Here is a 57,671-nt window from a genome sequence, read left to right as displayed (position 1 = left end):
TTATACAATGTTAGCGCACGTTGTTATGTTTTTCTCACAAGAGTATTTAAATATGCTTTTTAAGGAACAAAGAAAAGTCCGAAGCAACAGTTGCGTATTGTTTGGCAAGAGTCAGAATTTTTTAAACGCAAGAGTTAAGTCATTTGCGCGTAAACTTTGCGTATTATTTTGTCAGAAGTCGGTTTAATTTTTTATTTAATTTTAGTTTTCGAGAGTAAAATTAGACTTAGGTAACAGTTGCGTTTTGATTTGTCAAAAATCAATTGAGTAAGTTTTAGGAATTATTTTTAAAATACTTTGAGAAGGTTTATTATTTTTTGAGCTGAGTGAGCAATGTGCGCTAACGTTTATGTATAAGAATAGTTGCGGGTTTGTATGCGAAGATTTTCCGAAGGAAAATCAGACGTTACAAACACGCAACGACCTTTGATTAAGCACTAAACCGCAATTATTTTTATACGGTGTTGCCATTTCGTTGTTTTTCAGAGTTCAAATTATCCGATTAAACTCCGTTTTCCACTTTTCAGCGATTGAGTAAATTCATTCAGCGTTTTATTCCGCAATATTTTCAATTCCGAAACTAGCTAAATTCTACTCAAAATTCATTCAGCGTTTGAGTGATTATACAGAGTCTTTTATTCAGCCGTTTGCTTTTTATTCCTGAAAATTTTAAAAATTAATGAAGCATTAATAATAAATGCAGGAATTATAAAAACATCTTTAACTGTGTTTATTCCCAGAACGTCATATTGTAAAAATATCATCGAAAGGAAAATAATAATTGTCGAAATTATTAATCCAGTTTTTATGTAATTCATATTCAATTTGTTTTAGTTAGATTTTCGTAAAGTTATTCAATTCAGTTTTTTATTCAACGTTTTATTTGTCAAAAATTAGCTTTTTCTAAATTCAGCTTTCCCTTTTCGAGTGCGTTACGCAATGAATGGCAACGTTGATGTATAAGGAAAGTTGGGTGTTTGTGTGCGAGGATTTTCCGAAGGAAAATCAGATGCAAGCAAACGAGCAACTAACTTTGGTTGAGCTAAAACTAGCAATTTTTTTTATACGGTGTTGTGCGTTCGTTATTTTAATCTTGTCAAATTTCCATCGTCAAATCCAGTTGTAATATATTCTGATTTGCTCAAAAAGCAATTTTTATAATCTTCCGTTTTCATAAAGTCTTTAATAAGTTTGATTGAGAAGTCCAAAACAAATTCCCATTCCGCATTATTTAAGTCAGCGTGGTATAAGTCAAAATATTTGTCTTTTGGTTCATATTGAACATCACAAGCCCAATCTTCATCTTCCGTGTCATATTTTTCAGAACCAATTAAATAAATCATATATGATTCGCTCGATTCGAAAAGTCCAAAGTTAAAAGCAATTATTTTGTCGGTTGGTAAATTTGTCGATTCAATTTTATTTATCCATTTTGAAAAGCGTTCAGGAATTGGTGAATCATCTCTTTTTTCAACTTTATGATTCTCCTTAATTGCTTCTTTTTTTGGTTCCAAATATTGTTTGAAGTAGTTTTTTCATAATGACGCACAACGTTTATGTATAAGAATAGTTGCGGGTTTGTATGCGAGGATTTTCCGAAGGAAAATCAGACGTTACAAACACGCAACGACTTTTGATTAAGCACTAGCAATTATTTTTATACGGTGTTGTGCATAGTATTTATTCTACGCAAATAACTCCTTCTTGTGAAATTTTTTGTCCTTCATTCGTTGTCATTGTTGCATCGTAAAATAAACATTTTCCTTCAATTTTAATTTTAGAAACAACAATTCCGTTATTTTCGTTTACCCATTTAGTCATTTCGTCCATTTCTCCTTTGGAAGAGTCGTAAGTTAATCGATAAGTACAATCATCAATCCATTCAAGAATTTCATAAGTTGGGTTTCCGTTTCCGATTCCGTTTTTCCATTCGGTTTGAGAGTTTTTTTCTCGGATAACAACATAACGATTAACATTTAGGTCTCTTTCGGCTGTCATTTCACTTATACTGTCATTTGAAGTAATTTTATATTTTTTCATTTCATCACTCGTTGGAATGTAGAAAGTTCCGATTTTAAAATCCGAACAAGTCAATTCTTGCGCATTGATTTTAAGTCCGATTAGAAGAAATATTGTGATTAAGATTATAGTTTTTTTCATTCAGCGATCTGTTTGTCGATATTATGCACAACGTTGATGTATAAGGATAGTTGCGGGTTTGTATGCGAGGATTTTCCGAAGGAAAATCAGATGCAGGCAAACGCGCAATTGCCTTTGTTTTGGCACTAAACCGCAATTATTTTTATACGGTGTTGTGGTGTCGTTTTTATTTTTCATTCCAATTTTTTATTTCAGTTTGATATTTTTCTCTGTCGGTATCGTGGATTCCGAAAATTGAAATTCCGCTGTCAAATATTTTAACTTCAAAATCACGTTTTGTTGAATATCGGTCATCCAAGTCATTTGACAAATAGATAAATCCTAAAAATAAAACTGAATATCCAATCCAAAATATTTTCGAAATACGTTTCGGAATATTGATGTTCCAAATTCGGTTTAGAATTAATGTTATAATTAACCAAAACGCAAAATAAGTGAACAAATTAACTATCATTTCGGTCAGAAAATATTGGGTTGATAAAGAAGTATGAAATCCGTCACATTTATAAATCAGAGGAAATCCATATAAAAACTCATCTGTTCCGTCAATTACAATTCCGTACGACCATTTTGTTATAATTCCGAATGAAATTAAAGTCAAAGGTATGGTCAATTGAAATATTAATTTTTTCATTTATTCAATTCAGAAGTTTGAGTGGTAAATGCACCACAACGTGATTGTGTATGGTTAGTTGCGTGATTTAAGGAACTAAGTTAACAAATAAATCACAGATAGAATATTCCGCAGGAATGTTCGTAAGTAGGCTTAAAATAAGCCATTAATTATACACGGCTTAAGTTAGCATTTTAATAAAAACACTAAATTAAGGCCTAAAAATAAGAAAGCACAAAAGAGAGGAGTAAGGTTAATATACACGCAGAAGCTTTAGACTTCGTCAACATTGAAAATCCCCTCTCTTTTCTACACAGATTTCGTACAGTTCTATGAGGCTTTTAGACCTCGATTTTAAGTCGTTGAAACTCGCGTAGATCGTCCTTTCAAAAAAACATTTTCTTATGAATAAAGATATTAAATATTTTGGAATAGACATTAGTCATTTGGTGTTCGATGTCACGGACTCTGATGGTAATTACTATCAGTTTAAAAACAATGAACTTGGCTTTAAAAAGTTCACGAAACTTTTAAATAATAAGAGTCATTGCGTTATGGAAGCCACAGGCTATTATCATTATCAGTTAGCGTATCATTTGCTAGAATCTGGTATCAAAGTATCGGTTGAAAATCCATTGTCAGTAAAACGCTTTATACAGATGGGACTATCAAAAGTTAAGACAGATAAGAGCGATTCAAAACTTATTTGTGCTTACTCAGAGCAAGTAGAATTAAAGCTATGGAAAGGAAATTCTAAGGAAGAAATAGAATGTCTTCAAATCGTTAGAACCCTTTCTGTATATACAAAACAAAGCACTATGCTAAAAAACAAACTACATGGAGAAGCGGTTTTGGGAAATCCAAGTAAGCTTGTTGTAACGTCTTTAAAACGTAGTTTAAGACAACTAACAAAAGAGATGAAAACTTTGGAGGATAAGCTGTTAATATTAGTAAAACAATCACATCAAGATTTATTTACCCGTTTAAAAACCATTCCAGGTATAGGACCAAAAACAGCCATTATGTTAGTGGTATTAACAGGTGGATTTGATCGTTTTACGAGCGCAAGTGAACTTTGTAGTTACGCTGGCCTTACACCTATGATCCGGCAAAGTGGAAGTAGTGTAAAAGGGAGGCCACGAATAAGTAAAATGGGGAATCAAAAGCTTCGGAATTTATTATTTATGTGCAGTTTTAATGCGTGTAAATACAACAAAGCTTGCCGCGATCTTTATGAGCGAATCGTAGCGAAAGGAAAGAGCAAAAAATTAGCATTAATTGCCGTGTGTAATAAGCTACTAAAACAGGCTTTTGCACTAGCTAAATCAGGATTAATATATGATGGAAACTATAAAAGTACTTTAGTGAAAAATTAATACATTTTTACTTGTTTTTTACCACAGTACTTTGTTAGCAGCCGGCTTTTAAATTCCATAGAGTTCAATTAAGCAACTCTATCATTGATTGTAGCGTATAATGCCGTTTTTGGTGTCCAACTACGTTCAGATTGGTTTTTTTGCGTTCAGATCAGCCGTAAGATTTTTAAAATTAAATTAGAGTAGAGTGAGTTGATGGTTTACTCAATGGATCTCGTAAATTCTAGTTTTAATGGTTTCTATAATCCAGCGTTATTTTTCCGTAATTCTTATCAGTTCTGCTTATTCATCTGAGTAATTAATCCAACGTTTTGGTTCCGTTTTACTTGTCAATTTAACTTATCCATCTGAGTAGTTGATCCAGCGTTGCTATTCTGTAATACTTATCTAGTCAGATTATTCAATTAAGAATTTTATCGACTCGAAAAATAAAGAACTCTTGGATTAAGAAAGCTGTTAGCAAAAAGTGACTGCTTGCTGCTAACGTTAAATATATGGCAAGTGGGGCAGAAAGTAAAAAATAACTTTCGGTTAAGCCACAAGCCAAATCTTTTTATTTTGTTTTAATTTTTCTCATTTAATACCAAATCAAAAGATTTGGTGACTTTGCAAATAGACCATAACCTTTGGATTAAGCACTAATCGCCCTATTTGCTATATATAGTGTTGTAGTGCGTTTTTACTTTTCACCCAACCAAACTTGTCCGACTTCAAAAGAGTAACATTTCGTTCCATCTTTCATTGTTTTCTCACTATGTTTTTTCTTTAATCTATTATTAAACCACTTCTTATCCTCAAGATATTCCTTTTCAGTTTCGTAGTCCTCAATTTTGCCTAAATCACTACTGTACATAAATTCTTGGTCAAGCCGGTTTTCCCAAGTATAATTTTCAATCCGCTTTCTCATAATCGAAGTAAAGTCAGCCTTAATTTTTTTTGGGTTTGCAGAAACTTTAAAAGTGTTTTTATAAAAATCAATTGAGTTTCCGATAGCACACACAACCTGCGATTTCGAAATCCTCGGTTCAAAAAGCCATATTTTCAGATAGTAAGGTTCATTCAGCTCATCAAGTTGGTTTTTCCAGCTTTCATAAATATCAAAAAGTCCGTTTAAAATTCTTTTTTTTGTCTCTGTTTTGGGTTCAGGAATTTGGCTATTCGTTAATGATATTCCGCTAAAAGGGTGAATCCAAATTTTCGCATAGTCTCTTTCGTTTTGTTTTAGGTTCTCTAAATCAAGTTTCAGATTGGCATTTTTCCATTTCTCAATGTCATTCCATATCCGTTTATGTCCTCTGATTTTTTTCGTATTCATTAGTTTTTCTCAAATGCACTACAACGTTGATGTATATGGTTTGTTGCGTTGATTAAGCAACTAATTTAATAAACAAATACTTGCCAGAGAAAATTCCGGAGGAATTTTCCAAGTAATCGAGAACCACAGCAATAAATTATATACTGTGTTGTGCGTAGGCTTTTTTTATTCCGAAATATCCAAATGTGGCATTGACGGAAGTTTGTATTTTCTTTTACTCAATTCGTTAATAACTTCTTCTTTAGAAAGTCCCCATTTGTCCGAAATATAATGGAAATGAGCTTTTCCGTTTTTATATGCTTTTTCTTTTCCTTTTAAACTTTTGTAATTCGTAAAAAAACAATGCCAGTTTTTATCATCTCCAATAAATTTTGCAATCATTACAACTCTATGTTCAATTGCCTGTTTTAGTTGTCCATCAGATAGTTCTGTTTCTCGACTTGTTACAATCGTACCATCTTCTTTCAAATGTGTGAAATCAGTCAATTCAGTTGGGTCAATTCCTTTCTGCGTATGATTGAAAATATATTGACTAAATTTTAATCCAAATTCTTTATATGCGTGCATTATTAATGCAAACAATTCATAGGTAGAAATCTTTTGCTCTTTCAATAATTTTTGTTGTTCAGCTTTTTTGCTCGTTTTTAAAAGGCTTAGGTAATTTGAACTGATTTTAGTTTTTGATTTTTCGGCATAGAATTCTTCCCAGTCAGATATTGAACGTTTTTTAAATAGCTTGTCAAGTTCAGTTTTGCTTAATTCCAAATTTCTCTTTGCAAACTCTTTCTTTAAATCAGGTGAAATTGCCCAATACATTGCAATTTGCTTTTGAATATATGCGTCTCTGTAGAATTCAATCGGATTTATGTTTTCAGCGTTTCCCATTTCGAAAATCACATATTTTCCGTTTTCTACAGTTGGGTCTTTATATTCAAAAATTTTCATTGGTGTTCGTCTGTTTAGCTTACGCACAACGTTGATGTGTATGGTTAGTTGCGTGGTTGAGCAACTAAGTTAACAAAAACCCACGAACCTGAGAATATTCCGAAGGAATTTCCCAAGTGAGCTAAAACTAGCAATTAATTATACACGTCTTAAGTTAGCATTTTAATAAAAACACTAAATTAAGGCCTAAAAATAAGAAAGCACAAAAGAGAGGAGTAAGGTTAATATACACGCAGAAGCTTTAGACTTCGTCAACATTGAAAATCCCCTCTCTTTTCTACACAGATTTCGTACAGTTCTATGAGGCTTTTAGACCTCGATTTTAAGTCGTTGAAACTCGCGTAGATCGTCCTTTCAAAAAAACATTTTCTTATGAATAAAGATATTAAATATTTTGGAATAGACATTAGTCATTTGGTGTTCGATGTCACGGACTCTGATGGTAATTACTATCAGTTTAAAAACAATGAACTTGGCTTTAAAAAGTTCACGAAACTTTTAAATAATAAGAGTCATTGCGTTATGGAAGCCACAGGCTATTATCATTATCAGTTAGCGTATCATTTGCTAGAATCTGGTATCAAAGTATCGGTTGAAAATCCATTGTCAGTAAAACGCTTTATACAGATGGGACTATCAAAAGTTAAGACAGATAAGAGCGATTCAAAACTTATTTGTGCTTACTCAGAGCAAGTAGAATTAAAGCTATGGAAAGGAAATTCTAAGGAAGAAATAGAATGTCTTCAAATCGTTAGAACCCTTTCTGTATATACAAAACAAAGCACTATGCTAAAAAACAAACTACATGGAGAAGCGGTTTTGGGAAATCCAAGTAAGCTTGTTGTAACGTCTTTAAAACGTAGTTTAAGACAACTAACAAAAGAGATGAAAACTTTGGAGGATAAGCTGTTAATATTAGTAAAACAATCACATCAAGATTTATTTACCCGTTTAAAAACCATTCCAGGTATAGGACCAAAAACAGCCATTATGTTAGTGGTATTAACAGGTGGATTTGATCGTTTTACGAGCGCAAGTGAACTTTGTAGTTACGCTGGCCTTACACCTATGATCCGGCAAAGTGGAAGTAGTGTAAAAGGGAGGCCACGAATAAGTAAAATGGGGAATCAAAAGCTTCGGAATTTATTATTTATGTGCAGTTTTAATGCGTGTAAATACAACAAAGCTTGCCGCGATCTTTATGAGCGAATCGTAGCGAAAGGAAAGAGCAAAAAATTAGCATTAATTGCCGTGTGTAATAAGCTACTAAAACAGGCTTTTGCACTAGCTAAATCAGGATTAATATATGATGGAAACTATAAAAGTACTTTAGTGAAAAATTAATACATTTTTACTTGTTTTTTACCACAGTACTTTGTTGTAATGCGTTTTTTTATTCCTTATTTTTCTTCAATTCAAGTTTTTCAATTGGCGTTTCTTTTTTCCAAGTAATATTGTAATTCCTGTCCGTTTCATAATTCGCCCAGTTTTTAATTCCGTCTTTCTCAAAATATAGACGAGTGTGTAATTCATAACTTTTAGCACTTAAAAAAGTCAAACCTTTTTCTTCGCAATACTTTTTTCCAGCTTGTCTATTCTTATGTTTAATTAAATAGTCCCAAGAACGAAAGAAAATAAATCCGCCAACAAGTATGGTCAGAATGATTATTGATAAAATTTTCATTCCGCTAATCTTATTTGAAATTCAGAGATTTTTCCGCTATTAATTTCTTCTATTTCTTTTAACGATTTTTGAAACCAATATTGCGCTTTATTTATGTCATAAAAACTAAAACAAAATTCATCTTCTGTTGCATCAAATCCGCCACAATAATTTGCGGTTTGAAACTCATCATCGCTTTCAATTTCTCTCCATTCAGTTAGTGTCAAATTTCGTTTTGAAATACTTTTAAAAATCGCTAATAATTCTTCGCTAACTACTAATTTCATTTCAAATTTCGGTTTTTCTCAAATGCATTACAACGTTGATGTGTATGGTTAGTTGCGTGGTTAAGCAACTAATTTAGCAAATAAGTCACAGATAGAATATTCCGAAGGAATGTTCGTAAGTCGGCAGTGACCTAGCAATTAATTATACACGGTGTTAGCAGTTCGGTTTTTTTATCCGATTTCAAATATGTCATTTATTATTCGATTGACTACATTTTTGGTTCTCGGTACGCCGTCTTTTTTTAAATAGTCTTTTAGTCCGTTTGCTATTTTGTCCAGTTTAGGATTGTCAGTCAATTTTGGATTCAATTCTCTCATCCAAAGCGATTGATTTAGTCTTTCTCCTCTTGTAGTACAAAACATTGTTGCATCAAGTGCTATTAAGCTTAAAGGTCGTCCCATTTCAAGCCATTTCTCTGCTCTTTGCCAAGTGAAATTCGAACTTGCAGATAAATGTCCCCAATCCTGCGTTATATTTTTTGTCCTATTTGCATTTTGTTCGACCCAGTCTAATACAGGCTCATATTCCAGAAAATTCAGAGGTGCCATAAATTCAGTCAGATATTTGTCCTCACACTCATTAAGTTCAGAAGTGATTAATTCAAAAGCCTCTTTTTTGTCGAGTTTTTCAATTATTTCCTCCATTCGAATTTGAAAGTTTTCTATTTTCTCTCTGTCGTACATTTAGAGTGGGTTTAACTGACTGCTAACGTTGTTGTATAAGCTTTGTTGCGTTGTTTAAGCAATGAATTTACTAAATAAATCACGAACGGCGAAATTCCGAAGGAATTTCCCAAGTGAGCTAAAACCAGCAATAAAGTTTATACGGTGTTATATGTAGTTTTATTTAAATGTATTTGTTAATTCAGAATCAATTATATTGAACTTTATATTGAATTGTTGGATTATTTTTTCAATATTTTTTTTATGCCATTTTTGACATTCAGGATGAAAAATAATTTCAAAAGGTAATTCTTTAAAGTTATTTAATTTTAAGTATTTTACTTTTATTTCATTAGAATTATTTAATTCAAGTACATCTTCGTCCAATAATATGCCTCGGCTTTCTAAATGTTTTTTTTCAGAATCTTTATTTTCAACCATTATTCGAAACTCTCGTTCATGGTCAAAACTTGAATCTTTAATAAATCCTTGAGTATCAGTTTTAATTTTTGTTTGCTCAACGTTTTCAATATTTTTAAATCTATGATAAGAAATTGCTCCAAATTTTAATTTATCATATTTACTATTGATTTCAAAGTTTCCATTCAATAATTCTTTATTTAGAACTTCATAAGGGATTTTTATAGCAACACTATCAGATTTTGAATATAATTGCCACATTGCAACTGATTCATAATTATTAATATACCAACAACTTGCATAGTTTGTGTCTTGAAAAATTTCTCTTTCACGACTTTGTTTATTCCTTTCTGTTGGGTTAACTGTTAGAGAAACAATTCCAAAAGTTCCTCCTTGACTTTGCATATCTTTTTTAGCGAGTTCACTAAAATGATTTAAAAATAAATGCTTTAATGAACTACCTTCTAGTTTATCATTAAATAAATTAAGTCTAACAAGTGAAATCCTTTCACTTAATAGTAAGTCTAATAGTTTGTCAATTGTTAAATATCTGTATAAAAAGGAATTCTCATTAGGTTGATTGTAATATGGTTCAATTTTCAATTCGTTCATTTTATGAGATTTGCAGAAATTACATATAACGTTAATGTATAAGAATAGTTGCGGTTTTGTGTGCGAGGATTTTCCGAAGGAAAATCAGACGTAACAAACATGCAACGACCTTTGATTAAGCACTAAACCGCAATTATTTTTATACGGTGTTGTGCATAGTCTTTTATCTCTCTCTAAACATATCTTCATCTGGAAAATCAATGTGATTATCCCAAAAGATACTTGCAAAATCAAGACTTTTTATAATTTTTGCATTTTCAATATTTATCTCTTCGTGATTTAATGTGTACTGTGGATATTCCCATATTTCAAATGTAAGATTAGTTGAAGTACGGCAATTAATACATTTTAAATCCTCTTCCATTCTGTAATGATTTTCAGTTCCCATTTGTCTTTCAGAACTTTCTACACACTCAAATTCATAGTTTAGGTTTTCTTCAGGAATTATTGTCCTACTACCACAAAGATTGCATTCATAAATAAGTTCGTCTCTATTTCTATTGCTTATAACATTTGAGATTTCTTTAATTTTCTCATCTGCAAAATCAATTTTCAAAATCTTTTTTGCAGTATAAATAAATTGTGATTGACTGTACATCCAAAACTCTTTTTTATTATTGTCTCGAAATTCCTTTATTAATTCCATTCTTGGACTTTGAATTCTGTTTCTGGTTTTTTTATCTTTAAAACACCAATCAATCTTTAAATCGTTACAAATGAAAATAACACTTTTATTTTGTTGTTTTGAGTATTCTAATATCTGTTTCCACACTATTAAATCTCCGAATATTTGAGTTCCAATTTTCTCTTTTTTATCTTCATAACCAGGTGGAATTTCAAATTCATACCTTAACTTTCCTTCTTTTACGATTTCCATAATTTCAGAATGAGTAGTTTCATTTCCGACTTTGAGATTGTTTTCAAACGCTTTTAGAATAGTATCATTTTTATTTAGAGACTTAATTTCAGTTTCTTGTTTTGTTATTTCGACTTTAATATCTTTCTCAAATTTTGTAATTTTTTCGTCTATTTTTTTTGTAAAAAGGATAAATTCATCAATACTTTCTTGGGGTAGAAATGGGTGTTTTTCTGGTTTTAAAGTTTCTTCTTTAATTCCTTTAGAAATCTTTAGAATTTGAGTTTTAGCTAAATTCAAATCCCTTAATTTTTCTTCCTTGATTGGATTGTAATTCTCCGTTATTGGTTTTTCAATTATTCCTTTTCTGTTTTTAAGATATTCAAATTCAACGTGTGATGGTATCCATAATCTATCTTTAAGCTTTGGAAAAATTTCATCAAATATATCTTGTCTTGTTTCTTTCGGATATGAATAGAAATCAATAAGCGCTGAAGTATCAAAAACGATTAATGAATCTTTCCAAAGTTCTTTTTCTTTTTCAGGACTCAATTCAAATTTTTCGAAACTTTTTCTATTCATAGGATTGTTTTTTAGATTATGCACAACGGTCTTGTATATGGCTCGTAGCGTGCAAATTAGCTGTTTCCTTCCGGTTGAGCACAAGCCAGATTTTTAAATTTTACTATTTATCTTTTTTTATTGGAAATCGTCAAATTTAAAAATTTGGCGACTTTCCAAATATACCTTAACTTCGTTTAAGCAACTAATTAGCTATGAGCTATATACGTTGTTGCCAGTAGTGTTTACCTCACAGTTTGTCCGTTAGAAATTCCGTTATTTTGTCATTTCGTTTTTGGATTAATTCTCTTGTCCAAATTAGATTTTCCTTTGTCATTTCAGCGATTTCTCTTTGCTGATTAGACTTTGTGTAACTATCTCTTTTGTCCGAAAAAGGTTTGTTACCAACTGAACAATTATGTGATTTCGATAGCAAAAGGTAATTTCCTAAACAATCGATAAATTGTGTTCTAAATTCTTCATCGTAAACGTCATATCCATTTTTAGGATTTTCAGTTTGCGGTGCAATGTGTTCCAATTCAGGACTTTCAACTGCATCAAATCTTGTTTGAGCATATCCATTTTTTCCATCTGATTCAAGATGGTTTTCGTATTTCCACAATAGAAATTTAGCTGTTGAATGATTTACAGCACCTTGTATTGATTTTTCAAAAGCATTATCATTCCAATAAGACCACCACCAATTTTCGGAAGGAACTGTCTTTATAAAATCAACCCTTTCAATAATCGGTTCTATGCTTTTAGTTTCTTTGGTAAATGTTTTATAAACTCCGTCAAGTCTTGATGTAATATCTGCTCTTGTACCAATCAATCTTTGTCTTATAACTAAAGACTCCAAACTTGCACATAATTTCTCAATATTTTCTTTACCAACATTGAATGAATAGGCTTTAATTATAAACGGAATTGCAATTCCAAAACCTCCAAGCGTAATTAAAGAATGTATATGTAAACTTTCTTTTTCGTCTTTGCCAAAGAAGTTAGTTAAGTGTTCAAAACTGTTTGAAAGTGAATATGAAAATTGTTTAATAAAAGAGATTGAGCCTTTTTCGTCAAGTAGTTTATTAATTTTCTCAAGAGCGTTATTTTCCCAAAGTGAATTGAAATAAACACGCATTGTGTAAACTAAAACATCATCTTCGTTGATATTATATTCAATCGATGAAATTGATTTATATATTTTCTCAAATCTATTTTTTATTTCTTCAATCAGTTCTTCCTTTTCTTCATCTCCGTAAAGATGAATGTAAAACATAAATTGAGCTTTAATAATTTCCAAATTTGAAGGCTTTTTACCTCTATTATTTTGGAAGATAAACATTTGGATTGCTTCGGATTCATCTTTTACAGGATGAGTTGTACAAGATGAAGATTGCAATGTTTCCAACATTTTCGTTAAATAACTTTCGTCTTTTTCAGAAAGTGCTTTTTGGAAAAAATCAAAAGCGTTTACAATTCTTTTTGCAGAAGTAGTTTCAAGTCCGTTTTTATCGGTCTTTGTTTGGTCAATAACATAATCTCTAAAAAGTTGGTTGTCATATCCAACTGTAGAAAATCTATAAGTTAAATTACGTTTTAAAATATCTTCCTTTGTTTCTTTCTCTGAAATACTTAAAGGTCTAATTTCTTCAAGTCTTGAAAATAAAGCAGACAGAAAAATTGTTATAGTTGTCAGTCTTTGTTGTCCATCTATTACTCCAAATTTACTATCACTTTTTTGCTCAAAAAGAAAGTGACCAAAGTAGTATTTTGAATTTGTTTGACTTTTATTATAATCTTCTAAATCTGATAAAAAAACATTGACTTGTTTTGGCGGTTTTGATTTATCAAATTCAGTTTCCCAAGAATAGGCTCTTTGATAAGTTGGAACGAAAATTTTATTTCCTGCTAATACTTTTTTGATTGTTGATGATGCTTCCATTAATTTATCTTGCTGAACGAGTGTTTATTTTTTTTCCTGATTTGTCGTAAGTGTCTAACCAACTACTTCTTTTAACTACAAAAGTGTTTCCAGAAATTGAAACAAAATCTCCAATGTTGCTTGATAGTGTTTTATATTTTTTTCCATTTTCATCGTAAAGGTCAAACCAAGAACCTCGATTTGCTACAAAAAAATCTGAACTAAAACCTTCGATAGTTCCTATGTTTGAAGATAGTGTTTTCCCTTTTTTTCCACGCTCGTCATAAATGTCGTACCACGAACCTCTGTTGTCAATATTTGAAATTGCCATATTTTTTATTTTTTACCTACTCTAAATCGGTTTTCGGTTTTTCCCGCTGTTTGTAAAATTACTGTACTTGTTCGCCAAAATATGTCGTTCAATTCGAAGACGGATGTTTTTTCAACATTACTGGCAACGTGATTGTGTATGGTTAGTTGCGTGGTTAAGCAACTAAGTTAGTAAACTTTTACGAACCCGTGAATATTCCGCAGGAATATTCGCAAGTAGGGAATAACCTAGCAATTAATTATACACGGTGTTAGCGGTTCGTGTTTTTCATTTCCAATGTTTTTCTTATTTCACTTGTTAAAAAATATTGTTCCGGTGAATTGTCTTGAGAAGGCAAACAAATTATCTCCTTTTTTAATAATCCCTTAAAATCCTTTTCAAGATTATTTTTGTCTAAATACTTGTTATATTTTTTCGGTTGTCCTTGAGCAAATCCATGTAACCTCCATAAATCAAATCCATCGTGTCTTTGTTCAGGAACATAAGCAAAATCGAAATCAACTTTTTTATTTCTGAAATGTAGAGCAAGTCCGCAACCATGAAATGCATAAAATTCAATTCCTAAATCTTTTAATTTTCCAGTTTGTTCATATAAACCACTATGCCAACCTTTCAACAAATCTGAAACACCATATTTGGTTTTTATAATTTGAACTCCTTTATTAACTGTGCTTGTAAAATCTTTTATTAATTCTAAAATATTCCCACTCTCAAATTCATTAATCAATTCTGTGGTTAAAGAGAAAATGTTATTTCCAATTTCTTCTCCTGCTATTTTTGTCAAATCGTACCATTCGGAATCTTTTTGAAATGAGTTATAAATGTCATTCAATTCTTCAAAGTCATTGTTTTTTAGATTTGTTATGGATAATCTTATTTCATCTTTAAACTCTTTAGGTGAATGATAATGATGCAAATATTCTCCAGAAAAATTTCCCGCAATTATTTCCGCTTTTTCCAGCAGATAAATCAAACGTTCTATTTTTAAGTTTTTATTCATTTTCCTGTTTAATTTCGAGTCAGTTTTTGCATGACCGCTAACGTTTATGTATAAGAATAGTTGCGGGTTTGTATGCGAGGATTTTCCGAAGGAAAATCAGACGTTACAAACACGCAACGATCTTTGATTAAGCACTAAACCGCAATTATTTTTATACGGTGTTGTAAAACGTTTTTTTATTTAGTTGTATAATTTCTATAAATTCGTCTGGTGTAACATTTAATTCCGAAATATCAATTTTTTGTATTCCAGATGAGATTGTTCCGATAATTATTTTTTTCTCCATTGAATTGTCTCCTTTTCCTCTTATTATTCCATAATCCAATATATTATTCCAAAACACGGTTTTTTCTTTTTGATGAATGCCGTTTTCATCAATAGTTATTACTGTTTTATATTTATGATAATATGCTTTGTAGAAGAAGTAAATCGATAAAACAAGCATTATTAAAACTCCAATTATATTGGCTGAATTTAAATCCCAACTAAAGTTGTTTTTATAATTTCCATAAATCAATATCAAAATGATAATTCCTAACATAATTAGAATCTGTTTATCATAATTTTTGTCTTTTTTAAACTCTAAACCGTGCGTTTTTTCTTTTGACAAAAACTTTCTATTTTGGCTCTTTTCTGGCTTTTCAAATTCTCTTTCACTAAAAAAACTTTCAAATTTTGTTGTAGCATAATTGTCCTTTATTTCTGCTTCAAAATGCTTTTTTAGTTTTTTTAGCTCAAGTCTATCAGCTTGAAAATTAGTACAGTCTTTTTCAAAATCCGCAATTTTTTCAGTCAGATTACAAATCAAACCTTCTTTTAATGAGGACTTTCTGTTTTTACAGATTTTACAAAAAGACAAATGATATTCTCTATTCACGAGGTTTTTTTAAATGTTTTACAACGTTTACGTATAAGAATAGTGCGTAGTTTGTGTGCGAGGATTTTCCGAAGGAAAATCAGATGCATGCAAACACGCATTTAGTCTTGATTAGGTACTAAATTACGCATTATTTTTATACAATGTTAGCGCACGTTGTTATGTTTTTCTCACAAGAGTATTTAAATATGATTTTTAAGGAACAAAGAAAAGTCCGAAGCAACAGTTGCGTATTGTTTCGCAAGAGTCAGAATTTTTTAAACACAAGAGTTAAGTCAGTTGCGCGTAAACTTTACGTATTGCTTTGTCAGAAGTCGGTTTAATTTTTTATTTAATTTTAGTTTGCGAGAGTAAAATCAGGCTTAGGTAACAGTTGCGTTTTGATTTGTCAAAAATCAATTGAGTAAGTTTTAGGAATTGTTTTTAAAATACGTTGAGAAGGTTTATTATTTTTTTTGAGCTGAGTGAGCAATGTGCGCTAACGTATATGTATAAGAATAGTTGCGGGTTTGTATGCGAGGAATTTCCGAAGGAAAATCAGATGCAGGCAAACACGCAACGACCTTTGATTAAGCACTAAACCGCAATTATTTTTATACGGTGTTGGCACCAGTTATTTATTCCAATTAGCATTTAAATTTGGATTCATTTCTTTTAATCTGTTTACCAAATCATTTGCGTTTTCAAATTTCGTTTTCCAATTTTCATTCAGTTTACTTTTCGGATATCCTTTTCCAGATTTCAGGTCATATATTGCATAAATTTCGCTTTCTTTTCCCCAAGTCAGATACAGAATACTGTCATAAGATTTAGCTTTAAAATCATTCAAATCCGTAATGTGGTCTTCAGTTCCAATTAAATGATGTTTTTCTAAAATCAGATTTTCATCAGAGTCCAATATTTCATAATATAATGGTGTCACAAAGTCAAATTCGTCTTTTTGATAGATATTCATAAAAGTGTCTTCTATTCCGCTTACTTTTATCTGTCCGATTTTGCGTTCTTGAAAACAGGACGTAAACAGAATTAAAGTCAGAAGTAGGAATAATTTCGATTTCATTTTTCTAATTGGTGCCAACGTTTATGTATATGGAAAGTTGCGTGTTTGTGTGCGAGGATTTTCCGAAGGAAAATCAGAAGCTAGCAAGCAAAGCAACTCACATTGGTTAAGCTAAAAGTAGCAATTTTTTATATACTGTGTTGTACATTGGGCTTTTTCCTAACAAATATTAAAATCAGTCCAACGATGATAAAAGGAATACTTAAAATTTGTCCCATATTGATTATCATTCCGTTTTCAAAACCGACTTGATTTTCTTTAAAAAATTCAATTATAAATCTAGCTAAAAATACCAAAACTAAAAGCAAGCCGAAAATCAGTCCGTTAGATTTTTCTTTTGCCATTTTCTTATAAGTAAACATTAAAATCGCGAATATTAAAAGATATGCAAATGCTTCATATAGTTGAGTAGGATGTCTTGGTATTAAATCATCTCTTTGAAAAATAACTCCCCAATTTCCATTTGTTGGTTTTCCGTAAATTTCAGAGTTCATAAAATTCCCTAATCTAATGAAAACTGCTACTATTGGTGTAGCAATTGCAATTTTGTCTAAAACCCATAAATAGTTTGTTTTATACTTTTTGCAGTAAATTCCGATTGCGATTAAAGTTCCAATTCCTCCTCCGTGACTAGCTAATCCTTGAAATCCGATAAATTGATAAGAATCTCCAATTTTTTTAATTGGTAATAAAATTTCGAGAGGATTTTGAAAGTAATAAGAAGGCTCATAAAATAAACAATGTCCGAGTCTAGCACCTAAAACTATTCCAACAACAACGTAAATAAATAACTTTTCTAAATTTTCAATTGGAATATTTTCTTTAGCGTAAATACGTTTTTCAACATAATGTGCTAAAAGAATTCCTGTTACAAAAAACAAACCATAATATTTTAAAGGAAAAGTTTCGGTTATCCAATAAATTGTAGGGTCAAGATTCCAGTTTATAATTCTATCGTTCATTATTTATCGTGAGTTTTTTTAGCCTTGTGTACAACGTTTATGTATAAGAATAGTTGCGGGTTTGTATGCGAGGATTTTCCGAAGGAAAATCAGACGTTACAAACACGCAACGACCTTTGGTTAAGCACTAAACCGCAATTATTTTTATACGGTGTTGCCAGTAGTTTTTATACATTCAGGCTTTTATTCCGTTATTTTTATTTCAGAGTTTAATTTTATTAAGTCCGAAATCAGTTCGTCATTATTTTCAGGCGCAATATAAATTTCATCATACTTATTGAACTTTATAATAAGTCCATTTCTCGCCAATGCTGGTTTAATTCCGCTCCACATTGTTTTTCCTTTCAGAATTTCTTTTATGTTCGGAATTTCAATTTTCCCTCTTAAAAATCCAGAACGATAAATCAGTTCGTTCTTTTCAATTTTGTAAAAAGTGTCAAAATAAATCCAAAATAGTAATATCAATGGACTCAATAATGGTAATAAAATAAAAGGTTTTTCCGTAAAAGTATTTTTGTCAAGAAAGAAAACAACTATCGGTAAAATCATAGAACCAATTAATAAATAATTGATAAGTCCTTTTCTATTTGCTTTATAAATTTTCATTCTATTCTGTTTTTCTCAAATTACTGGCAACGTGTTTGTATATGATTTGTTGCGTGGTTTAAGCACCTAATTTAGTAAATAATTACCAACCAAGAAAGTGAACTGCCCCCAAAAAGTTAGACACTATTTGAGGGTATTATTATGGGAAGAAAAGTCAAGTATGATTACGCATTTAAACTTCGATGTGTAAAGCAAGTTTTAAAAAATCACCAAATAGTTGAAGATGTGTCTAAGTTATATGGTTGTCATCATACAACCCTTCATGATTGGATTCGATTTTATGAAAAATATGGTAAAAAAGCACTATTACCAAGAAAAACCAAAGTGTATAGCATTCCTTTTAAACTTAAAGTTTTAAAAGCTATTGACAAAGATTCATTATCTTTCAGTCAAGCTTGTTTAGAATTTAATATTCCTACTAAATCTGTAATTATGAAGTGGCAACGTAATTATAAAAAAGAGGGTATTGTAGGCTTAAACATTAAACCTAGAGGTAAACCAAAATCTATGCAATTTAAGAGAGCTAAAAAAAAGTCTAATAAACCTTTAACAAGAGAAGAGGAACTTTTATTAGAAAATGAATCATTACGTGCAGAACTGGACTTGCTAAAAAAGTTACAGGCCTTAATTCAACAAGAGCAAAACAAAAAGCAAAAGCCATAACAGAATTAAGGCATAAGTATGATTTAGATATTTTATTATATCATACGAACATGGCAAGAAGTAGTTATTATTATCATCATAAAAGAAGTCTTTTAGTTGATAAATATAAAGAGATAAAACTATTGATTCATCAAATATATCATCGTCACAAAGGAAGATATGGCTATAGAAGAATCTCTTTAGAAATCAACAAAATAGGCACTCTAATAAATCATAAAACAGTACTCAAGTTAATGCGTGAATTAGGTTTAAAAAGTTTAGTCAGAGCTAAAAGATACAAGTCTTATAAAGGGCGAATAGGAGAAACAGCTCCTAATATATTACAACGAAATTTTAAAGCTATTAGGCCAAATAAAAAATGGGCTACCGATATTACAGAATTTAAAGTTTTAGGAAAAAAACTATATCTATCTCCAATAATTGATCTCTTTAATAGAGAAATAATAAGTTATCAATTATCTGAAAAACCTGATTTTAAACAAGTAGCTATTATGCTGAAAAAGTCTTTTAAGAAAATACCAGATCAAACAAATTTAATATTACATTCAGATCAAGGATGGCAGTATCAAATGAAACAGTATCGAAGATTATTAACAGAAAAAGGAATTACTCAGAGTATGTCTCGTAAAGGAAATTGTTTAGATAACGCTGTGATAGAAAATTTCTTCGGTATTCTAAAATCTGAATTGTTTTATATAAATAAATATAAGTCGATATCTCAGTTAAAAAAAGAGATTAAAGTCTATATAAAATATTATAATAATGAGAGAATTAAACAAAATTTAAATGGTATGAGCCCGATTGAATATCGAGCTAATTATTATCAAAATTAATTATAAATTTGTCTAAACATTTGGGTGCACTTCAAAGTCCGCGAGGACTTTCGTAAATAGGCGAGAAGCCAGCAATAAATTATATACGGTGTTGGCAGCTGGTATTACCTATAATGTCTAATTTCAGATAATTTAACTTTTAAGGTGTTTAGATTTGAATCATATTTTTTATCGCTTATTTCTCTCTTTTTCCTGCGAATCATTTCTTGCAACTGGACATAATTTGTTTCTTGTTCTGGACATTTTGGACCAAGTGTAATTTCTCTTAATTGAATAGGGAATAATTTACTATTTAATCTAAAATCCATAATTGGATTAATGATTGAATGAGTATAAGTCATAACCCAATCAGATTTTATTTTAGGTAAAGAATCATTGTCAATTATCAGCAATCTCACTTCTTCCTCAATTGAATAATCATATGGTTTGAAAAAGTGTTTCCAATAGCCGAGTTTACGAAAATCAAAAGGGAATCCAGTTTTATTTTCAACATCTAACTTTATTTGTTTTAGGAAATTTAATTCTTTGTGTTGTCCATTTTTATTGGCGTATTTTACTTTTTGAAGTAACACGTGATTGTTTAGGTTCTCATATTTAATATCAAATGTTAAGCAAACTCCTTTCGCGTCATCTGAGTATAGTCTCCAAAGAGTTAAATCATCTTTTCTTGCAATTTTGGAACAGGAAGTAATATATCTATTATTCAAAGCAATAATTGTATTGTAATGTTCTTTAATTAAAGGTTTTTCAATACCATTTAGGTATGTTTCAACATAATTTACTTCTGTTTTATCATTCATACCAACAATACCACTCATTCTAAATGAGATATAATTTAGCATATCATAAATTGTATTTAATGAAGTATATCTGCATATCTTTTTGTCTTTAAATTCTCCCAACATTTTTATGAAAAACTTATTTTCAAATGATGAAATACCTCCTTCGTCCTCAATAAAGAAAAAGGAATTAGAATTATTGTCAAACTTTACTTTGCTTAAAAAGGATTTTTCATTAATAAATTTTAAAAACTCTTTATTGTCGGGTAAATGTTTTTCTGCTGCTTCCAAAATTAAGGATAGAACTAATTCTCTATCTTTCGTTTCTATTTTAATATCTGATGGCGATATTAAAATATCTATTATATGATTAAATGAAGTTTCAATAAAAACTTGATTTTTATTATTTCTATCATATAAATAGAAAACATTATTATCAGTAACAACTCCAAATCTAGAATTAGATATTGAAATTGTTGAGCGAACAATATCTTTAGCTCTAGCTAATGTGTTTTTGTTTTCTAAATTACCTTTTACTTCAATTACAGCTAGAGGATGCTTTCCTCTATAGATGACTATATCTATTTCCCTTTTTGTTCTGCCAATACTCCAAATATCATTTGAATGAATAATTAGTTTTGAATTTTTTAGGGCAAATTCAAACCTATTAAAAATTTCTTTTTCTAATTCTGAATAAAAATTGTTCATTTCTGTTGATATTGTTGATTACTTGCTGCCAACGTTTATGTATATGGTTTGTTGCGTGGTTTAAACAACTAATTTACTAAATAAATCACGAACGAGAATATTCCGAAGGAATATTCCAAGTGAGCTAAAAGAAGCAATAAATTATATACTGTGTTGGCAGTAGTATTTTATTCATTCCATATAAATTCAATGATTTCATCTACTGAATATTCAAAATAATTTCCATTTTTATCTTTATGACTATGGAAATGTTTGTGGTCATAATTCTTAAAGTTTATTTTCAATAAATTTTTATAATAAGAACCTTCATTAGCCCAATTCAGCATTAAAATTTCATCATTTTCATATTTTTCAGGGTTTTCAAAAGTCTTTATTTTTGTTAGTATTTCTTTTAATTCACTTTTTTTAAAGTCTATAATTTTAATTGGGTCAGGAAGAGATATTCTAAAAGATAAATTTTCAACACCATCAGCTTCCCAATATTCCCATAAATCAAATTCAGATATGTTTTTCCCTGTTAATCTTTCTAAACCAACCTCTAATTTTTTATGTTCTGAGGTAGCTTCGTCAGGATTATTGTCCCAAAAAGCAGTACAGTCAAGAATTCTTTTTTTAACTATAGGATACAATTCACGAACAATATCTAAATTTGGTTTTAGTTCAGTTCTCATTTTTTTTATATTCTGACTAACGTTTTTGTAATGTCTTGAAAATCAATTGTTAGTTTTTTTATTTTTAGTTTATTTTTTGCTCTTTTCTTCATGATTTTTAAACGTTAGCTTAAAGTAATTATTTGTTTTTTCCACAAAGGGAGGTATTACTGCCAACGTTTTTGTATATGGTTTGTTGCGTGTTTCAAGCAACTAATTTAGTAAATATTTACCGACCAAGAAAGTCCGCGAGGACTTTCGCAAGTAGGCTAGAACTAGCAATAAATTATATACGGTGTTGGCAGTAGTTTTTTAATATGTTCTTATTATTTCATCTATTCCTTTACACCAATTAATAATTTGTCCTTTGTCATTAAATTCAAAATAATAAGTTACATAAATATCTTTATGAGTTTCGTGAATGTTCACAAAAATTCGGTCAGTTCCGTTTTTCTCTTTATGTGGTGCTGTAATATGTAATCTTGGGTAATTTCCTATCCCTCTTTTTTTAATTTTAAATTTCTTTTTATTTAATTTTGTAAAGTTAAGTTCAAACCTTTCAGAGTCTATATTGTTTTGAGTTTCCACATAAGATTCTAATTTTTTAAATTGTCCGCTACCTTTCCAAGTTACTCCTAAACAATTCGGATATGAGAATGCGTTTCCAGAAGGATGGAAATCCATAACATAAGGATAAACTTTTACTTTCTTTTTGGTCGGAAAAGAGTCGATTATTTTTGAATGATAAAAGTCAAACGCAATTTGTTCGTAAAATGGAAATTCAGTTTGAGCGATTCCAATTCCAAAGTTGAGTAATAAAATCAGAAGTATATATTTTTTCAAATTCGGTTTTTTATAATTTAGTCCAATTTAATTCAATTCGCTTTTATAGAAAATATGTAATGAGTAAAGTCTTAATTTCAATTAGTTAACAGATTTTTTTTAAATTACTGCCAACGTTTACGTATAAGAATAGTGCGTAGTTTGTGTGCGAGGATTTTCCGAAGGAAAATCAGATGCATGCAAACACGCATTTAGTCTTGATTAGGCACTAAATTACGCATTATTTTTATACAATGTTAGCGCACGTTGTTATGTTTTTCTCACAAGAGTATTTAAATATGATTTTTTCACGCAACAAAGAAAAGTCCGAAGCAACAGTTTCGTATTGTTTGGCAAGAGTCAGAATTTTTTAAACACAAGAGTTAAGTCAGTTGCGCGTAAACTTTACGTATTGCTTTGTCAGAAGTCGGTTTAATTTTTTATTTAATTTTAGTTTGCGAGAGTAAAATCAGACTTAGGTAACAGTTGCGTTTTGATTTGACAAAAATCAATTGAGTAAGTTTTAGTAATTGTTTTTAAAATACTTTGAGAAGGTTTATTGTTTTTTTTGAGCTGAGTGAGCAATGTGCGCTAACGTTTATGTATAAGAATAGTTGCGGGTTTGTATGCGAGGATTTTCCGAAGGAAAATCAGACGTTACAAACACGCAACGACCTTTGATTAAGCACTAAACCGCAATTATTTTTATACGGTGTTGCCAACTGGCTTTTATTTCATATTATCATTATTCGAAGCAAATAAATCAAATTGTCTTTCATCTGCTTCTTTCTTTTGTCTGTATTTTTTTCCTTCTTTTGTTTCTATTGGTTTGTCATTTTCAAAATAATGGTTAATTCTCACAACGTCATAACCAGCAATTGTTTCAATTCCCTCATTATTTACTTTTTTCCTTATTATTAAAAAACAGTTTATAGAAGAACCATTTTTAAATTCAATTTCTCCGTTTTGAACTAGAGTTTTAAATTCATTTGATTGCATATTGAAAGAGATTGATTCTCCATTGTAATATCCTGTCCATTTAAATTTTCCCTTTTTTAAAACAGGTGATATTATTTCAATAATTGCATTTTCGTTTTTTATAGGTTCTAAATCATTTGATGTTAAAATGAATTTCTTAAAATCGGTTTTCTCAATTATTTTGTCTTTTGTTTTTATTGTTTTTTCCTCATTAGAAATTTGGTAAGAAACTTTTTTGACTTTTGGATATTTCTCTAAAGTTTCATAAAAATTTGATTTCTTTTTTTTGATAAGAGAGTTATTAATTAATTTATTTGAAGTCTCTTGTTTTAATTTTAGAATTTCTAGTTTTATTTTCTCCTTTTCTAAATCCTTAAGTTCGGTATCTTCAAATATTTTATCAATTATATTTTCAGAAATTTTGGCAAGTGGTGTTGTCAATAGAGTAGTAACTAAAGCAACAACAACCGCAGTTGTAATTGTCGCATTTTTGTTCTCTCCTTTTGTGATTACTTTAAGCCATTTCCTTAAACCACCTTCTCCTAAAGGTTCAGTTTCAATTTCTATGTTTACTAATAATAAAGTTGAAATTTCCTTTATTATTCCTAAAATTTCGTAATCGCAACGATTAGCTACAGAAGCATCCATTGAATGAGAATTGTCTCCAAACCAATAATGAATTTCTAAAGTATTTCCAAAAATGTCCTCTTTCGGTTTATATAGTAGCATTTGTTTTTCTTTAGCGTTCTGTTTTTAGCTTGTTGGCAACGTGTTTGTATATGGTTTGTTGCGTGTTTCAAGCAACTAATTTAGTAAATAATTACCGACCAAGAAAGTCCGAGAGGACTTTCGTAAGTAGGCGAGAAGCCAGCAATAAATTATATACGGTGTTATGCACTGGCTTTTCTTTTCCATAATTCAATTATATTTTCAGTTATTACTTTCTTGTTATTAAAAAACAGATTTATGTCAATAGATTCCTTTTTATCAAAATAGTAAAACTCAATAGTGTCCACATTTATATTTTCTTTTATAATTTTCATTATGTGAGAATCATTATTTGGTGATAAACCTATAAATGTTATTTTTCCTTTAATTGATTTTAATTTATTAACTGAATAATCAATTGAAAATTCTAAATCGGGTTCTTTCTTTTTTAAAGTAACAGCTTCATAAAGTTTTTTTACTAAATCATTATCTGAATTTTTCCATTCCTCCATTTGAATACTTAATTCTGGATTTTCTTTCATTCCTTTGGCAAATTTTTCTATTGCAGAATTAGCCAATTCAGGTTGATTTGCTGAAAAAAGTTTAAATGCTCCAGAACTTCCAGTTATTGCATTTGAAAATGTATGTTCAAAACCTTTAATTATGGGTGTTTTTTCAGCAGGTTTATCAGATAACCGATTTCTAAAACTGTTTGAATCATAAACAGGGTCAAGTACGTGAAATGCTCCGTGAAGATATAGCACTTTTTTTCCTGTTGCTAATTCCACATTTTTGTCATAGTTCGTTGTAAAAATGTTATCGTAAGACTTGATGTAATTAGTAACTTCGGTAGGAAATTTTAAATACAATTTGTTAATTTTTCCTTTATTAAATATAGAGTCTAAAAATAGCCTTCTTAAAAACTCTTGAAAATAGTATCGTTCAGGATTTGTGATTTTATTTTTCCGACAATGCAATTCATTTAATAAAAAATAGTATTCAAAGCCAATTTCCGAAATAGATGTATTTTTTGAATAGTTCCGTTTGAAACTATCTAATTCTTCTTTTTCGTCTTTCATTACGGCTAATTGGTCGTAATCTCCATTTAGAAAGTCAGGAACAACTGAATATAGAATATAAATCCAAGTTTCAATTTCTTTAGTATAAACTTCTGATGAATAATCGCCAGTTTTTAAATATAATAACGCTCTTTCAATTATGCTTTTGTTTGTGTATTCAAATCCGCCAAACTGAATATCTATTCCGTTTCCGATTATTATATTATTCATTTACGGTTGGTTTTTGCTTGTGCATAACGATTACGTATATGGAAAGTTGCGTGTTTGTGTGCGAGGATTTTCCGAAGGAAAATCAGAAGCCAGCAAACAAAGCAACTAACATTGGTTTAGGATAAAACTAGCAATTTTTTATATACTGTGTTGTGTGTAGTACTTTTATCTTTTAAATTATATGTTTTTTTCAATTTCTTCAATTAATTTTTCTTTATTCAATCCAACGCTTGTATAAATTATTTCTCCTTTTTTATCAATTAAAAAGAATGTAGGTGCAGCATAAACTCCATAATCTTTGGATACATTTTTTCCATTATACAATGTAGAAATCTCTACATTTTGTTTCTCCGAATATTCTAGTAAAGCTTTGGCAGGTGTATTAGTAAACTCAATACCATAAATTGATAATCCCTTGTCTTTATAATTCTTTTGAATTTCATTTAAAATGGGAGTTGCTTGAACGCAACCTCCACAATAAGGAAACCAAAATTCAAGTAAAACCATATTTTTATCTAAGTTTGAAAACTTGATGGGTTTTTCTTCTAAATCGGATAATTCCCAATCAGGTGCTTCCGTGCCAATCCAGTTTTTATTTTTTTTCCTTAGTCCGTCATAATAATCATTGTATGTAGACCTTAAATACTCTTTTGGAAATCTAGAATAATTCCAAATAGAATCATTTTTAGTATTTGGTATTTTATAATTTGAAAATGTTGAATAATTATGACCTTGATTTTTAGGTTGTATATTTCCAAAGCGAATAGGTAAATAATCCTTTTTAGATATAAATAAGACATAATTTATTGAGTCAGTTAATTTTTGTTTTTTTCCTTTTAAAATCTCTCCACCAATACCGATGAATTTTCCTTTCATTAATATGTCAAACTTATAGCACTCTTTATCAAGAAGTATCGTGTCTTGAGCTTGTCCTATCTTAATTGTTGAATCTTGAATAATTTCAGGGAGAATTTTACGAAGTGTAAAAAAAGAATTAAACATAAACATAGAACTACTTACTTGCCTTTTATTTGGATACTCATTGTATAAAACAAGTTCCTCTTTATTTTGACTACTGAATTCTTGTTTTCCATTAAATACTTGTTCTCCATAATTATTTACATTGAAATGATATTTAGAACCTATAAGTGTGTCTTTACTAGAAAAATCAAAATAACAAGTGGCACTTTCTTTTATGTTTTGATTATGTGATTTGTTAACATTTTCAATAATTACATCATATTCTATATTCGTTATAGAAGTAAGTTGAGAAATTGTTTCATTTAAAATTTCTTTATCGGTTTTCTTACAACTAAGGAAAAGAAATAGACTTAATGTTATTAAAAGAAGTTTTTTCATTTTGGTAGTTTTTGGTAATCGGTTTTTGCTGGTATTACACACAACGTTAAAATATATGAATAGTAAGAGCTAAAATATATAAAGCTATTCGTATAAAGAACAAATTAAACAGATAGTCTAATTATTAATTTAGGTAACAAAGGCTCTTATTATTTATATATGGTGTTACCACACGTTTTTTATTTATACCTAAAACATATTTAAAATGAATTTCCAAATTTTACCGATAGTGATTTCTTCAACGACAAGTGTTATAATTAAAATAAATAGCTTATTGTTAGTTAAAGAATCTAGTATTTTTTTTACTGATGATTTTTGCTCAGGGTTATTGTTAGGCTCAGCTTTTACGTTGTTTGTTATAGGGCTTTTATCTAAATCAGAATCTTGAATAATAACTCCTATTTTTGAATTGTTAAAATTATTGGTAATTGTTTTTGGTTTTATATTTATGAGGTCATCATTTAATTCAGGTAAAGGTTTATTAGGTAATTTAACATTAAATACCGAAGGGTTTATAGATTTTATACTTTTACCTATTCCGTTTTTAAATCCCATAATATTTATTTTTCACAGTTAGTTTTGTCAGTCGCACGTAACAGTTGCACACGAGTAAAGTCAGATTATTAATTATTATTATTATTATTATTCAATGAGTCTAATTCAGTTTTTAAAGAATCTATTTCTAAATACATTTGTTGAACTTCGTTTTGGTAACTGGTATTTAAGTTGGTTGATTTTTGCAATGATGTGGACAGCGATTCTATTACCTCTATCGTTTTATCTTCACTCAAAAAGACAGGAGCGTATCCTAAAACCGTACCTAGAATTACAAGAAAAACTGAAACAGCAACCTCTTTACGAAGATTGTTATGAGTTAATTCCTTGATAGCTGTATCTAAGTCTTTGTCTTTCCTAATTTTATCTAAATATTTTTTTATTCCACCATCTTCTATTACTAAAAATCCTTTCTCATCTAAAACGAATTGTGCAGGGTATTTATAATGTCGTTTTATTAATCCTAAAGCTCTACAGTAATATATAGATTTTCTTCTTGAATCCGAAGCATTTGAAAGCGACTCAATTTCATTTTCAGGTAAATTAAGTATCAAATCATCAATATCTTTATAATCTATTATATCCATAACAGTAGTATGTGTGGTAACGTTTATGTATATGGAAAGTTGCGTGTTTGAGTGCGAGGATTTTCCGAAGGAAAATCAGATGCAAGCAAACAAAGCAACTCACATTGGTTAAGCTAAAAATAGCAATTTTTTATATACTGTGTTGTGTACAGTACTTTTATTTTTAAAGTTCATAATTATTCAACTCTTTAAGTTCGCTCAAAATCTTACTATTCCAATAATTTTGTCCTTTTTCACTAAAATAGCTTTCGTTGTCATACTGATTTTGCAACTCTATACCATAATGCATCAATTCGGTATATTTTTCATAATAGACGGAAATATTTTTCTCGGATTTGTTGTTTAAATCCGAAAATGCTTTTCTAATTTGTCTAGTAACAAGTTCCCAAAGGTCGAAATGTAATTGTTCATGTTTTAATGTTTCTAAATCAGAAACAATAGTCCAAGATTGGTTTTTACCAAAGTAACATTTCAGTGTGAATTTTGGGATATTATTATTATCATAAAAACTTTCTATATATCTTATATAGCACTGAGTTTCTGCGATTGTAATGAACTTATCTTCAGGTGGATTTCCTTTAAAGTCAGTCCATTTCAATTTTCTTGATTTATTCCATTCAATTAATGTGTCAGTTGTTACTTTGTTTTGGCTGAAACCTACTTTTGAAGCAAAAACTAACATTAATGTGAATAAAAACAACTTCATTTTGAGTTTTTTGGGGTATTGTACACAACAAATATATATAGTTAGTACTAACTATATATCTATTATAGCCACCAATATACGGAATAATCTCTCAAAATATTCATTACTATTCTTTTACTCTTAATAAGATTTTTTTTATTAAACGAAATAAAACAACAACAGAGAATACTTGCGTTAGGGATTAAACGGCATGTTTGAAATCCTTTTTGTTTTTGTGAAAAAACAAAAAGATTGAGTAGTGAAAGCCCGACCCTTTTTGGGTAACGCCCAAATGATAATGCTAGATTTTATCGACTAAATACTTCCCGATTTCCGAAGCTTTAACTTTTATAATTTCTTCTGGAGTTCCTACCGCCACTAAGTGTCCGCCGGTTTCGCCACCTTTTGGACCTAAATCTATAATGAAATCGGCACATTTAATAAGTTCAATATTATGCTCGACCACAATAATGGAATGTCCGTTTTCTATTAAAGCATTAAAGGATTTTAGTAACTTTTGGATATCGTGAAAATGCAGACCAGTTGTGGGTTCGTCGAAAATAAATAAGGCTTTTTCCTTTTTGTTACCTTTACCTAAAAATGATGCGAGTTTTATACGTTGCGCTTCACCACCAGAAAGGGTAGAGGAGCTTTGCCCGAGTGTTACGTAACCCAAACCAACATCTTGTAGCGGTTGGAGTTTGTTCTTTATTTTAGTCTGATTATTCGTCTCGAAAAATGCCACTGCATCGTCTATGGTGAGATTTAAAATATCATCGATGTTTTTGTCGGCAAAAGTAACTTCGAGTACTTCTTTTTTAAAGCGTTTACCTTTACAGGTTTCGCATTCCAGATGTACATCTGCCATAAATTGCATTTCGATGGTAACTTCGCCTTCTCCTTTGCAGGTTTCGCAACGTCCGCCATCTACATTAAAAGAAAAGTGTTTGGCTTGGTAGTTCCTAATAATGCTTAATTTCTGTTTAGAGAACAGCGCACGAATATCATCGTAAGCTTTAATATAAGTTACCGGATTGGAACGTGAGGAGCGCCCAATGGGGTTTTGATCTACAAATTCTATTTGCTTTATATTCGTGTAATTACCGTCTAAACTTGAAAACTGACCGGGTTTGTCGCCAAAATCGGTTAGTTTTTTCTGGAGTGCTGGGTATAATATTTTTTTAACAAGTGTACTTTTTCCGCTACCAGAAACGCCTGTAATTACGGTTAGCATGCCCAAAGGGAAACGCACATCGATGTTTTTAAGGTTGTTTTCGCGAGCGCCTTTTATATCGACGTAGTATTTAGATTGACGTCGTTTTTTAGGAACTTCAATTTTTAAATTTTCGTTTAAGTATTGTGCTGTTAATGAATTAGATGCTAAAATGGCTTTGTAATCGCCGTGTGCTACTACATGCCCACCAAAGGTTCCGGCTTCGGGACCAATATCTATAATGCTATCGGCAGCTTTCATGATATCCTCGTCGTGTTCCACAACAATTACAGTGTTTCCTAAGTCGCGTAAGGATTTTAAAACCATAATTAAACGTTCTGTATCTTTTGGGTGCAACCCAATACTTGGTTCGTCTAAAATATACATGGAACCAACCAAACTACTTCCTAAAGAGGTTGCTAGATTTATACGTTGGCTTTCACCTCCAGAAAGTGTGTTGGATTTTCGATTTATAGTGAGGTAATCGAGACCTACATTGGCTAGGAATTCTAAACGGTTATTAATTTCTTTTAATAAACGGTTGGCAATTGTGGTATCGTGTTCATTTAATTTTAATGTATTGAAAAAGATGGCAAGTTTATCTAGTGGTTTTTCTACTAAATCTGAAATACTTGCGCCACCTACTTTTACATAATTGGCTTCTACTCGTAAACGTTTACCGTTACAGGTTTTACATTTTGTTTTTCCGCGGTAACGTGATAACATCACGCGGTTTTGAATTTTATAAGCTTTGGATTCCAACTCTGCAAAAAAGGCATTTAAACCTTCAAAATGTTCGTTGCCATCCCAAACGAGTTGTTTTTGTGCTTCGGAAAGCTCAAAGTAGGGTTTGTGGATTGGGAAATCGAATTTATGCGAGTTGTTTACCAATTGGTCTTTATACCAGCTCATGCTTTCGCCTCTCCATGCGAAAATGGCGTTTTCGTAAATGGATAGTGCCGTGTTTGGGATCACTAAATCTTCATCTATACCAACAATATCGCCGTAACCTTCACAGGTTGGGCAAGCGCCGTAAGGATTGTTAAAACTGAATAGGTGTACGTTTGGTTCTAGAAAATTTAATCCGTCGAGTTCAAATTTATTACTAAATGTACGTTGTTTATTATCGGAAAGGGTTTCAACACAACATTCGCCTTTGCCTTCGAAAAAAGCAGTTTGGATAGCATCGGCTAGACGATTATAAAAATCCTCGTCGTGTTTGGTGATAATTCTATCTACAACGAGTAAAATAGTGTCTTTTTTACCAATTTTGGTGGCTTCGTCTATTCTAAAAACGTTGTCGTTTATTTTTATTCTGGAGTAACCTTGTTGGTTTAGTGCTTTTAATTTGTCTTCCATAGTTCGTCCTTCTTCTAAATGAATAGGAGCGAGGAGGAGGAGTTTTTCGCGTTCCGGGAATGTTTTTAGGTAGTTTAAAACATCGGTTACAGTATCTTTTTTTACTTCATCTCCAGAAACGGGAGATATTGTTCTTCCTATTCTTGCAAATAATAGCTTTAAATAATCGTAAATCTCTGTGGTTGTCCCAACCGTAGATCGTGGATTTGTAGAATTTACTTTTTGCTCGATGGCTATGGCTGGAGCGATTCCTTTTATGTAATCTACTTTTGGTTTGTTTAGTCTGCCTAAAAACTGACGCGCATAACTCGATAAACTTTCTACATAGCGACGTTGCCCTTCCGCGTAAAGCGTATCGAAAGCTAAACTTGATTTACCAGAACCCGAAAGCCCCGTTATTACAACCAATTTGTTTCTTGGGATAACAACATCAATATTTTTTAAGTTGTGCAGTTTTGCACCTTTTATAATGATGTTTTGTTTTGGGTCAACTTCGGAAAGATTAGTATTCATAGGCTCTTAAAAGGAATAGTTTACAAAGATAAGACATGTGTATGAGCTTAAAAAATAGAATGTAATTTAAAGAAATGTTAAATAAATGAATAAATTTTTGTATTTTAGGAACGATTCTTGTTATATTTGAACCAGCTAATTAATTATAAATCAACACTTGCCTATCGCATAACATTACTTTAGAAATTTTAATTTTATAGAAAACCCCGTTTTTCTTTATAATAAAGTAATGATTATGAAACACGACCCTACTACAGATGCTACCCTAGTTAGTAACTACATTAAAGGCGATGAGAGCGCTTTAGGAGTTCTTATAAAAAGGCACAAACAAAGAATTTACAGTTTTATTTATTCGAAAGTATATGATGGAGATGTCGCCGATGATATTTTTCAAGATACTTTTATTAAGGTTATTAAAACTTTAAAACGTGGTGCCTATAATGAAGAAGGTAAGTTTTTACCGTGGGTAATGCGTATTGCGCATAATTTAGTAATCGACTTTTTTAGGAAAAACAGCCGTATGCCTAAGTTTGATAATAGTGGTGAGTTTAGTATTTTTTCTGTGCTTAGTGATAGCACTTTAAATGCTGAAAAAGCAATTATTAAAGAACAGGTGGAAAATGATGTGCGGCGCTTAGTAGATGAACTTCCCGAAGACCAGCGTGAGGTACTCTTAATGCGTATTTATAACGATATGAGTTTTAAGGAAATATCTGAAAGAACAGGGGTGAGCATTAATACTGCATTAGGTAGAATGCGATACGCTTTAATAAATTTGCGTAAAATAATTGATAAGCATAACATTGTATTAACCGATTAACTTTGGGAAATACAATAAAGTAAATTTTGCTGCGTTTACTATTTAAATTAACCCTTAATTTAATAGAAATGGAAAAAATTTACTCTAAAGAATCTGTTGGAAACCCAAAAAAACGTGAGCCTAGTAAGGAGACGGTTAATTTTATTCTCAGCTATTCTAAAGCGCTGAAGATTGTAAAATATAAGCACTTGGAGTTTGAAACACTCTTAAATTAAAATATAAAAAAACGTCTGAAAAATTTATTTCAGACGTTTTTTTTTTGGATTGTATTTTTGTAGTTATAAGTTAAACTTACCGTTTAATTTATATGTTTATTATTCTTCTGGAAATGTAATATGCTGATAAGCTCCGATGTCTGGAGATGTGGTTCTATTTACTCCTAGAATATCTGTAGGTACTTGTATTGCAAAAGTTGAATTTGCCTGGTTTATGGCCTCAGAATCATCACCTATTACAAATTGATTTAAGGTAGTGTCTTTGAAATTAGGATCTTTATTAAAGATGTTGTTTTCAAAATGATTGGTATCTGTTAAATCGTAAACAGCTTCCGTGAAAAAATTACTATCGTCTTGAAAACGTATTAAACAGTTGGTGAATTTAAAGTTGAATGATACCGACTCGTCTTCTATTTGTTCTAATAAAAACTCAGGATTATCATTTCCATAAATAATACAGTTGTTAAAATTGGCTTCGCCTAAATTGGCTAGAGTAGCATTATTTTCTTCATCTAAAATAAAATTATTCAGCAATACAGAAGGCAATTGTCTAAAACCATTGTCCCAATAATTTACAATAGTAGAGTGTGTGAAATTATATCTGCCGCCAATAGTTCCTGCAAAAGAAGATTGTCCAGCATTATTGATTACCACATTTTCGCCAGTAATAGAGGTGTTTCTACCCATAATGCCAAAGCTAGCAGAATTATAAATTTGGGTGTTTGTTATGTTTAGTTTGTTGTTTGTGGCATTTGGATTGCCATCGCATAAAATACCAACATTAGCGTTTTTAATTGTGGTATAGTTTATAGTGTTATCTACACTACCATCGGATAACCAAATAGCAGCCCATTGTCCTGGAGTTTCAGAAAAGTCTGGTTCTAGTCGATCGCCTTCCAAAATTACTTCGTTTTCTAAGGCTTCTTGGTTTGTGCTTAATTCGCCGTTTATTTTTATAGAAGCGCCATCTGTTACTAATATTCCAGATTCTGAATGAAAGTATACACGTGCCCCAGCATCTATGGTTAGTGTTTCGTTATTTGGTACGGCTGCAAAGCCATAAATTACATAAGGTTTCTCGTTTGTAAAGTTGAGTTCGTTTGGCAATAATTCTCGACCTTGTAATTCGGTTTCTATTGTTTCGCCATCAACGTTAAGACTTAATGTTTCAACAATTTTAGTAGTGTTATCGCGCTCTGGATATATAAAAATAGCGTCTTGAATAAGGGTGACTAATTCTACTTTTTGTTGATTGGTACCACTATCGAATTCAATAGCATCGGTATATAAAAATTGGTTTGAAATTGCTGCTTCAGTTTCAATATTTACAGTGGTTTCAATAAAAATGTAAAGACTGTCTTTTGCTAAAAGCTCAACATTTTCGAAGGTTTTTCCTGTAATACCATCTACACTTAATCGGTAATTAGAGGTTTCACCTAAAGTTAATTTTACCGATGGAATATTGATATCGTTATTACCTTTATTATAGACTTTTAAATTATAGGTGCTAGAACCAATTTTAGAAAAAACGGTATCTAAATAAACGGTATCCCTAGAAAATGTTAGGTTTCCTGTGCTTGGAGAAAATTCAAAATCTTTTCGACAAGAACTCCAAAGCATTAAAAAACCGATGGTGAATATAAAGTATAAGGAACGTTTCATTCTAGTTGGTTTAATCTCGTTAAAAATTTACTAGTGATCTTTTTTGTAAAGCGGAATTCGGTATGATAATGTATAGCCAAAACCGACACCAATGCTATTACTATCGTATGTTTTATTAAAACCAGGAATGTAAACATTTTGGAAATTATCTGGTTCAGTTTCCGTTACTAATAGTTTAAGTTGCACATTTACGGTAGCGAATAGGTTGTTAAATATTTGGATCTTCATTCCCAGTATAATTTCTGCCCAAACGGCACTTAAATCATTGAATTCTTTTAAATCGCTAGAAGTGTATTGTGGCAACCAATATTGATTGGTGTTATAAACAGTAAAGCTATTAAGTTCTTGGCTAAATGTACTGAAACCTAAACGGAAACCGGTGTAAACCATGTTTTCCATATCGAGCCAATTATCGTACATGTTGTAATCGAAACCTGCTTTTAGGTAGCTTCCTTTAGAAGTGATGTCTAAATAATCGGTTATTGTATTTTTGTTATCAAATCCAATTTCAGCTGCAGCGTAAATATTTTTTTTAAGTCTATAGTCGGCTTCTATTTCAAAACCGCTATAGTTGTCTTCAGCAAAAGAACGTGCAAGTTTACTAATGTCTCCACCTATACGAATACCGTATTTTTGTTTGATTTTAATAGAGTCGGTAACGGTTTTAGGGATACTATCGTTTTGCGCATTTACAGCCACACAAAATAACAATAGCAATACGCTATTAATGAAATAAGTTAAAATGTGCTTCTGTTTCATCTTCTACAGATTGGTTTGAGTTTATGGGTTGTATGGATTCTATCCAATTATCTTCATCACTTTCTAGTTGTACCGTTACGTTTTCATAAATAGTTTTATAACCACAAGCTCGTGATACAAAAACTTCAGTACGGCTGTAATTTATAGTGATAATATCAATGTTTGATTCATCTGAAAGAAAATCGTCTGTATCATCATCTGGTGTATCATTATCATCTATAACATAGTTGTTTATAAGAGCGTATTGCGTGGTATTGTCGGTTGTTTTTAAAGGTAGCACCAATTCGCTACTCGTAACAATCTCGTAACCTGGCAATGCTGTATCACTGTCAACACCTATAACAACTAATTTAAAAACATTTTTACTACTATCTTCATTATCAAAATCGAAAAGATCAATAATTAAACTGGGGGTTGTAGGTGTGATTTCCGGACAAATATCATCACGCTCACAACTTATAGTTATCCCCACGATTAATAAAATTATGGGGATAAAAAGAATTTTAAAATATTTCATACTTTATTACAATGTATTCCTATTAAAAGAAAAACGAACGCTTAAATCCAAAATTAATGAATTATCGTTTTTCTAAAAGCACTACGTTTTCCACATGAAATGTTTGTGGAAACATATCTACAGCTTGTGTTTTTACTACTTTATATTGCTCGTCCATTAAGGCTAAATCTCTAGCTTGCGTGGCACTATTACAGCTTACGTAAACTACTCTTTTTGGAGCAATATTTAATATTTGTTGTACCACATCTTTATGCATACCATCACGAGGTGGATCGGTAATTATAATATCTGGTGTACCGTGGGCTTCAATAAAATCGGCATTAAAAACATTTTTCATGTCGCCTACAAAGAACTCAACGTTGTTTATGTTATTAAATTGTGCATTTTCTTTTGCAGCAGTAATAGCATCTGGAACGGCTTCTACGCCAACTACTCTTTTTGCTTGTTTAGCAACAAATTGAGCAATGGTTCCGGTTCCTGTATATAAATCGTATACAAGTTCGTTTCCTGTTAATCCTGCAAAATCTCTAGTGATTTTATAAAGCTCGTAAGCTTGCTCGGAATTTGTTTGATAGAACGATTTGGCATTAATTTTAAATTTTAAGCCTTCCATTTCTTCAAAAATATGATCGTTGCCTTTGTAGCAAATCACTTCTTGATCGTAAATAGTATCATTCGCTTTTCCGTTAATAACATATTGTAAAGAGGTGATTTCCGGGAACGCTTCACCTAAATAATCTAGAATTAACTCACGTTTCTCTTTATCTTCTTTAAAGAACTGAATCATCACCATAATATCACCTGTACTAGATGTTCTAATCATCATGGTACGTAATAATCCGGTTTGGTTTCTTGTATTAAAGAATTCTAAATCATTTTCAAGCGCAAATGCTTTTACTGCATTTCTAATGGCGTTAGAAGGATCGGCTTGTAGGTGGCATTTTTTAACATCCAAAATTTTGTCCCACATACCTGGAATATGAAATCCTAAAGCATTTCGATCACCTAAATCTTCGTCCGATTGTACTTCTTCTAGCGTTAACCAACGGCTATCACTAAATGAAAATTCCATTTTATTTCTATAGAAATACTTGTTTTCCGCACCAAAAATAGGAGTGACTTCTGGTAATTCTATATGCCCAATACGGGTTAAATTATTTGTAACTTCTTTTTGTTTGTAAAACAACTGATGCTCGTAAGCCATATCTTGCCACTTACAACCACCACAAGTGCCAAAATGCTCGCAAGCAGGCGTGGTTCTTTTATCCGATAGTTTATGAAATACCGTAGCCTTACCTTCATAATACGCTTTACGCTTTTTAAAGGTTTGCACATCTACCACATCGCCAGGTACAGCATTAGGTAAAAAAATAACTTTTCCGTCGGGTGCTTTGGCTATGGTTTTTCCTTTAGCTCCGGCATCAATTACTTCGACGTTTTCAAAAACTTGTTTTCTTGTTTTTCTTCTAGACATGCTGCAAAAATACTAATAGCCAGAAATAAATTTCATATTATTTTCAATTACTTTAACGGAATTTCAATTTCAATTAAAATATAGTCTCTTTTTTAGGTGAAGAAGGCGAGGAGAATCATTAATAATCTCTAATTTTTTAGAATGAAATAAGAAAACATCATACATAAAAAAAAAGCTGCTCAGTAAATTACTGAACAGCTTAAATAATATGAGGGGTATAAACTATTTTTTATTGAATTTGTTAAGGATTTTATCCATTTGTTTTCCTGCAGCATCACGTCCACCAAGTCCGAAAGATAGGATGATAGTAAGGGCAACTGTACCTAAAGAGATACCGAAAGCAAGGTTGATAATTTCATCAGCAAGACCCATAGTTCTTAATCCGATAGCTAAGAAGATGGCTATAATTGCAATTCTTATAATAGAAGCTACAAAAGTGTTATCGTCATTTTTTGCGAAATTATTAGCAGCAACAGAAGCTATCCAATTTCCAATCGCTAAAATAATAAGTCCGAAAATTATTTTACCAGAATAGTTTGTAATGGTATATAAAATATCGGTTAAATAGCCGAATTCTAATTTGTCTACAGCTGTTGTAAGTCCGAATAAAATAATAAAGTAATATACTAAGTTTCCAATAATACTTACTAAGTTAGTATTACCTGTAACAGCGCCTAAACCAGCTTTATTAAAGAAGTTGTTCAAGTTCATACTGTTAAGTAAGTCTTTTATTAATTCGCTTAAAAAACGACCACCAACTACAAATAAGATAATAATTACTGCAGCTAAAATTACTTTTGGAATAGCACTAAAGAAATCCTTTAACATAGTTGTTGCAGGTTCTGAAATCGCATCCATATTCAGAATATTAAATGCTGAAATTAATAAAGGGATAAAAATAAAGATGAAAACAATTTTTTTAATCACATTTACTATATCAATGTTTTCTGGTAGTTTTAATTTTGGAGTAAGCTTTTGAATAGAATCTCCTGAAAGTTCAACTAATTCTGATACTATGGTTGCAAGCATGTAGCCAATATAGCAAACTAAACCAGCACCAATAATATTTGGAATAAACCCAGTAAATTCGTCCAACATATTTTTTAAAGGATCGAGTACACTACTCATACCTAGTTTTTCTAAAGCTAAAGTGAAAACGAAAATCATTACTAAAAAGTAAACCAGTTTGCTTATAAAGCCTGAAATTCCAATTTTCGAATTTTTCATTTTGTTGTCGATGCCTGTTTTATTGAGTAATTTAAAAATAACTCGTTTTAATAATCCGGCAATAAACCAACCTATAATAATGATAATTAAAGCGCTTAAAGCACTTGATAAATTGCCACCAATAGATTGTGAAAGTTGTTCTAATACATTTGTTAAATAGTCCATAAATTTTGTTTTTGATTAACTAATAGTTACTAGTAGGACACATTAAATATTAAAAAGACACATTTTAACTGAATATTTCATAAATTTGGCATTCCTAGGGATGATTTCTCTCCCACGCTGAATTTTCGAAACCTCGAAAGGATAAAGGTAGAGAAGGAATGGTTATTTTATAATATCCATTTTTTTGGATATAAACGTTTAAATTTTTTTTTAAAATGGCTGTTTTAGACCAATTAACTTCGCAACAAGCGATAGATTTAGAAAACAAGTATGGTGCACATAATTACCATCCACTACCAGTAGTATTAAGTAGAGGAGAAGGTGTGTATGTTTGGGATGTAGAGGGTAAGAAATATTACGATTTCTTGTCGGCTTACTCTGCAGTAAACCAAGGACATTGTCATCCAAAAATTGTTGATGCCATGACCAAACAAGCGCAAACATTGACCTTAACCTCTAGAGCATTTTATAATGATGTGCTTGGTAAGTTTGAAAAATACGCTACAGAAACTTTTAATTACGATAAGTTATTACCAATGAATACTGGTGCAGAAGCGGTTGAGACGGCTTTAAAACTATGTAGAAAATGGGCTTACGAAGTAAAAGGTATTGATGAAAATGAAGCTGAAATTGTAGTTTGCGAGAATAATTTTCATGGAAGAACAACAACCATCATTTCTTTTAGTAACGATCCGGTAGCCAGAAAAAACTTTGGGCCATATACAAAAGGATTTATTAAAATTGAATACGATAACCTTACGGCTTTAGAAGATGTTTTATCAAATAATAAAAACGTTGCAGGTTTTCTTGTAGAACCAATTCAAGGTGAAGCTGGTGTTTACGTGCCAAGCGAAGGTTACTTAGCTTCAGCAAAAGCACTTTGTGAAAAGCATAATGTTTTATTTATTGCAGATGAAGTACAAACAGGTATAGCAAGAACAGGACGTTTATTAGCCACTTGTGGAAATTGTAGTTGTGTAGATAAACATTGTTCTGGAACTCCTGAAGTAAAAGCCGATATTTTAATATTAGGGAAAGCTTTATCTGGAGGTGCATATCCTGTATCTGCTGTTTTAGCTAATAACGAAATTATGAATGTTATAAAGCCAGGAAATCACGGTAGTACTTTTGGAGGAAATCCAATTGCAGCAGCTGTTGGTATTGCTGCTTTAGATGTTATTAAAGATGAAGAATTAGCTAATAACGCTTTTGAATTGGGTGAATTATTTAGATCTGAATTAACAAAATTTATAGAAACAAGTTCTATAGTAAATGGCGTTAGAGGAAAAGGCTTGCTAAATGCTATTTTAATAAACGATACAGAAGATAGTGATACCGCTTGGAATATATGTATGGCTTTACGAGATAATGGTTTATTAGCAAAACCAACACATGGTAATATAATTCGTTTTGCTCCACCATTGGTGATGACGAAAGAACAATTATTAGATTGTGTTTCGATTATAACAAAAACACTAACTCAATTTGAAAAGTAATTGTTTTAGTTGAAAATGATATAAAAAAAAGCGACCAATTGGTCGCTTTTTTTATGCTTAATAAATTAGTAATGAATTATTGTTGACTTTCATATTGCTCCATAGTCTCTTGAAATTGTATCATTACTTGATCCCAACCAATAGTTGATATTTGATAAATGGTATAAATTAAATAAAGAATATTTATAACAAGTATAACCAATGCCACTGTTTTTGCAGTATTCATACCTTTTACGCTTGCAGGGTCGTACTGCTCAGGGTTTGCTTTAGCGGCATTTACTTTACTGTTTGCAATAAAAAAGGCAATACCAGCTAATATAAATCCAGAACCGGCAATGCAGCAGCATAAAAGACCTATAATTGATAATACGTAAACTAACGTTGCATTGAGTTTTTCTTGTTCCATGTGTTTGTTTTTTAATTGATTATTTTAATTAGATAGCTTGTTACAATAGTAACTACTGTTAGTATAGCTAAGGCTGTAGTAACAATGTTTGAATGTTTAAATTTAAATAAAATATTACTTCCGATGAAAATAAAAAGAAGTGTTAATGGATAAATAGCTGGGTACATTTTAAAAGCCGCCACAAATTCACCATGAAAAATTAGTGAAATGGCACGTTGCATACCACAACCCATACATTCTACGCCAAATAACTTTTTATTAAGGCAAGGAAGCATATATTTTTCTAGAGACTGCATGTATTATATATTCTTGTTATGCTAAAATAGTAAAAGCCAACTAACAAAAAAATGCTTTAATGTTTTTTTTGTTAGTTGACTCCTCTAGTAATAATTAAAAGGTCTAGTTAATAATAACCTTTTTAGTAAATGTTTTGCTGTTATCTAAAGATGCTTTTACAATATAAACACCTGTACTAAGTTGTTTTGTAGAAATGGTATAAGCGTTTGCTGTTGTGCTAGGTCTTTCTGTTAAAACTTGTTTTCCAGTCACATCATAAACTAAAATAGATGTAATATTTAAGTTAGTAGGGTTTAAAACCTTTAGAATATGTGTTGTGTTATTTTGAATGGCATCTAAACTACTTGTATCATATGCTTCGGTATCTAAAGTTGTATCTTCTTTAAATGTAACCTCAAAACGATCTGTGTAATTACCTGCATCTAGGTTTGTACTAAAGTCTTGAGTTTTTAAATTCACATATAAATTAGTTGTTTTATCATGAATGAAAATAGGTAAATCTGAATCGAAATTTTGAACGTCTGCAATTCTAATTTTTAGAGGCATATCATTAGCAACTTTAATAGTTAATGGTATTTTCATGTCCACATTATAAGCTAAAGCTTCTGCAAGATACCCATGCTCTCCAATTGGCCAATAAGCATCAGAGGATAACATATCATCTTCGTGTAACCTAGATTCCAAACCACGATCAAATTCTTCCGTAGCATTTGCGTTAAATGTTTCTACTATTTGCCTCGTGTAAGTATTATTAAAATCAATATTCAGCCTAAAGCGTTTATAACCTTGAGACATCGTTGTAAAGACCGGACTTTCTTGAGTTGTAGAATTTTTATAATTTGCCGATTTAAAAAATGTACTACTTGGATCAGATTCTTTTACATATACACGATGAGCATTTTCTGCGTTTACAAAACTGTTAGCTGTCCCTAAAACCATAAAACCTAATCCTATAGGTATGTTTCGTTGCCCTTGCTTTCCTACGGGGAGTGTTCCGCTATTACTATTGTCAGAGCCGTCACTATTATATGTTTTATAAACTGTTGGTAGTCTAGTTTCATTAAAGGGAGAGAATTCTTCAATGGTATAAGTTGCATAGCCACCATCATAAGCATTTAAATAATGAGAATTTACATCAGGGTCTTGCTCCCAATAATATAAAGTTCCAGTAATTGTGTTTCTATTATTTGCATCCCAAATATAAGCATGAGCATCCATTGCAGATGGATACGGATTGCCTACTAAAGTGTATTGATTATTTAAAACAGGTATAGAAATTTTACCGTTATTTGGTTTGCCTCTAAAATCGTAATTTTGATTATCACCGGGATTATTTGCGCTAGTGCCTGCTGTACCTTTCATGGTAAAGCCATAACCTGCAGGTATTGTTGTTGCGTCTCCAACAGGGTCCCAGTCAGCATATACAGCCCCTGCTTTAAACATCCAGATCCAGTAAGGTTCTATGTTTAGAGGACTAGCGGTACCGTTATAGTTAGATTGGTGGGTTTTACCTGCTGCAATAGAAGTTGTTAAATCGTCAATATCGTTAAGTAGCTCAATACCAAATGGATTGTTAACTAACGTATCGTCGCGGCTTCCTATAGGCGAGCACCATTGGTTATACTCATAAGCACCAACATTTCCATCTTGATAAACACTTAATTCACCTTCACCAGAATTACCAGTTGTACCTGTACCTTGTATTACTTGCGCATCCGTTCTCAAATAAATGGTACTTGCAGGCTCTTTTAAGTTTATATCATCTTCAACAAATACAATTTCATCTTTTACAAAAATATATGCACTGTTCCTTACCGAAAGTTGAGCTATTGCAAATTGGCAAGAAATAAACGTAACAAAAAGGCTGAAAATAAATTTCATGCAAGGTGTTTTTTCCTTCAAAAAAACAGGTTTTAACGAGTTAATATACTCTTTATGGGTGAATGATATAGGTTCTATCATGATATTTAGATTAAATATGGGATAACGCAAATATACTAAAAGTTTATATATATACATTCATTTTAAAAAACACAGCACTTTAAAGTGTTGTAAACTAGTATTTTATTAGTTTTTTGGATAGGTTTCAAGGCGCGAATTGAGTTTTTTTGACTAAGATTTATGTAAATTTGCAGCATGAAGTATTTAAATTATGTGCTAATTTTGGTAGGTGCAATAGTGGCAATGTATGCTAAAGTTGGTGCCAAACAGAATCAATATCTGTTAATTGTAGGGATCGTTTTCTTAATGATGGGGGTTTATAGAATTTCGAGATTGGTACCAAGTAGAAAAGATGAAGATTTGGATAATAACGATTCAATTGAGGACCAATAATTATGAAATTTAAAATAAATGATTTTGTTTTAGTTTTAGATGAAAATTTATCTGGAAGTATAAAAAGTATATCGGGAAACACAATTTCTATTGAAACAACCGATGGTTTTTTGTTAGATTTTGAGGCAGGAGAATTGGTGAAGGATACTTCTAAAAGTGATTTTAAATCAGGAATATTTTCTCATAAAAGTATAAGTTCTGTTTTAGATGAAAAGGAAAAACCAAGCAGAAGAAAATCGGTTAAAGTAAAAGCAAAAGAACGATATGAGCCAACAATGGAAGTCGATTTGCATATAAACCAATTGGTAAAGTCTCCTAGAGGCATGAGCAATCATGATATGCTAACCACCCAATTAGATACGGCAAGGCATAAACTAGATTGGGCTATTTCTAAGCGCATACAAAAAGTAGTCTTTATCCATGGTGTTGGAGAAGGCGTGCTTAAAATAGAATTAGAATATCTATTTGGCAGATACAATAACGTGAAATTTTACGATGCCAACTACAAAAAGTATGGTTTAGGCGCTACCGAAGTTTATATTTATCAAAATGTAAAACCTAATTAAAATCGGGGGTTATCGAAGTTGAACTCGATAAACTAGAATCGCTTAAAATTCCAAAATCAAAATCGTCTTGAGATAAAAAGCTTAAGCTAATATCTTTTAAGTTTACGCTTACTACATAAACCTCGTCAATAGTATGTTCTCTATAAGCTGTTGCAGGAACTGTAGTCGCTACTTCTGGATTAAGGTAATCTGCACCAATTTCACTATTTGTAATATCGTTATTTGGGCGTTGATCTTGCGAGTCGTTTTCTTCATCTCGTGTTTTTACGCCATCGCCATCATCATCATCATCTAAATAATCAGGAATTCCGTCGCCATCTGTATCTTGCGCATCAGATAAATCACCATCTCCATCAGGATCAGGATTTTCATCTTCGGTTAAAATATTATCACCATCATCGTCAAAATCAATATAGTTTGCTAAACCATCTCCATCGGTATCATCATCGGTTAAATCACCATTTCCATTTAAATCTTCAAGATCGGCAAGAATGCCATCGTCATCATCTTTTGTTAATACTGTTATAATTTCTGCAGTACAATCATCACTTTCGCTAGATGTAATGGTTACTTCGTCTGGAATATCATTGCAAAATAGAGAAGAAGGTAAACTTTCATCACTATAAGTTCTATAATAAAAAGTTGCACTTTCTTCAAGTTCTAAAGAATCATTTGTTCCAACCGCAAGAATTTCGTCTAAAGTATAATTTGAAATTAAAACTGATAAAGATTCCGAAGGGTCATCTTTAGTTTTATATAAAACAAGATCAGATACACCTTCGCAGGCGCTAAAAGTTTCATCAAACTCAAGTTCTACGGTAATGATATCACCATCATCACAACCTTGAATTGAAATTAAACAAACACCTATAAAAAGATAAATTAACTTACGCATGGAGATCTATTTTGCCACAAAAATAGTGGAATTGTTAATGATAACAAATAAACTTTAAAATTACCGATAAAATTAGTTTTTAGCATGTTTTTTAACAAACTGAAATGTTGAATAAAAAGGAAGATCCAAACATAATTATCGAATGTTATAAAATTCATTCAAACTAATAACGAACCATATTAGAAATAATTTTATTTGAAGTATTTTTGTTGCTCAAAACAGTAATATGAAACCAGTTTATTTTGATAATGCCGCAACAACAGAATTAAGAGATGAAGTTGTTAATGAAATAACGAAGGTTCTTAAAACAAACTTCGGAAATGCTTCGTCTTCCCATAGTTTTGGGCGATCGTCAAAATCTTTAATCGAAAAATCTAGAAAAGCTATCGCGAGTTGTTTAAATGTTTCGGCGAGTGAAATTATTTTTACATCTGGAGGTACCGAGGCCGATAATTTAATTTTAAATAGTGCTGTTAGAGATTTAGAGGTTAAGCATATTATAACGAGTAGAATTGAACATCATGCTGTTTTACACACCGTAGAAGCTTTGCAAAACGGATTTAATATTGAGGTGAGTTATATTAATTTGGATACAAACGGAAACTTAGATTTCGAGCATTTGGAATCCTTATTACAAACCAATAAAAAAACATTGGTGAGCTTAATGCATATTAATAACGAAATAGGGAACATTACCGATATTAAGCGTGTGGCTAATTTATGTAAAGCGAATAATGCGTTTTTTCATAGTGATACTGTACAATCTGTAGGGCATTACAATTTAGATCTACAAGATATAAAAGTGGATTTCATTACAGCAGCAGGACATAAGTTTCACGGGCCAAAAGGTGTTGGTTTTGCTTTTATTAGAAAAAATGTAGGTTACGTTAAGCCTCTAATTTTTGGAGGAGAACAAGAACGTGGTTTACGAGCAGGAACCGAAAGTGTGCATAATATAGCAGGCTTAGAGTTGGCTTTAACGTTAATGAAGGAAAACGCCGAAAAAGAGCATGCCTATATAAAAGGACTTAAATTGTATTTTATAGATGAAATTAGCAAGGCTTTACCAGGAGTTACATTTAACGGCTTATCGGGAGATTTAGAGAAAAGTGCTTATACTATAATAAATGTTTGTTTACCTTTTGTTAGTAATAAGTTGGATATGATATTATTTCAGCTAGACCTAAAAGGGATCGCTTGTTCTAAAGGTAGTGCTTGCCAAAGTGGGAGTAATAAAAAATCTCATGTGTTATTAGAAATTCTTTCACCCGATGCATTAGAGAAACCGTCTTTAAGATTTTCATTTAGTATTTTTAATACAAAAGAAGAGATAGATTATGTTATTTCTATTTTGAAAGAATTCGCTTAGATTTGTTGTGTTTTTGGTAAATAATTCAGTTTAAGTGAGTTATTCGTCGGCTAAGTGTTTAATTGTCGGATATTTTTTTGTATAATTGTAGATTAATTCTTATTAAAAGAGTTGATTTAAGCCCAAAATATCATGAAGAACCTAAACTATTCTATCGTTTTACTTTTTTTTGTCCTTTTTCAAATGAACTCTTATAGTCAGGTAGGAATAGGAACTACCGATCCTCATATTTCTTCAGTTTTAGAAATGGAATCTACAACTCAAGGCGTTTTAACGCCTAGAATGACAACCTTGCAAAGAGTTGCTATTGCTACACCAGCCGATGGTTTATTGGTATTCGATATCGATGAAAGTGTCTTTTATTTTTACAATGGAACATCTTGGGTACCGCTAGAAGGCGCCGAAAAACGTGATAATTATAAGTTAGTTAAATCTGTGGCCGATTTGGCAGATGAGCTTGCGGCTGGTGGAGGCGCAGAGTATTTATTAACTACCGATTTTATGTACGAAATTAATGGACAAATAACTTTAGCGGCTCCAATTAATTTAAATGGCGCTTATTTAATTGGAGAAGATACAAATGAAGATATACTAGTAAATAGTGCTGGAGGAACTATATTTGAAGGAGCTACAGGGGGCTCAATAAGAGGTCTTACATTAACAGCTCCTGGGGGCACTGTTTTTAACTTGTCTGGAAGCTCTGGAACGGAACGCTTAGTGTTTCGAGACTGTGTTGTGTTAAGCTCAGGTTCGGTTGGTTCTATTTCTACATACGGCCTTGTCTTTGTTAGTATTGTTCAATTTGTAAATAATTCGGCAGGTATTACGTATGAAGATATTAATCAACTTCTATTAAATTCAGAAGGTTGGGCTAGTAATAACGGAGGAGTATATGAAACATTTATAGGTGATTTTGAAATTATAACTAAGCAAGGAGGGTTTAGTGAAGTCATTTCCGCGACGGCAGCAATAGATATTACAGGAATTACTTCTTTAATCGATGGTGGTATACATATTGTAGATTTTTACGGAAGTGGTAATTATATAAATGGAAGTTCTCCTTATGCGGGGTATAATTTTACAAACAATTGGGATATAAATAGCCCCGGTATTCCTGTTGAAACTGATGGTGTCGCCACTGGGGATATTAACTTTTCGGCTGCTGTTGGCTCAGGAACAAGTATTTCATTTACAGGTACAGGAACAAGTAGTAGAAAAAAAATATCAGGAACTACAGTTTCTAATAGTTTATTTCGCTTTGCTAAAGATGGTAATAATAGAATTACTTACGAGGGCAAGAAAACAAGATATTTTGGTATCACAGCTAGTTTATCATTTCAAGGCGATACCAATAGAACTATTTTTATTTTTTATCTAGCAAAAAACGGTAGCGTTATAGATCAAACAAAAGTTTATAGAGAAAATGGAGCAAATGAAGATGTTGGAGCTGCAGCTGTTGTGGGAACGGTTGAATTATCAGAAGGAGATTATGTAGAAGTTTGGGCAGAACGTTGGTCTGGTTCTGGAGGTTTAATATTGGTATCTTTAAATTTAATTGCTAGATAACCTTTAAAACCTCATACTAGTCTTCACATTAAAAACACGTGGTGTTAAGTAATTAGGAATCGCATATTGGCGTTTGCTATATACATCGCGCACCCAAGTGTTTGTTATAGAGTTTTGAGCATCAAACATATTGTAGATTTCAAACCCAAAAGACAAAGTTTTAAAAGGTTTTTTCCAACCATGTTCAAATTGTTTTTTGGCATCAACTAAAACAAACTGTAACCCTAAATCGGCACGTTTATAATCTGGCAATCTATTTTGATATTCATAGGCATCGGCATAACTTGGCGACCCTCCTGGTAAACCTGTATTATAAACCAGGTTTAAATACATTTTCATGTTTGGTACATTGGGTACATAATCTTGAAACAATGCAGCAAATTTTAAACGTTGATCGGTTGGGCGTGCAATATAGCCACGGTTGTCAATGTTTTCTTCATTTTTTAAATACCCGAAACTAAACCAAGATTCCGTTCCTGGCACAAACTCACCATTAAGGCGCATATCTAAACCGTAAGCATAGGCTTTTGCATTATTGTTAGCCGCATATCTAATACGTACATTTTCTAATGTATACGGATTAACATCGGTTATACCTTTGTAATAAAGCTCGGTAGTTAATTTAAATGGGCGATCCCACATTTTAAAACTATAATCGTTTCCTAGTACAACATGAAGCGATTTTTGCGCTTTTACATCTGGTTGGATAGTTCCCGAAGCATCACGTAATTCGCGATAAAAAGGTGGCTGATAATATAAACCTGTTGCTACTCTAAACAACATATCTTTTTCCCAATTTGGTTTTATGGTGAATTGTGCACGCGGACTAAATACAACTTGACTTGTATTTGAAATACCATCGCCGGAAACAGACCAACTATGCATTCTAGCACCAGCATTATACCAAACATCGTTATTGCCAATCATGGAGCGTTTACTCCATTGAGCGTAAGCTTGAAAGCGGTTAATTTGTGTGTTGTTTGTTGCGCGAACGTTTTGGTAAGGTGTTAACGGACCGCTAAAAGCTGCGTAAGGTTGCTCGTTTATAACTGTTTTTGGAGGTCTAATTGAAAACCCTGCCGAATCGATAACTTCCCATTCTACCAGGCGATCTCTAATATCTTCATGTGTGTATTTAACAGACCATTCAATACGGTTATCATCAATTTTTAAATCACCCTTATGTTCAATATTTGTAATTAAAGCATCTAGATCGTTTCGGCCGTGGTTTAATTGGCTTCCAACGCCTTCGCTAAATTCAACTTCACCTAAATTTTCATCTCCAATATTACTATTAACTTCACCTAAACGGTATTGAGATAAAATATCGAAATACTCTTCTTCTGTTGTGTGATAGGTTGATGCTATTAACTTCAATGTTAAATCGTCGTTAGCAAAGTATGTACCTTTAAAAGCTCCAAAATAAGTTTGGTATTCATCTTTTTCTTCACCTTCATAAAATACCAAAAGAGCAATAGGGTCGGTGAGTGTGCCAAAATTAGTCTGTCTAGTTTGCGGCTCAAAATTATATTTATTGATTGCAGCATTTCCTAGAAAACTCAACTGAAATTTATCTGTAAATTTATAAGTAAAAAAGGCCTGAGCGTCTGCAAATGTTGGTTTTACATTGGTTTCGGTTTCTTTGGCATCTACTAATAAACTATTGTCGCGGTAACGTACGCCAACAATACTTGTAAATTTTGAATCTTTACTTATATTTTCTACGGAAAGACTCCCGCCAAGTAAACTCAAATCGGCATTAATTTCAAACTGATATGGTGTTTTATAAGTAATGTCTAAAACGGATGATAATTTGTCGCCATATTTAGCTTGGAATCCACCTGCGGAAAAATCGACATTTTGGACTAAATTGGAGTTAACAAAACTTAATCCTTCTTGCTGACCAGAACGAATTAAAAATGGGCGATACACTTCTATATCGTTTACATAAACGAGATTTTCATCGTAATTACCACCACGCACAGCGTATTGTGTACTTAATTCATTGTTGTTGCTAACGCCTGGTAAAGTCATCAATAAATTTTCTACACCAGCATTTGCTCCAGGAATTTTTCTAATAGTCTCTGGTTTCAAGGTGATTATACCTTCAACATCTTTCCGGCGGTTACTTGTTATGGTTATAGCTGCTATTTGCTCTAACGAGGTACTCATAACAGGATTGAATTCGTAGGTTTCTCCATTCTTCAGATTAAAAGAACTTGATATTTTTTTAAACGAAAGGTGCGTAAATTCAACTAAAATATCTTCATTTACATTTATAGTTAAGCTGTAAAAACCATTGGCATTACTAACCGTTCCATTTATTCCTGATTTAATATTTACCTGTTCTATAGGCAAATTGTTTTCATCTAAAATAATACCTTTAATAGTTGCTGTTTGTGCGAACCCTATATAAAGGCTGAAAAAAAATAAACCGACAAGTAAAAGCTTTGTTTTCAAATGGTTGATGAGTTAGTTTGTGTTACTTCCTGTAAAATAACGCTTCAAAAGTAGAATTATTTCCAACATTATCTGTTACAATCACCTTTAAATTATTATTTGTATTGGTAAAATCGCCATCATCAAAATCGTAAGTCAAAGTATTTGTTTTGTATTCGTACTCCATTAAAATGAATTTCCCGTTAATGGTAGCTCTATAATTAGATATTCCCGAAAGGTCGTCGGTAATTTTAACTTTTAAATATCTAAAATTACTTAACCATTGCTTGTCTTTAAAATTGGCAGCTTTAATAGTAGGAGCAATGCTGTCTGTTGTTAAAGCATATTTACCTAAATATTTGGAGTTAGTTGTTAAAATATCACCTTTTCTTTTTGTGGTAGAATAGGCTGGATAATCTTTATATCCAATTAAGCGAGCAATGAAAAGTTTGTTTTTATCGACGTCTTTGTATTGGCTAACATCAAAGGAAATTTTAAAACTTTTTTTGGTTGGAACGGTATCATCATCTAAAAATAAGGTGTCGTTTTTTACTTCGAAGTCTAAATAGAAATCATTGTAAAAGGTGTCTTTATAAAAATCTACCGCAATTTTACCTTCTTTTAGGTTTGTTGCTTGGTTGGCTTTTATAAAATAAGGCGTCGTTTTTTCTTCTTTAACTGCGGTAATTGTCTTTTTTGTTCCTTTAATATTAACGGTTATCCAGGTTTCATTATTTTTATAATCGGAAACGCGAATTTTATAAACAGAATTTGTACTGTCTGTTATAGCTAAAACACCATTGTTGGTAACCGATTTAAGTAAGCTTAACGGATTATGCTTTTTATACAAACGCTGAATACGTTCTTTTTTAGTTTTATAATGTTCGTAATCTATAAATGTATTTATGTGTTTGGTTTCATCGAATGAAAATTCTTTGAAATCGATTTCAAAATTACGTTGTCCATTAATAACCGTTTGTATGTTGTAAACGCCATTAGAGTTTCCTGCTAAGTCTTGTCTGTCTATTGTTTTAATACCAAAACCTATATTACCAATAGCATTAATTTTTTCTGTAACAAAATCACCGTTTTTTAAAGGAATGAGTCTAACTTTTTGTTTTTTATTCTTCTTATTAACAAAAGAATTTTTATCTAACGGATATGCATAAAGCGACTGTATTACTGGTGCTGTTGTATCTAAAATATCTATACCAAAAAGCATGGGGTTTATTGGGTGCTCATCTTTGTTTCTAATTTCGAAATGAAGATGTGGCCCTCCAGAACTGCCTGTGTTTCCGCTGTAGGCTACAATATCTCCTTGGGTTATAGGTAATTCTTCTGGAGTAGGGAATAGCTCAATTTCGTAACCTTCTTCCTCGTATTGCTTCTTTTTAATATAAGCTTGAATCTCGGGCGAAAATTTTTGCAAATGCGCATAAACCGTGGTGTAACCGTTTGGATGCGTAATATAAAGGGCTTTTCCGTAGCCGTAATGTGCAATTTTAATACGACTTACAAATCCACTGGCCGAAGCTTTAACTTTTAAACCCGTGCGTTGTTGCGTTTTTATATCGAGTCCTGAATGGAAATGGTTGGAACGTAGTTCTGCAAAAGTACCAGCTAGAACTAAAGTTCCATCTAAAGGGTTTGCAAAGTAATCTTGCGGATAATTATTTTGAGCGTTCAAAAACAATGAACAAAACAGAAAAAGAGAAAGGATAAATTTCATAGGATAATTGTAACTGCAAAAATATTCATTTGAGATGAAAACACAAAGGATAAAGCAAAAAGTAAGCCATTGTATTGAAAAAGAATTTTAAGGAATAATCTAAAAATTTATTGAAAAACAATTGTAAATTATAGCTAGGTTGGTTAACTTTGTGATATAAGTATTGAAATTGGTAAATGAGTAATATTGAGGATATTGTAGATTCGTTAGAAAACAAAATTAGCAAGGTATTACACAAGGTAGAGCTTTTAAAGCAAACTAATTTGAAATTAAATGAAGAATTAGAAGTTTCAAAGCAGGAAATTTTGAACCAAAAAAAGCTAAATGCTAATTGGGAAGAAAAATATGAAGCTCTTAGAATTGCAAATTCAATGCTTGGTGGTGACGATAATAAAAGAGAAACTAAGCTTAAAATAAATGCCTTAATTAGAGAAATTGACCATTGTATTGGACAACTATCTGAGTAATGCTAATTAAATTCAATGTCGGAAAAGCTTAAAATAAAGCTGTCTATTGCTAATCGGGTATATCCTTTAACTATTGACCCAAGTCAAGAAGAAGGACTCCGTAAAGCATCAAAAAGCATTGAAGTAATGATTAAACAATTTGAGCAAAGTTATTCTGTTCGAGATAAACAAGATGTTTTGGCCATGTGTGCCTTACAATTTGCCTCTCAAGTAGAGCAGAAGTCTATAGATAAAACAAATGTAAACGAGCATGTTGAAGAAAAACTTGTGGCGCTTAATAATTTGTTGGATTCGTTTATAGTTTCTTAATTCGTTCTTTAAAATAAACTAAAAAGTTACTGCCTACATTGGTTATTTTTTTTGATAAACTCAACGTTAATTCTTTAAAAAGGGTGAGTTTAAGTTGTAAAAGCAGGCTGCAATACTAAATTTATTTAGTGTTTGGCAGATCCTTGATCAGCTTGTTAGCCCTAAACTTGTTTTTAAGGAGTTTATACAAAACTTTATGCCGGTGTAGGCTTTTTTATATATTATTATTAACTAAATTAAACGATGGATAACTCAATTATATTTGCAGTAGGTGGTGTTGTTTTAGGGCTTGCAATAGGCTTTATTATAGCAAAAATGTTAGAAAAAAACAATGCTTCAAAACTCATAAAAAACGCAAAAAAAAATGCAGCGTTAATACTTAAACAAGCCAATGTAGAAGGTGAGAGTATTAAAAAAGATAAAATGCTTCAGGCTAAAGAGAAGTTCTTAGAGCTAAAAGCAGAGCATGAAAAAGTTATTTTAAGTCGCGATAAAAAAATGGGAGAAGCTGAAAAGCGCACCCGAGATAAAGAATCGCAAATATCTAACGAGCTTTCTAAAAGTAAAAAAGCTAACGATAGTTTAGATAGTAAAATAAAAGATTATAACCATCGACTTGATGTACTAGAAAGTAAACAAGAAGAGGTTGAAAGATTACACAGAAGCCAAGTACAACAACTCGAAGTTATTTCTAGCCTTTCGGCAGAAGATGCTAAGGAGCAATTAGTAGAGTCTTTAAAAGGTGAAGCTAAGAATGATGCGATGGCTTTTATACAAAGTTCTTTAGAGGAAGCGAAGCTAACAGCCGAGCAAGATGCGAAGAAAATTATTATAAATACTATACAGCGTATTGGAACAGAAGAAGCAGTTGATAACTGTGTATCTGTATTTAATATAGAATCTGATGATGTTAAAGGACGAATTATTGGTCGTGAAGGTCGAAATATTCGCGCCATTGAAGCTGCAACAGGTGTAGAAATTATTGTTGATGATACTCCGGAAGCAATTATCTTATCATGTTTCGATTCTGTGAGACGTGAAATTGCACGTTTATCACTTCATAAATTAGTTACAGATGGTAGAATACATCCTGCACGAATTGAAGAGATTGTAAAGAAAACTCAAAAACAAATTGAGCAAGAAATTATAGAAGTTGGTAAGCGTACGGTTATCGATTTAGGAATTCATAATCTACACCCAGAATTAATTAAAATGGTTGGTAGAATGAAATACCGCTCATCTTACGGGCAAAACTTACTACAGCACTCGCGTGAAGTTGCTAAGCTTTGTGGTGTAATGGCTGCAGAATTAGGATTAAACCCTAAGTTAGCTAAACGTGCCGGACTGTTACATGATATTGGTAAAGTGCCAGATGCAGAAACAGATATGGAAACGCCACACGCGATTCTAGGTATGCAATGGGCTGAGAAATATGGAGAAAAAGACGATGTAATAAATGCGATTGGTGCTCACCACGACGAAATAGAAATGAAATCGTTATTAGCACCTATTATTCAAGTTTGTGATGCTATATCTGGAGCAAGACCAGGAGCACGTAGACAAGTTTTAGATAGTTATATTCAACGTTTAAAAGATTTAGAAGAAATAGCCTTCGGTTTTAACGGTGTTAAGAAAGCATACGCTATTCAGGCAGGTAGAGAACTACGTGTTATTGTTGAAAGCGAAAAGGTTAACGACCAAACTGCTGCTGATTTATCGTTTAGTATTTCTCAAAAAATACAAACAGATATGACGTATCCAGGACAAGTAAAAGTAACTGTAATTAGAGAAACTCGTGCCGTGAATATCGCGAAGTAATTATTTAGAGTTAAAGTTTTTTAAAGCTTTCCTTTTTTTTATTAAGAAGGAAAGCTTTTTCTTTTGGAAAAAAGAGTTTAAAGGTGGTCCCTATATTTAATTCACTTTCAATCGTAATTTGCCCACCTAAATCTTCAACTTGTATTTTGGTTAGGTAAAGACCAATACCTTCAGAGTCTTCTCTGTTACTCTCGTGGAATGTATTGTACATGCCAAAAACTTGATCTTTGTATTTGTTTAAATCAATACCAATACCATTGTCGGTAATAGAAATTTCGAAACCTTCATTTTTTTCAGTACTCTTAATATTAACTTTTGGAGTAACACTGGCATCAACATATTTTATAGCATTAGATATTAAATTATGAAAAATGCTTTCTAAATATGCCGAATTACCCGTAAGGAATAAATTAGAAGGTATATCTGTATTTATAATTGCTTCTTTTGAAGCTATATCAATAGAAAGATTATCTAAGCTATCTACAATAACGTTACTTATATTAACATTATTTGTTAGGTCGTTATATTCAGAGTTTACACTAATTACATCACTTAAATTGCTAATAGTAGTGGTTAAAGCGGAAGAAATGGTTTTTAAATAATTAAACATTTCATCTTTTTCTTCTTGAGTTTTAGCAGAATCATGAAATTCTAATACGTTTTTAAAATTACCAATATGAGTTCTTAAATTATGAGAAACAATATGTGTAAAATTATAAAGCCGTTTATTTTGGCTAGTGATTACATTAAAATTTTCATTTAAAAGCATCTCATCTTCTTTACGTTTGGTAATGTCGATATGTGTACCTATTATACGTAATGGTTTGCCTATTTTATCTTTACTAACAATTTTTCCTTGATCTAAAATCCAGCGGTAGGTTCCATCTTTACACAGTACCCGATGTTCATTCTTGTATATTTCTATTTCTCCAGATAAATGTTTTTGAAAATCATAATGATAAGCATCTCTGTCTTCAGGATGTACACGATTATTCCATTCGTCTGCATTGCTTCCGATTTCGTTGTCTTCGTAGCCTAAAATGTTTTTTGATTCAGCAGAATAGAATACTTTGTTTGTTTTTGCATCCCAATCCCAAACTCCTATTTTAGAGTTTTCTACGGCAAATTGCCATTTTAAACTGTCAGATTCAGTGGAATTTGATGTGCGTTTAAAAAGATTACGAATCGGAGAGAATATGCTCTTTACCATATGGTTTTCTTAGGGTTAAAATTTAAAATAAAACTTAAGTAGGTATTAATTTAGACTCCTTAATTATTTACACGTCACAATAGGTCTTGATTTATTTGGGTTGCTTACTAAATTTTTTATTTTCTTGGATGAAATTGTTCTACAACCTTAGTTAAATGGTTTCTATCTAAATGTACATAAATTTCAGTTGTTGTTATACTTTCGTGCCCAAGCATGAGCTGAATAGATCTTAAATCGGCATTGTTTTGAAGTAAATGCGTGGCAAATGAATGTCTAAAAGTATGTGGAGAAATACTTTTCTTTAAATCAATTTTTACTGCTAATTGTTTAATTATAGTAAAAATCATGGCGCGTGTTAATTGTTTGCCACGGCGATTTAAAAATAAAGTGTCTTCAAAACCAGCCTGAATATTCATATGATTTCTAATTTCTGTTCTGTAGATATTAATATACTTTTTAGTAATATCTATAATAGGAACGAAACGTTGTTTGTCTCCTTTTCCTGTCACTTTTATGAAACCCTCTTCAAAAAATAAATCCGATAATTTTAAATTAACCAATTCACTAACCCGTAAACCACAGCCGTATAGTGTTTCTAGCATTGCTCTATTGCGTTCTCCCTCGGGTTTGCTTAAATCTATGGCTTTTATTAGATTGTCAATTTCTTCTTCCGATAAGGTATCGGGAAGTTTTCTTCCAATTTTAGGGGATTCGATAAGCTCTAGCGGATTGTCTATTCGATAATCTTCAAAAACTAAATAATTGAAAAAGCTTCGTAAACCAGAAATGAGTCTAGATTGTGAGCGTTCGTTAATTTTTTTTGATACGCTATAAATAAATTCCCTAATAGTTGTATCAGTAATTGAAATAGGCGCTTCTTTAATCTCTTTATCGTCTAAAAAAGAAATTAGTTTTTGAACATCTAACACATAACTATTTATTGAGTTTTGTGATAAACCTCTTTCTATCTTTAAATAAAAAGTATAATCCTTTATGGCTTGACTCCATTTCATTAGGATAAAAGTAAAGAATTTTTCGGATTAAATTAAGGCAGAATTGTTTATATTTTTGGAAGTGTTTAGTAAACAAATGAATAAGGAATAATTGCAAATTTAGAGAAATAAAAAAAATGATTTTAGGTCTTTTTTGTGTTAAAAAAAAAGTTTTTTCTGTACATGTTGATTCTCAATAACTTGTAGTATAAAAATTGTTAAAATTATCATAAAACAAGACTAAAGGTTAATTAAAAGGATAAACAGCCTTTTATTTGCGGAATATTTATAATAAAACATTTAAATTATGAAAAAATTATTTTTTGCTGCAGCAATTGCAGTTTTCGGATTTACTTCAGTAAATGCACAAGATGATATTAGTGAATTTGGTTTTGAAGAAGGTAACGTTTTTGTTGAAGGGAGCTTAGGCTTTAACAGTACTAATGACAAAAACTTTGATACAAAATCTAGCGCTTTTAACTTTACTCCAAAAGTAGGTTATTTTTTAAATGATGATTTAGCAGTTGGTGTTCAATTAGATTTTGGTACAGCTAAAACCTCTACATCTGGAACAGATACTTCTAAAAACTCAAATATTGGAATTGGTGCTTTTGGACGTTATTACTTTTTAGATTTAGGAAAACGTTTTAAAACTTATACTGAGCTTGGTGTTGGGTATAACTCATTAGACGACAAAATTTCTGATGTTAAAGTTAATTCAATTGGAGCTGGTTTAGATTTAGGTCTTAACTATTTTGTAAAAGAAAACATTGCACTTACTTTTGGATTAGATAATGTTTTGGCATATTCTTCTTCTAAAGTAGATGTATCTGGAGCTAAAGCGACAAGCAACTTCAACTTTGGAGTAGGAGAGGTAAACAACCCTTTTGGTGGAACGGCTAATTTTGGAGTATTATTTGTATTCTAAATAATAGTTCAAAAAAATATTTAATTAAAGGAAGTCGTAATGGCTTCCTTTTTTTTATGCCTAAAAATTAAATATATTTACC

General features: G+C 31.4%; 54 protein-coding genes and 1 other RNA gene. 15 read left to right on the top strand and 40 right to left on the bottom strand.

All coding sequences use genetic code 11. The annotated features are described in order from the left end of the window. Positions 1-1,082: 1,082 nt before the first annotated feature. From GQR97_RS18195 to GQR97_RS18185, 3 genes are all read right to left on the bottom strand, one after another. Positions 1,083-1,514 carry a hypothetical protein gene (locus tag GQR97_RS18195; RefSeq protein ID WP_158851006.1) on the bottom strand — a complete coding sequence of 144 codons (432 nt, stop codon included), beginning with the start codon at positions 1,512-1,514 and terminating at the stop codon, positions 1,083-1,085. A 166-nt stretch (positions 1,515-1,680) separates the two neighbouring features. Next, positions 1,681-2,160: a hypothetical protein gene (locus GQR97_RS18190; RefSeq protein WP_158851004.1), complete on the bottom strand. Its 480-nt coding sequence runs from the start codon at positions 2,158-2,160 to the stop codon at positions 1,681-1,683. 166 nt (positions 2,161-2,326) lie between these two features. Then, positions 2,327-2,773: a hypothetical protein gene (locus tag GQR97_RS18185; protein WP_158851002.1), complete on the bottom strand. Its 447-nt coding sequence runs from the start codon at positions 2,771-2,773 to the stop codon at positions 2,327-2,329. 404 nt (positions 2,774-3,177) lie between these two features. On the opposite strand from GQR97_RS18185, the gene GQR97_RS18180 reads away from it, so the two are divergent. Further along, positions 3,178-4,149, top strand: coding sequence for an IS110 family transposase (locus tag GQR97_RS18180; protein WP_158848152.1), 972 nt, complete (start codon positions 3,178-3,180; stop codon positions 4,147-4,149). Between the two features lie 679 nt (positions 4,150-4,828). Here the strand turns inward: GQR97_RS18180 and GQR97_RS18175 are convergent. Beyond that, complete coding sequence (locus tag GQR97_RS18175; RefSeq protein WP_158850999.1) at positions 4,829-5,464, bottom strand: hypothetical protein; 636 nt, start codon at positions 5,462-5,464, stop codon at positions 4,829-4,831. Positions 5,465-5,629: 165 nt separating this feature from the next. Beyond that, positions 5,630-6,409: a hypothetical protein gene (locus GQR97_RS18170; protein ID WP_158850997.1), complete on the bottom strand. Its 780-nt coding sequence runs from the start codon at positions 6,407-6,409 to the stop codon at positions 5,630-5,632. 372 nt (positions 6,410-6,781) lie between these two features. Between GQR97_RS18170 and GQR97_RS18165 the strand changes: the two genes are divergently transcribed. Beyond that, positions 6,782-7,753 (top strand): IS110 family transposase, encoded by a 972-nt coding sequence (locus GQR97_RS18165; protein WP_158848152.1) that lies wholly within the window; start codon positions 6,782-6,784, stop codon positions 7,751-7,753. 49 nt (positions 7,754-7,802) lie between these two features. Here GQR97_RS18165 and GQR97_RS18160 read toward each other — a convergent pair whose 3' ends face one another. From GQR97_RS18160 to GQR97_RS18105, 12 genes are all read right to left on the bottom strand, one after another. After that, positions 7,803-8,093 (bottom strand): hypothetical protein, encoded by a 291-nt coding sequence (locus GQR97_RS18160; RefSeq protein ID WP_158850995.1) that lies wholly within the window; start codon positions 8,091-8,093, stop codon positions 7,803-7,805. Beyond that, positions 8,090-8,359, bottom strand: coding sequence for a hypothetical protein (locus tag GQR97_RS18155; protein ID WP_158850993.1), 270 nt, complete (start codon positions 8,357-8,359; stop codon positions 8,090-8,092). The genes GQR97_RS18160 and GQR97_RS18155 overlap by 4 nt, the downstream gene beginning before the upstream one ends. Positions 8,360-8,530: 171 nt before the next feature. Beyond that, positions 8,531-9,043, bottom strand: a complete 513-nt coding sequence (locus tag GQR97_RS18150) for a hypothetical protein (RefSeq protein ID WP_158850991.1) — start codon at positions 9,041-9,043, stop codon at positions 8,531-8,533. Between the two features lie 159 nt (positions 9,044-9,202). Continuing rightward, positions 9,203-10,054 (bottom strand): DUF2971 domain-containing protein, encoded by an 852-nt coding sequence (locus GQR97_RS18145; RefSeq protein WP_158850989.1) that lies wholly within the window; start codon positions 10,052-10,054, stop codon positions 9,203-9,205. Positions 10,055-10,217: 163 nt separating this feature from the next. Beyond that, a complete protein-coding gene (locus tag GQR97_RS18140; protein ID WP_158850987.1) occupies positions 10,218-11,492 on the bottom strand; it encodes a PIN-like domain-containing protein in 1,275 nt (424 codons plus the stop codon). Between the two features lie 229 nt (positions 11,493-11,721). After that, positions 11,722-13,413 carry a DUF262 domain-containing protein gene (locus tag GQR97_RS18135; protein WP_158850985.1) on the bottom strand — a complete coding sequence of 564 codons (1,692 nt, stop codon included), beginning with the start codon at positions 13,411-13,413 and terminating at the stop codon, positions 11,722-11,724. Positions 13,414-13,417: 4 nt separating this feature from the next. Beyond that, the gene (locus GQR97_RS18130; RefSeq protein WP_158850983.1) at positions 13,418-13,723 is read right to left on the bottom strand and encodes a hypothetical protein; all 306 of its coding nucleotides are present in this window, start codon (positions 13,721-13,723) and stop codon (positions 13,418-13,420) included. Between the two features lie 250 nt (positions 13,724-13,973). Beyond that, on the bottom strand, positions 13,974-14,723 hold the full coding sequence (locus tag GQR97_RS18125; protein ID WP_158850981.1) for a DUF6896 domain-containing protein: 750 nt from the start codon (positions 14,721-14,723) through the stop codon (positions 13,974-13,976). A gap of 151 nt (positions 14,724-14,874) precedes the next feature. Next, entirely contained in the window at positions 14,875-15,600 is a 726-nt protein-coding gene (locus tag GQR97_RS18120) for a hypothetical protein (RefSeq protein WP_158850979.1), read from the bottom strand. Between the two features lie 613 nt (positions 15,601-16,213). Beyond that, positions 16,214-16,678: a hypothetical protein gene (locus GQR97_RS18115; RefSeq protein WP_158850977.1), complete on the bottom strand. Its 465-nt coding sequence runs from the start codon at positions 16,676-16,678 to the stop codon at positions 16,214-16,216. Between the two features lie 110 nt (positions 16,679-16,788). Further along, the gene (gene lgt / locus GQR97_RS18110) at positions 16,789-17,622 is read right to left on the bottom strand and encodes a prolipoprotein diacylglyceryl transferase (RefSeq protein ID WP_158850975.1); all 834 of its coding nucleotides are present in this window, start codon (positions 17,620-17,622) and stop codon (positions 16,789-16,791) included. A gap of 183 nt (positions 17,623-17,805) precedes the next feature. Continuing rightward, positions 17,806-18,228, bottom strand: a complete 423-nt coding sequence (locus GQR97_RS18105; RefSeq protein WP_158850973.1) for a PH domain-containing protein — start codon at positions 18,226-18,228, stop codon at positions 17,806-17,808. Positions 18,229-18,369: 141 nt separating this feature from the next. Between GQR97_RS18105 and GQR97_RS18100 the strand changes: the two genes are divergently transcribed. Both GQR97_RS18100 and GQR97_RS18095 read left to right on the top strand, forming a co-directional pair. After that, complete coding sequence (locus GQR97_RS18100; protein ID WP_158850464.1) at positions 18,370-18,891, top strand: helix-turn-helix domain-containing protein; 522 nt, start codon at positions 18,370-18,372, stop codon at positions 18,889-18,891. Beyond that, positions 18,810-19,724, top strand: a complete 915-nt coding sequence (locus GQR97_RS18095) for an IS3 family transposase (protein ID WP_158851747.1) — start codon at positions 18,810-18,812, stop codon at positions 19,722-19,724. Before GQR97_RS18100 ends, GQR97_RS18095 begins: the two co-directional genes overlap by 82 nt. Positions 19,725-19,828: 104 nt before the next feature. Here the strand turns inward: GQR97_RS18095 and GQR97_RS18090 are convergent, their stop codons facing one another. The 10 genes from GQR97_RS18090 to uvrA form a co-directional block, all read right to left on the bottom strand. Further along, entirely contained in the window at positions 19,829-21,211 is a 1,383-nt protein-coding gene (locus GQR97_RS18090; protein WP_158850971.1) for a DUF2971 domain-containing protein, read from the bottom strand. Positions 21,212-21,378: 167 nt separating this feature from the next. After that, on the bottom strand, positions 21,379-21,882 hold the full coding sequence (locus GQR97_RS18085) for a hypothetical protein (RefSeq protein ID WP_158850969.1): 504 nt from the start codon (positions 21,880-21,882) through the stop codon (positions 21,379-21,381). 291 nt (positions 21,883-22,173) lie between these two features. Continuing rightward, positions 22,174-22,704, bottom strand: coding sequence for a hypothetical protein (locus GQR97_RS18080; protein WP_158850967.1), 531 nt, complete (start codon positions 22,702-22,704; stop codon positions 22,174-22,176). Positions 22,705-23,412: 708 nt separating this feature from the next. Beyond that, entirely contained in the window at positions 23,413-24,390 is a 978-nt protein-coding gene (locus tag GQR97_RS18075) for a hypothetical protein (protein WP_158850965.1), read from the bottom strand. 161 nt (positions 24,391-24,551) lie between these two features. Beyond that, positions 24,552-25,658 (bottom strand): hypothetical protein, encoded by a 1,107-nt coding sequence (locus tag GQR97_RS18070; protein WP_158850963.1) that lies wholly within the window; start codon positions 25,656-25,658, stop codon positions 24,552-24,554. A gap of 177 nt (positions 25,659-25,835) precedes the next feature. Continuing rightward, positions 25,836-27,017, bottom strand: a complete 1,182-nt coding sequence (locus tag GQR97_RS18065; RefSeq protein WP_158850961.1) for a TlpA family protein disulfide reductase — start codon at positions 27,015-27,017, stop codon at positions 25,836-25,838. Positions 27,018-27,206: 189 nt separating this feature from the next. Continuing rightward, positions 27,207-27,572 carry a hypothetical protein gene (locus GQR97_RS18060; RefSeq protein WP_158850959.1) on the bottom strand — a complete coding sequence of 122 codons (366 nt, stop codon included), beginning with the start codon at positions 27,570-27,572 and terminating at the stop codon, positions 27,207-27,209. A 68-nt stretch (positions 27,573-27,640) separates the two neighbouring features. Next, positions 27,641-28,159 (bottom strand): hypothetical protein, encoded by a 519-nt coding sequence (locus GQR97_RS18055; RefSeq protein ID WP_158850958.1) that lies wholly within the window; start codon positions 28,157-28,159, stop codon positions 27,641-27,643. 163 nt (positions 28,160-28,322) lie between these two features. After that, positions 28,323-28,865 carry a hypothetical protein gene (locus GQR97_RS18050; protein WP_158850956.1) on the bottom strand — a complete coding sequence of 181 codons (543 nt, stop codon included), beginning with the start codon at positions 28,863-28,865 and terminating at the stop codon, positions 28,323-28,325. A 280-nt stretch (positions 28,866-29,145) separates the two neighbouring features. Further along, complete coding sequence (gene uvrA / locus GQR97_RS18045) at positions 29,146-31,929, bottom strand: excinuclease ABC subunit UvrA (RefSeq protein ID WP_158850954.1); 2,784 nt, start codon at positions 31,927-31,929, stop codon at positions 29,146-29,148. A gap of 235 nt (positions 31,930-32,164) precedes the next feature. On the opposite strand from uvrA, the gene GQR97_RS18040 reads away from it, so the two are divergent. Continuing rightward, the gene (locus GQR97_RS18040; protein ID WP_158850952.1) at positions 32,165-32,749 is read left to right on the top strand and encodes an RNA polymerase sigma factor; all 585 of its coding nucleotides are present in this window, start codon (positions 32,165-32,167) and stop codon (positions 32,747-32,749) included. A gap of 314 nt (positions 32,750-33,063) precedes the next feature. Here GQR97_RS18040 and GQR97_RS18035 read toward each other — a convergent pair whose 3' ends face one another. The 5 genes from GQR97_RS18035 to GQR97_RS18015 form a co-directional block, all read right to left on the bottom strand. Then, on the bottom strand, positions 33,064-34,626 hold the full coding sequence (locus tag GQR97_RS18035; RefSeq protein ID WP_158850950.1) for a hypothetical protein: 1,563 nt from the start codon (positions 34,624-34,626) through the stop codon (positions 33,064-33,066). 30 nt (positions 34,627-34,656) lie between these two features. After that, positions 34,657-35,385 carry a DUF6048 family protein gene (locus tag GQR97_RS18030; RefSeq protein WP_158850948.1) on the bottom strand — a complete coding sequence of 243 codons (729 nt, stop codon included), beginning with the start codon at positions 35,383-35,385 and terminating at the stop codon, positions 34,657-34,659. After that, positions 35,351-35,902: a DUF6452 family protein gene (locus tag GQR97_RS18025; RefSeq protein WP_158850947.1), complete on the bottom strand. Its 552-nt coding sequence runs from the start codon at positions 35,900-35,902 to the stop codon at positions 35,351-35,353. Before GQR97_RS18025 ends, GQR97_RS18030 begins: the two co-directional genes overlap by 35 nt. Positions 35,903-35,963: 61 nt before the next feature. Continuing rightward, positions 35,964-37,376, bottom strand: coding sequence for a 23S rRNA (uracil(1939)-C(5))-methyltransferase RlmD (gene rlmD, locus GQR97_RS18020; protein WP_158850946.1), 1,413 nt, complete (start codon positions 37,374-37,376; stop codon positions 35,964-35,966). Between the two features lie 222 nt (positions 37,377-37,598). Further along, entirely contained in the window at positions 37,599-38,768 is a 1,170-nt protein-coding gene (locus GQR97_RS18015; protein WP_158850945.1) for a mechanosensitive ion channel, read from the bottom strand. A 215-nt stretch (positions 38,769-38,983) separates the two neighbouring features. On the opposite strand from GQR97_RS18015, the gene rocD reads away from it, so the two are divergent. Further along, positions 38,984-40,264: an ornithine--oxo-acid transaminase gene (rocD, locus tag GQR97_RS18010; protein WP_158850944.1), complete on the top strand. Its 1,281-nt coding sequence runs from the start codon at positions 38,984-38,986 to the stop codon at positions 40,262-40,264. A gap of 76 nt (positions 40,265-40,340) precedes the next feature. Here rocD and GQR97_RS18005 read toward each other — a convergent pair whose 3' ends face one another. From GQR97_RS18005 to GQR97_RS17995, 3 genes are all read right to left on the bottom strand, one after another. Next, positions 40,341-40,670 carry a CCC motif membrane protein gene (locus GQR97_RS18005; protein ID WP_158850943.1) on the bottom strand — a complete coding sequence of 110 codons (330 nt, stop codon included), beginning with the start codon at positions 40,668-40,670 and terminating at the stop codon, positions 40,341-40,343. A gap of 11 nt (positions 40,671-40,681) precedes the next feature. Next, positions 40,682-40,966 carry a DUF2752 domain-containing protein gene (locus GQR97_RS18000; protein WP_158850942.1) on the bottom strand — a complete coding sequence of 95 codons (285 nt, stop codon included), beginning with the start codon at positions 40,964-40,966 and terminating at the stop codon, positions 40,682-40,684. 103 nt (positions 40,967-41,069) lie between these two features. After that, a complete protein-coding gene (locus GQR97_RS17995; RefSeq protein ID WP_158850940.1) occupies positions 41,070-42,848 on the bottom strand; it encodes a T9SS type A sorting domain-containing protein in 1,779 nt (592 codons plus the stop codon). Positions 42,849-43,103: 255 nt separating this feature from the next. Between GQR97_RS17995 and GQR97_RS17990 the strand changes: the two genes are divergently transcribed. Both GQR97_RS17990 and GQR97_RS17985 read left to right on the top strand, forming a co-directional pair. After that, positions 43,104-43,301 carry a hypothetical protein gene (locus GQR97_RS17990; protein ID WP_158850938.1) on the top strand — a complete coding sequence of 66 codons (198 nt, stop codon included), beginning with the start codon at positions 43,104-43,106 and terminating at the stop codon, positions 43,299-43,301. A 2-nt stretch (positions 43,302-43,303) separates the two neighbouring features. Beyond that, complete coding sequence (locus GQR97_RS17985; protein ID WP_158850936.1) at positions 43,304-43,867, top strand: Smr/MutS family protein; 564 nt, start codon at positions 43,304-43,306, stop codon at positions 43,865-43,867. On the opposite strand, the gene GQR97_RS17980 is transcribed toward GQR97_RS17985, so the two are convergent. After that, on the bottom strand, positions 43,860-44,762 hold the full coding sequence (locus tag GQR97_RS17980; RefSeq protein WP_158850934.1) for a hypothetical protein: 903 nt from the start codon (positions 44,760-44,762) through the stop codon (positions 43,860-43,862). The genes GQR97_RS17985 and GQR97_RS17980 overlap by 8 nt on opposite strands. Before the next feature lie 226 nt (positions 44,763-44,988). Here GQR97_RS17980 and GQR97_RS17975 point away from each other — a divergent pair, with 226 nt between their 5' ends. Next, positions 44,989-46,131, top strand: a complete 1,143-nt coding sequence (locus GQR97_RS17975) for a cysteine desulfurase family protein (protein ID WP_158850931.1) — start codon at positions 44,989-44,991, stop codon at positions 46,129-46,131. Between the two features lie 132 nt (positions 46,132-46,263). Further along, the gene (locus GQR97_RS17970; protein WP_158850929.1) at positions 46,264-47,697 is read left to right on the top strand and encodes a hypothetical protein; all 1,434 of its coding nucleotides are present in this window, start codon (positions 46,264-46,266) and stop codon (positions 47,695-47,697) included. 3 nt (positions 47,698-47,700) lie between these two features. On the opposite strand, the gene GQR97_RS17965 is transcribed toward GQR97_RS17970, so the two are convergent. Next, positions 47,701-50,157, bottom strand: a complete 2,457-nt coding sequence (locus GQR97_RS17965) for a carboxypeptidase-like regulatory domain-containing protein (RefSeq protein WP_158850927.1) — start codon at positions 50,155-50,157, stop codon at positions 47,701-47,703. Positions 50,158-50,179: 22 nt separating this feature from the next. Further along, positions 50,180-51,865 (bottom strand): M23 family metallopeptidase, encoded by a 1,686-nt coding sequence (locus tag GQR97_RS17960; RefSeq protein ID WP_158850925.1) that lies wholly within the window; start codon positions 51,863-51,865, stop codon positions 50,180-50,182. Between the two features lie 176 nt (positions 51,866-52,041). On the opposite strand from GQR97_RS17960, the gene GQR97_RS17955 reads away from it, so the two are divergent. From GQR97_RS17955 to rny, 4 genes are all read left to right on the top strand, one after another. After that, complete coding sequence (locus GQR97_RS17955) at positions 52,042-52,332, top strand: hypothetical protein (RefSeq protein WP_158850923.1); 291 nt, start codon at positions 52,042-52,044, stop codon at positions 52,330-52,332. Between the two features lie 15 nt (positions 52,333-52,347). Continuing rightward, positions 52,348-52,641 carry a cell division protein ZapA gene (locus GQR97_RS17950; protein ID WP_158850921.1) on the top strand — a complete coding sequence of 98 codons (294 nt, stop codon included), beginning with the start codon at positions 52,348-52,350 and terminating at the stop codon, positions 52,639-52,641. Between the two features lie 58 nt (positions 52,642-52,699). Further along, positions 52,700-52,825, top strand: a non-coding RNA gene (gene ssrS, locus GQR97_RS17945) — 6S RNA. Between the two features lie 59 nt (positions 52,826-52,884). After that, on the top strand, positions 52,885-54,459 hold the full coding sequence (rny, locus tag GQR97_RS17940) for a ribonuclease Y (RefSeq protein WP_158850919.1): 1,575 nt from the start codon (positions 52,885-52,887) through the stop codon (positions 54,457-54,459). Positions 54,460-54,469: 10 nt separating this feature from the next. Here rny and GQR97_RS17935 read toward each other — a convergent pair whose 3' ends face one another. Both GQR97_RS17935 and xerD read right to left on the bottom strand, forming a co-directional pair. Next, positions 54,470-55,669 carry a sensor histidine kinase gene (locus GQR97_RS17935; RefSeq protein ID WP_158850917.1) on the bottom strand — a complete coding sequence of 400 codons (1,200 nt, stop codon included), beginning with the start codon at positions 55,667-55,669 and terminating at the stop codon, positions 54,470-54,472. Between the two features lie 116 nt (positions 55,670-55,785). Next, positions 55,786-56,682, bottom strand: a complete 897-nt coding sequence (gene xerD / locus GQR97_RS17930; RefSeq protein WP_158850915.1) for a site-specific tyrosine recombinase XerD — start codon at positions 56,680-56,682, stop codon at positions 55,786-55,788. A gap of 286 nt (positions 56,683-56,968) precedes the next feature. Between xerD and GQR97_RS17925 the strand changes: the two genes are divergently transcribed. Then, entirely contained in the window at positions 56,969-57,589 is a 621-nt protein-coding gene (locus tag GQR97_RS17925) for an outer membrane beta-barrel protein (RefSeq protein ID WP_158850913.1), read from the top strand. Positions 57,590-57,671: the final 82 nt, after the last annotated feature.

It is taken from the genome of Algibacter sp. L1A34 (assembly GCF_009796805.1).
Classification (GTDB): domain Bacteria; phylum Bacteroidota; class Bacteroidia; order Flavobacteriales; family Flavobacteriaceae; genus Algibacter.
This window is presented reverse-complemented; position numbering and strand designations above follow the sequence as displayed.

Bases quoted from the DNA above. Each gene is read 5' to 3' on its own strand.
- GQR97_RS18065 (WP_158850961.1), bottom strand. From the start codon at position 27,017: ATGAAAAAACTTCTTTTAATAACATTAAGTCTATTTCTTTTCCTTAGT.
- GQR97_RS18075 (WP_158850965.1), bottom strand. From the start codon at position 24,390: ATGCTACTATATAAACCGAAAGAGGACATTTTTGGAAATACTTTAGAA.
- GQR97_RS18170 (WP_158850997.1), bottom strand. From the start codon at position 6,409: ATGAAAATTTTTGAATATAAAGACCCAACTGTAGAAAACGGAAAATAT.
- rlmD (WP_158850946.1), bottom strand. From the start codon at position 37,376: ATGTCTAGAAGAAAAACAAGAAAACAAGTTTTTGAAAACGTCGAAGTA.
- GQR97_RS18005 (WP_158850943.1), bottom strand. From the start codon at position 40,670: ATGGAACAAGAAAAACTCAATGCAACGTTAGTTTACGTATTATCAATT.
- GQR97_RS18015 (WP_158850945.1), bottom strand. From the start codon at position 38,768: ATGGACTATTTAACAAATGTATTAGAACAACTTTCACAATCTATTGGT.
- GQR97_RS18140 (WP_158850987.1), bottom strand. From the start codon at position 11,492: ATGAATAGAAAAAGTTTCGAAAAATTTGAATTGAGTCCTGAAAAAGAA.
- GQR97_RS17960 (WP_158850925.1), bottom strand. From the start codon at position 51,865: ATGAAATTTATCCTTTCTCTTTTTCTGTTTTGTTCATTGTTTTTGAAC.
- GQR97_RS18135 (WP_158850985.1), bottom strand. From the start codon at position 13,413: ATGGAAGCATCATCAACAATCAAAAAAGTATTAGCAGGAAATAAAATT.
- GQR97_RS18155 (WP_158850993.1), bottom strand. From the start codon at position 8,359: ATGAAATTAGTAGTTAGCGAAGAATTATTAGCGATTTTTAAAAGTATT.
- GQR97_RS18105 (WP_158850973.1), bottom strand. From the start codon at position 18,228: ATGAAAATTTATAAAGCAAATAGAAAAGGACTTATCAATTATTTATTA.
- GQR97_RS17995 (WP_158850940.1), bottom strand. From the start codon at position 42,848: ATGAAATTTATTTTCAGCCTTTTTGTTACGTTTATTTCTTGCCAATTT.
- GQR97_RS18000 (WP_158850942.1), bottom strand. From the start codon at position 40,966: ATGCAGTCTCTAGAAAAATATATGCTTCCTTGCCTTAATAAAAAGTTA.
- GQR97_RS18130 (WP_158850983.1), bottom strand. From the start codon at position 13,723: ATGGCAATTTCAAATATTGACAACAGAGGTTCGTGGTACGACATTTAT.
- GQR97_RS18150 (WP_158850991.1), bottom strand. From the start codon at position 9,043: ATGTACGACAGAGAGAAAATAGAAAACTTTCAAATTCGAATGGAGGAA.
- GQR97_RS17970 (WP_158850929.1), top strand. From the start codon at position 46,264: ATGAAGAACCTAAACTATTCTATCGTTTTACTTTTTTTTGTCCTTTTT.
- GQR97_RS18090 (WP_158850971.1), bottom strand. From the start codon at position 21,211: ATGAACAATTTTTATTCAGAATTAGAAAAAGAAATTTTTAATAGGTTT.
- GQR97_RS18175 (WP_158850999.1), bottom strand. From the start codon at position 5,464: ATGAATACGAAAAAAATCAGAGGACATAAACGGATATGGAATGACATT.
- xerD (WP_158850915.1), bottom strand. From the start codon at position 56,682: ATGAAATGGAGTCAAGCCATAAAGGATTATACTTTTTATTTAAAGATA.
- rny (WP_158850919.1), top strand. From the start codon at position 52,885: ATGGATAACTCAATTATATTTGCAGTAGGTGGTGTTGTTTTAGGGCTT.
- GQR97_RS18040 (WP_158850952.1), top strand. From the start codon at position 32,165: ATGAAACACGACCCTACTACAGATGCTACCCTAGTTAGTAACTACATT.
- GQR97_RS17985 (WP_158850936.1), top strand. From the start codon at position 43,304: ATGAAATTTAAAATAAATGATTTTGTTTTAGTTTTAGATGAAAATTTA.
- rocD (WP_158850944.1), top strand. From the start codon at position 38,984: ATGGCTGTTTTAGACCAATTAACTTCGCAACAAGCGATAGATTTAGAA.
- GQR97_RS18085 (WP_158850969.1), bottom strand. From the start codon at position 21,882: ATGAGAACTGAACTAAAACCAAATTTAGATATTGTTCGTGAATTGTAT.
- GQR97_RS18190 (WP_158851004.1), bottom strand. From the start codon at position 2,160: ATGAAAAAAACTATAATCTTAATCACAATATTTCTTCTAATCGGACTT.
- GQR97_RS18145 (WP_158850989.1), bottom strand. From the start codon at position 10,054: ATGAACGAATTGAAAATTGAACCATATTACAATCAACCTAATGAGAAT.
- GQR97_RS18025 (WP_158850947.1), bottom strand. From the start codon at position 35,902: ATGAAATATTTTAAAATTCTTTTTATCCCCATAATTTTATTAATCGTG.
- GQR97_RS17980 (WP_158850934.1), bottom strand. From the start codon at position 44,762: ATGCGTAAGTTAATTTATCTTTTTATAGGTGTTTGTTTAATTTCAATT.
- GQR97_RS18035 (WP_158850950.1), bottom strand. From the start codon at position 34,626: ATGAAACGTTCCTTATACTTTATATTCACCATCGGTTTTTTAATGCTT.
- GQR97_RS17975 (WP_158850931.1), top strand. From the start codon at position 44,989: ATGAAACCAGTTTATTTTGATAATGCCGCAACAACAGAATTAAGAGAT.
- GQR97_RS18055 (WP_158850958.1), bottom strand. From the start codon at position 28,159: ATGGATATAATAGATTATAAAGATATTGATGATTTGATACTTAATTTA.
- GQR97_RS18125 (WP_158850981.1), bottom strand. From the start codon at position 14,723: ATGAATAAAAACTTAAAAATAGAACGTTTGATTTATCTGCTGGAAAAA.
- GQR97_RS17925 (WP_158850913.1), top strand. From the start codon at position 56,969: ATGAAAAAATTATTTTTTGCTGCAGCAATTGCAGTTTTCGGATTTACT.
- GQR97_RS17955 (WP_158850923.1), top strand. From the start codon at position 52,042: ATGAGTAATATTGAGGATATTGTAGATTCGTTAGAAAACAAAATTAGC.
- GQR97_RS18070 (WP_158850963.1), bottom strand. From the start codon at position 25,658: ATGAATAATATAATAATCGGAAACGGAATAGATATTCAGTTTGGCGGA.
- GQR97_RS18050 (WP_158850956.1), bottom strand. From the start codon at position 28,865: ATGAAGTTGTTTTTATTCACATTAATGTTAGTTTTTGCTTCAAAAGTA.
- GQR97_RS17935 (WP_158850917.1), bottom strand. From the start codon at position 55,669: ATGGTAAAGAGCATATTCTCTCCGATTCGTAATCTTTTTAAACGCACA.
- GQR97_RS18165 (WP_158848152.1), top strand. From the start codon at position 6,782: ATGAATAAAGATATTAAATATTTTGGAATAGACATTAGTCATTTGGTG.
- GQR97_RS17990 (WP_158850938.1), top strand. From the start codon at position 43,104: ATGAAGTATTTAAATTATGTGCTAATTTTGGTAGGTGCAATAGTGGCA.
- GQR97_RS18100 (WP_158850464.1), top strand. From the start codon at position 18,370: ATGGGAAGAAAAGTCAAGTATGATTACGCATTTAAACTTCGATGTGTA.
- GQR97_RS18030 (WP_158850948.1), bottom strand. From the start codon at position 35,385: ATGAAACAGAAGCACATTTTAACTTATTTCATTAATAGCGTATTGCTA.
- uvrA (WP_158850954.1), bottom strand. From the start codon at position 31,929: ATGAATACTAATCTTTCCGAAGTTGACCCAAAACAAAACATCATTATA.
- GQR97_RS18180 (WP_158848152.1), top strand. From the start codon at position 3,178: ATGAATAAAGATATTAAATATTTTGGAATAGACATTAGTCATTTGGTG.
- GQR97_RS17950 (WP_158850921.1), top strand. From the start codon at position 52,348: ATGTCGGAAAAGCTTAAAATAAAGCTGTCTATTGCTAATCGGGTATAT.
- lgt (WP_158850975.1), bottom strand. From the start codon at position 17,622: ATGAACGATAGAATTATAAACTGGAATCTTGACCCTACAATTTATTGG.
- GQR97_RS18060 (WP_158850959.1), bottom strand. From the start codon at position 27,572: ATGGGATTTAAAAACGGAATAGGTAAAAGTATAAAATCTATAAACCCT.
- GQR97_RS18160 (WP_158850995.1), bottom strand. From the start codon at position 8,093: ATGAAAATTTTATCAATAATCATTCTGACCATACTTGTTGGCGGATTT.